Below are 54,229 nucleotides of genomic sequence, written 5' to 3'. Positions count from 1 at the left end.
AAAATTCTTAACCGCATTAACCTTGTTCACCGCATCTATCGTATTAACCACAGCAACTATTTCAAACGATAACTTACAAGACTTAAAAACCGGTCTTTTAGTTGAAGCGACACCTTGGAGACAACAGGTTGCGTTAATCATTGGTTGTTTCGTTGGTGCATTAGTGATTGCGCCGGTATTAGAAATTTTATACCACGCTTATGGTTTCACGGGTGCATTACCACGTCCAGACATGGATCCAACACAAGCACTTTCAGCGCCACAAGCAACCATTATGACCACTATTTCAAAAGGTATTTTCACCAACCAATTAGAATGGACTTACATTTTAAGTGGTGTAGGTTTGGGTGTGGTCTTAATCATCGTAGATGCGCTTATGCGTAAAACCAGCAACAGTCGTTTTGCGTTACCAGTATTAGCGGTTGGTATTGGTATTTACCTTCCACCATCAATCAATATGCCGGTTGTGGTCGGTGCGGTGATGACATGGCTTCTCACACGCAATATTAAGCGCTATGCAAAACGCACTAACGATACTGAAGTAGAGAAAAAAGCAGAACGTTTCGGTACACTTTTCGCGGCAGGTTTAATTGTCGGTGAAAGCTTAATGGGCGTTATCTTAGCCTTCATTATTGCGGCATCTGTAACATCTGGCGGATCTGAAGCACCATTAGCCTTAGCGTTAGAAAACTGGGATAATATAGGCGAATTACTCGGTCTTGCCGTGTTTATCTTCGGTGTCTTTATTTTCGTTTCTCGTGTATTGCGTGCGAAGAAATCAAAATAATGGATGAAAATAGGCTGTCCTCGGATAGCCTATTTTTCTAGGAGCTTAAGGTGTCAACTCAATCCCCTTATTTGAAAGCGATTATTATCTTCCCACTAGTTACGCAGCTGATAGGCAGTGTTATCGCTTATGTCCTTTTCGACCTAGACGACTACAGAGAAGGTTATTTCGACTCTGCGTTATTTGGTTTCTTTCTGACATTTTGGCCTCTCACTGTTCCGGCGATAATCAATGCTTACGTTGCCAAATGCAGAGGCTATCTACGCCATCACTGGAAGAAGATTCTCCTTTTTTCATTTATCATTATTTTTTGTTATTGGAGTATCGGTAATGTCGTGATCGCACCAAATACAAAATACCTCACTGACCGTATATCCTTCATCTTAGGCGGATCTTCCATCATGGCAATCTATACGACAATTTTCCTCTCCTTGTTATTACCGAAATCAAAGTAGAGAATAAATATGCAATTATCTCAATCTCTTCTCGATCAAGTCCTCACGCTTGCTAATGAAGCGGGAAAACATTTGGCTCGTTTTTACCAACAGGATGTGGCAATACAAACTAAATCGGATAACACACCTGTCACAGAGGCGGATTTATTTGTCAGCCAGTTTTTAATCGAAAAACTGACCGCACTTTTCCCCGACATTCCTGTTCTTTCTGAGGAAAACTGCAATATCCCCTTTGAACAACGCCAAACTTGGCAAACCTATTGGTTGATCGATCCCCTTGATGGCACACAGCAATTTATTGATCGCACGGATCAATTTTCCGTTTTGATTACACTCGTACAAAATCATCAACCTGTACTGGGGGTCATTCACTTCCCTATTTTGAATATCACCTATTACGCCATGAAAGGTTTTGGGGCATTCAAACAGAGTGACAAAGAGATAAAAGCCTTACAACCACAAAAAATCGATCTCACGAAGCCGTTAAAAATCGCCGTAGGTGCCACCACCTCACAAGAAAAAGTGCGGTCAATTTTGGCGAAGAATTTGGCATGCAAATTTACGGTCGTAGGTTCAAGTAGTTTGAAAAGCGGTTTAGTCGCAGAAGGAGTGGTTGATTGCTATATTCGACTCGGCAAAACCGGCGAATGGGACACCGCGGGCGCTGAAATCTTATTAGCTGAAATCAATGGGGGAATTTTCGATCCACACTTTCAGCCACTCACCTATAACCAGCGTGAAAGTTTAATTAATCCAAACTTTGTGATGGTGTCAGATAATACACAAAATTGGGCATCTATCTTTCAATTTAATTGATTGGTTCGATTGGTAAAGTGCAGTAATATATTGCATTATTTAAAAATACTACTCGGAACAATAAGGAATAATATGCAAACTAATAATAACTGTATCGTGATTTTTGGTGCTTCCGGTGATTTGACTCACCGCAAACTCATTCCAGCACTTTATAATCTTTTCAAATTTGGTCGTTTAAACAAATTTTCTGTATTAGGTGTCGCTCGTTCAGAATTAAACGATGAGACTTTCCGTGAAAAAATGCGTGAAGCGTTACTTGAAACAGAAGAAACCACACCCGAAACGCTAGACGCTTTTTGTAGCCATCTCTATTACCAAGCGGTAAACACATCTGATGCGGCCGATTACGGAAAATTAGTCCCACGTTTAGAAGAATTACATACTAAATATCAAACGAATGGCAACACCCTTTACTATATGTCTACGCCACCAAGTTTATATGGTGTGATTCCAGAATGTCTTGCAGCTCATGGTTTAAACACAGAAGAAGACGGTTGGAAACGGATTATTGTCGAAAAACCTTTTGGTTACGATGAAAAAACAGCACAAGAACTCGACGTCCAAATTCATCGTTTCTTTGAAGAACATCAAATCTATCGTATCGACCATTATCTTGGTAAAGAAACCGTACAAAACTTACTTGTTTTACGCTTTTCAAATGGTTTATTCGAACCGCTTTGGAACCGTAATTACATTGATTATGTCGAAATTACGGGAGCCGAAGCCATTGGTGTAGAAGAACGTGGTGGCTATTATGATGGTTCCGGTGCAATGCGTGACATGTTCCAAAACCACTTACTACAAGTTCTAGCCATGGTTGCCATGGAACCACCTGCTATCATTAATGCAAACTCGATGCGTGATGAAGTAGCCAAAGTCATGCATTCTTTACGTCCATTAACGCAAGATGACGTTGAGCATAATTTAGTGCTTGGTCAATACACTGCAGCAGAAATTGATGGCAAAGAAGTCAAAGGCTATTTACAAGAAAAAGGTGTGCCTGCTAACTCTCGCACAGAAACCTTTATGGCCTTACGTTGTGAAATCGAAAACTGGCGTTGGGCGGGTGTACCTTTCTATGTACGAACAGGTAAGCGCTTGCCGGCACGTGTGACTGAAATTGTTATTCATTTCAAAACTACTCCGCACCCTGTATTCAGTCAAAATGCACCAGAAAATAAATTGATCATTCGTATTCAACCCGATGAAGCGATTTCAATGCGTTTCGGCTTGAAAAAACCAGGGGCAGGCTTTGAAGCAAAAGAAGTGTCAATGGATTTCCGTTATGCTGATTTAGCCGATGACCAAGTCCTGACGGCTTATGAGCGCTTATTGCTCGATGCGATGAAAGGTGATGCAACACTCTTCGCTCGTACTGATGCCGTTCATGCTGCATGGAAATTCGTTCAACCAATTTTAGACTACAAAGAAGCAGGCGGCCGAGTTCATGAATATGAAGCAGGTACTTGGGGACCTGTTGCGGCGGAAAAACTTATCGCGAAAAGTGGTCGCGTATGGCGTAAACCAAGTGGCAAAATGAAGAAAAAGGTTTAATCATTAATCGCAAGCCTTCTTCCCTACAAGCGGAAGAAGGCTTATATCCAATATAAAGAGAAGCAAACATGAACACCATCACCTTCCCAACGGCTCAACACGCTGTTGAAAAGATCGCCCAAGAATTTGTGATTTATAGCCAATTAAATCATCCTGTACACATTTCCCTTTCCGGTGGTTCAACGCCTAAATTGTTATTTAAAACCTTAGCCAAAGCGCCTTATGCAGAACAAATTAACTGGAAAAACCTGCATTTTTGGTGGGGTGATGATCGTATGGTTCCACCAACCGATTCAGAAAGCAACTATGGTGAAGTGCAAAAACGCTTATTCGATCATATTCAAATTCCAACGGAAAACATCCACAGAATTCGTGGCGAAAATGAACCGCACTTTGAACTAAAACGCTTCGAAGAAGAATTAACTGCGGTCATTCCAAACGGCATTTTTGATTGGATCATTTTAGGCATGGGAACTGATGGTCATACCGCATCTCTCTTCCCACATCAAACCAATTTTGATGATGAAAACCTTGCGGTCATTGCAAAACACCCTGAAAGCGGTCAAATCCGCATTTCTAAAACAGCCAAACTCATTGAACAAGCCAAACGCATTACCTATTTAGTCACTGGCGAAAGCAAAGCGGATATTTTAAAAGAAATCCAAACAACGCCAGCAGAAAACCTGCCTTACCCTGCTGCCAAAATTAAAGCAAAAAATGGGGTGACGGAATGGTATTTGGATAAAACGGCGGCAGCATTATTGTAATACGCCCATCAAAAAGGGAACTTCAAGATGAAAAAAGTATTGTTATTAACTTTATTGCCAGTAGCTGCAATGGCCACTTCAATCAAAGGTATTGGAAACTACCAAGATTGGGATTTAGTATGTGATAACACGGGCACTTGTCGTATGGCGGGTTATCAGGATGAAAGTAGTGACCCAGTCTCTATTTTATTTACTCGTGCAGCAGGCGAAAATGCTGCTGTCGAAGGGAAACTCACTATTGTACCATTCGGAGAAGCCGACCGTGATGTTCAAGTCGGTCAAGATATTGAAATTTGGTTAAATGGCAAATCATTAGGCACAGTCAAGCATATTTCTGACGACGCGCCAGATAAGCTGACTGAAGAGCAAACTAAGGCATTACTTAGCGGATTGAAAAAAGAGAGCGAAATTCGTCTCACCTATGGGAAAACTACGCTTAAAGTATCAGACAAAGGCGCAGCGGCAGCCATGCTCAAAATGGATGAATTCCAACAGCGGTTAAATACGCCTTCAGCACTTATTCGTCAAGGTCAAGAAAAACATGCTGTATTAGCGCCAAAAGTTGAACCCCAAATTGATGCTGTTAGCGTGAAAAACCGCAAAACAACTGAATTAAAACTCGGTGAAAAACAATACGATAACGTGCTCGCACTATTACGTAAAGCTCACGATGGCTGCGTTGATGAAGACTTAGAAAGCCAAGATATAACGATTTATCCGTTAACGCATAATAAGGTATTAGCTGAAGCGCTTTGTTTTAAAGGCGCTTATCAAAGCACCAACTACTATGCTGTACTCGATGACAAACTGAGCAAAGTAGAACAAGTCTTAGCGGAGCAGTACAACGAAGCAGGCTATGATGAAAAACAAGGTTATGCGTTTGTAAGAGGTTCTTACAAAGGTCGGGCATTAGGTGATTGTTGGGCTGGGCAAGACGCAGTATGGAATGGCAAAATTTTTATCCGCACTTCACACTGGATGACAGGCGCTTGTAAAGGGCTTCCCGGAGGTACGTGGCAGTTACCGATTTTTGTTAGTAACATCATCGTTAAATAAACAAACAACGCTTAATGCAAGCGGTTAGATTTGACGAATTTTTTGCAAATCTTCTTTTAGGAATTTATAACATGAAAAAAGTTATTCTTCTCTCACTATTACCACTCACTGCAATGGCTGCGCCATCGTTAAAAGGGTTTGAAAAGAATTATCAAGACTGGGATTTGATTTGTGATAATACCGGCACTTGCAATATGGCGGGCTATCAAGAAGGAGATGGTTCCGAACATCCTGTTTCGATTTTATTTACCCGAAGTGCGGGGGAGCAAACACCTGTGACGGCGCAATTGGCATTATTACCCGATGAACTGGGTAATAAAACGGCTGAAATTATCTTAAATGGTCAATCACTCGGTACGATCCAAAATTTCTCAGAAGAGGGAATTGCAAAATTAAGTGAAAAACAAACAACAGAATTACTCACTGCACTAAAAGGAAACGCAAGTATTGAAGTGATTTTTGGTGAGTTTAAGGAAAAAGTCTCTGATAAAGGTGCAGCTGCCGCGATGCTCAAAATGGATGAGTTTCAACAACGTTTAAATACGCCTTCCGCACTCATTCGTCAAGGTCAAGAAAAACATGCGGTATTGGCTCCACAGGCTGCACCAAAAATTGAGGCAGTAAGTGTGAATAACCGCCAAACCACGGAATTAAAACGCGGTGAAAAACAGTTTGATGCGGTATTAGCATTATTACGTAAAAGTAATGGGACGAATGAAGATGCAGAAAATTACTGTTATGAACTTCATAAAGATGATGTATGGAATAAACAAATTACACTTTACCCGCTAACGAAAGGTAAAGTGCTAGCTGAAGCGATTTGTTTGGCAGGCTCTTATCAATCCACTTATTACTATGCCGTATTAGACGAAAAATTAAGCAAGGTTGAGCAAGTGCTGGCAAATAAGTATAACTATGCTGATTATGATAAAAACACTCACGTCTTAACGGTAAATGGCTCATTTAAAGGGAGTGGTATCGGTAATTGTTGGTCTGGGCAAGAAGCTGTTTGGAATGGCAAAATCTTTATCCGTACTGAAGAACATACCTCAGGTTCTTGTAAAGGGTTTGCGGGCGGAGCTTGGGGCGGATTACCGATTTTTGTGAGCGAGATTAACGTTAAATAAAAATTACTGCCCACTTGTAAGCGGGCAGATTTCTTCTATTTTTGCAAATCTTCTTTTAGGAATTGATAACATGAAAAAAGTTATTCTTCTCTCATTATTACCATTTACTGCAATGGCAGCTTCAACATCAATCAAAGGTATTGGAAACTACCAAGATTGGGATTTAGTATGTGATAACACGGGCACTTGTCGTATGGCAGGTTATCAAGAGAAAGGAGACGATCCAGTTTCTATTTTATTTACTCGCGCGGCAGGTGAAAATGCTACTGTCGAAGGGAAACTCACTATTTTACCATTCGGTGAAGCCGACCGTGATGTTCAAGTCGGTCAAGACATTGAAATTTGGTTAAACGGTAAATCATTAGGCAAAGTCAAGCATATTTCTGACGACGAGCCAGATAAGCTGACTGAAGAGCAAACCAAGGCATTACTTAGCGGATTGAAAAAAGAGAGCGAAATTCGTCTCACCTATGGGAAAACCACGCTTAAAGTGTCAGACAAAGGCGCAGCAGCAGCCATGCTCAAAATGGATGAATTCCAACAACGATTAAATACCCCTTCCGCACTCATTCGCCAAGGTCAAGAAAAACATGCTGTATTAGCGCCAAAAGTTAAACCCAAAATTGATGCTGTTAGCGTGAACAACCGCAAAACAATAGAATTAAAACACGGTGAAAAACAATTTAATCATGTGCTAGCACTGTTACGTAAAGCTCACGATGGCTGCTATGATGGAGACCTAGAAAGCCAAAATATAATGATTTATCCGTTAACTCAGAATAAGGTATTAGCTGAAGCGCTTTGTTTTAAAGGCGCTTATCAAAGCACCAACTACTATGCTGTACTCGATGACAAACTGAGCAAAGTAGAACAAGTCTTAGCGGAGCAGTACAACGAAGCAGGCTATGATGAAAAACAAGGTTATGCGTTTGTAAGAGGTTCTTACAAAGGTCATGCATTCGGTGATTGTTGGAATGGGCAAGACGCGGTATGGAATGGAAAAATTTTTATCCGCACTTCGGACTGGATGACAGGCGGTTGTTATAAATGGTTTACCGGTGGCGCATGGCAGTTACCTACTTTCGTCAGTGATATCATCGTAAAATAAACAACACGTGCTTAAAAGCGGTTAGATTTGACGAATTTTTTGCAAAACTTCTTTTAGAGATTCATAAAATGAAAAAATATCTTCTTCTCGCATTACTACCACTTACCGCAATGGCTGCGCCATCGTTAAAAGGGTTTGAAAAGACTTATCAAGACTGGGATTTAATTTGTGATAATACCGGCACCTGTAATATGGCGGGTTATCAAGAAGAAAGAGATGGCTCTGAGCATCCTGTTTCGATTTTATTTACTCGAAGTGCGGGTGAGAAAGCACCTGTGACGGCGCAATTAGCATTATTACCCGATGAACTGGGTAATAAAACGGCTGAAATTATCTTAAATGGTCAATCACTCGGTACGATCCAAAATTTCTCAGAAGAGGGGAACGCAAAATTAAGTGAAAAACAAACAACAGAATTACTCACGGCGCTAAAAGGGAATGCAAGTATTGAAGTGATTTTTGGGGAGTTTAAGGAGAAAGTCTCTGATAAAGGTGCAGCTGCCGCGATGCTCAAAATGGATGAGTTTCAACAACGTTTAAATACGCATTCCGCACTTATTCGCCAAGGTCAAGAAAAACATGCGGTATTATCGCCACAGGCTGCACCAAAAATTGAGGCAGTAAGTGTGAAAAAACGCCAAACTACAGAATTAAAACGCGGTAAAAAACAGTTTAATGCGGTATTAGCATTATTACGTAAAAGTAATGGGACGAATGAAGATGCAGAAAATCACTGTTATGCACTTCATATTGATGAAGAGTGGAACAAAAAAATTACGCTTTACCCACTAACGAAAGGTAAAGTGCTAGCTCAAGCTGTTTGTATGGGTGGTTATAATTACATTAATTACTATGCCGTGTTAGATGAAAAATTAACCAAAGTTGAACAAGTACTCGAAAACCAATATAACTATGCTGATTATGATAAAAACACTCATGTTTTAAAGGTAGAAGGGGCATTTAAAGCGCGTGGTCTTGGCGATTGTTGGCATGGGCAGGAAGCAGTATGGAACGGCAACACTTTTATTCTCACTAAAGAACATACCACAGGCTCTTGCAAAGGGTTCGGGGGCGGAGCTTGGGGCCCATTGCCAACTTTTGTAAGCGAGCTTAAAGTAAAATAAAAATCACTGCCCGCTTGTAAGCGGTTAGATCTGACGAATTTTTTGCAAATCTTCTGTTAGGAATTGATAACATGAAAAAAATTATTCTTTTCTCATTATTACCACTCACTGCAATGGCTGCGCCATCGTTAAAAGGGTTTGAAAAGACTTATCAAGACTGGGATTTGATTTGTGATAATACCGGCACTTGTAATATGGCGGGTTATCAAGATGGTTCAGATTTGGTTTCACTTTTATTTAGGCGAGAAGCTGGTGAGAAAGCCGCAGTAAAATCTTCTTTAGCAATATCGGTAAATAATGAGAGCGATAAGGGCAAGCCTGTAGAAATTATGCTCAATGGGAAATTGCTCAGTGTCGTACCCAAAATGACCGATATTGATTCTAATGATAAACAAATCGCTGCTCTCGATGATAAACAAACAGCTGCGTTATTAAAGGCCTTAAAAGAGAATGCCAATATTGAATTCATTTCTGGTCAATTTAAAGGCAAATTGTCGAATGAAGGGGCAAAAGCTGCGATGCTTAAGATGGATGAATTTCAACAGCGTTTAAATACGCCATCAGCGTTAATTCGTCAGGGACAAGAGAAACATACGGTATTAGCACCACAAGTTGCACCCAAAATTCAAGTTGCCTATATTAAAAACCCTAGCAAAACAGAATTAAAACGAGGCGAAAAACAATTTGATGCCGTATTAGCATTATTGCGTAAAAGTGCTGATAGTAGTGCAATTGATTACTGTTTGTCTCTTCATGATGATTCTGAACAGAAGACAATTACACTTTATTCACTTACGCAGGGAAAAGTGTTAGCTGAGGCAGTGTGTATCAGTGGTAGTGCAGCTTACACCGGCTATTATGCGGTCATGGACAATAAATTGAGCAAAGTAGAACAAGTATTGGAAGATCAATACAACTTTGCATATTATGATGAGAAGCTTAATGCTTTAATTGTAGAAGGATCATATAAATCTAGTGGCCTTGCTGAGAGCTGGTATGGCTACGAAGCAGCATGGAATGGCAAAACTTTCATCACTACAGCGGAACATACTTCTGGTTCTAGTAAAGGCTTTATTGGTGGAGCATGGGGCGGATTGCCGACTTTTGTGAGTCATAGAACGGTTAAATAATTTATCTATTTAACCTTTAAAACCTGGAGTAACAAATGATTGACTATAAAATTAATGAACCGATTTCAGTTAAACAATTTATTGGATTGTTAAATAAAACAACATTAGGCGCCCGCCGTCCGTTAGAGGATGAAAAGCGTGTCGCAGCAATGTTGCACCATGCGGATTTATTAATCACCGCTTGGGATGGTGAACGATTAGTGGGTGTGGCACGTTCGGTGACGGATTTTGCCTACTGCTGTTATTTATCTGATTTAGCGGTTGATGAACAATATCAAAAACAAGGTATCGGCTTGCAGTTAATTGAACACACTAAACACGCCTTACATCCACAAGCCAAAATTGTGCTTTTATCCGCTCCACAAGCAGTGGATTATTATCCACATATTGGATTTACTCAACATATGAGTGCGTGGACGAAGAGTTAATTTATTAGAATGATATGGCGACAAAAATGAAAAAACTGTTTGTACTACTTACTTCAACTTTGTTATTTGCTTGTTCATCTGGTCCATCTTTAGATCAGTTAGCGGCACAAATGCCAAAAGATAATCGCTCAGTAATGCTTCAAGTTCCAGAAGCAGGAAACCCAGTTTCAAATGGAATGCTTGTAGCAACGATTAGAACCGCAGGTGGTACTTCAGGAAAACGACTCGTATCTCTTTTAGCTACAAATAATTTACACATTGGAATTGCAGGGAACAGTCAATCTGTGAATAAAGCAGTTGCTATGTATGGACTAAATAATGCAGAAAAGGTCGGTAAGGATGTATCTTTATACCTTGTTGGAGATAGTCAAAGTGATAAAGCAGATCTAGAAAAAGCCGCAAAAGCGAAAAATGTAGAAATGCATTACATTATGCAAAAATAAGATATAGATACATTAGATGCGGAGTGACTTTAATGTTGAATTTAGATAATAAAAAATTTGTTGCTGTTGAAAACACCGCAAATGGTGAGGTCAGTAGTCAAACAGAATTTCATTACCATCAACAAGGTAAAATGATTTGGGCAGAATATGGTGGCGGTGAAATTTTAAAAGGCTTTTTAATTGGAAAATGGATTGACGATACTCAAATTGAATTTACGTATCAACATTTAAATCAATCTCTAGAAAATCGTTTGGGGCGTTGCTGTACAACATTTTCTTTAGAAGAAAGTAAACTCATCGGTCATGAAAAATGGCAGTGGCTAGACACGTTAGAGCAAGGCAGCTCTTTAATTAGAGAAATTTAAAAGAAATTTTGTTATAGAATATCAGAAACAAGGTATCATCTTGCAGTCGATTGAACACACTAAACAAGCCTTACATCCACAAGCTAAAATTGTGCTGTTATCCGCTCCCAAAGCGGTAGATTATTACCTGCATATTGGATTTACTCAACATATGAGTGCATGGACGAAGAGTTAATTTAATTGTATAAGGGAAACCTTGATGTCTACAACACAGCTTGAAAATGCGAAAAAAATTATTGATGATAATTATGAAGAAAATCCTAATAGTTTTTTACACGACTTTTGTCACAATTCTTTTTTTAGCAGAGAAAAACTCGAAGAATATTTAGATGCTATCGGCTATCTGATTGCTGTTGATTATCAAAGATATAAATTTGATAGAGTAAAGTTAGTTCAGATAAATGATATACAAGCTCAAATTCTAATTTATCTAGGATATCATAAAGATCCTTCAGATGTTATTTTTATTAAAAACTTACCTGAATATATAAATGAAGGAATTATTACTCCTTTGCGAGAAAGAACAAATAGCTATAATTCTGGATTTTTTAATAGAGATGTTTTTGATTATATTATAAAAAATAAACATAAATAGTTTATATCTTTAAAGTGGGATTTATCCCACTATTAACTATTTAAAAATAATGGTGGGATAATCCCCCGCCCTACAACAGGAGAAAACAATGTCAGTAAAAGGCGACATCGGTGTTATCGGCTTAGCCGTAATGGGGCAAAACCTCATTTTAAATATGAATGATCATGGCTTTAAAGTTGTGGCGTATAACCGTACCACTTCAAAAGTGGATGAATTTTTACAAGGTGCAGCAAAAGGCACCAATATTATCGGCGCATACTCTTTAGAAGATTTAGCTTCTAAATTGGAAAAACCACGTAAAGTGATGTTAATGGTGCGCGCGGGTGATGTAGTAGATCAATTCATTGAGGCATTACTGCCACATTTAGAAGAAGGCGACATCATTATTGATGGCGGTAACTCAAACTACCCAGATACCAACCGTCGTGTAAAAGCATTGGCTGAAAAAGGCATTCGCTTTATTGGTTCGGGTGTTTCAGGTGGTGAAGAAGGTGCGCGTCATGGACCATCTATTATGCCGGGCGGTAACCAAGAAGCATGGCCATATGTTAAACCAATCTTCCAAGCAATCTCAGCTAAAACCGAACAAGGCGAACCTTGCTGTGACTGGGTTGGCGGTGAAGGTGCTGGCCACTTCGTGAAAATGGTTCACAATGGTATCGAATATGGCGATATGCAATTAATCTGTGAGGCTTACCAATTCTTAAAAGAAGGTTTAGGCTTAAGCTATGAAGAAATGCAGGCTATCTTCGCAGAATGGAAAAAAACTGAACTTGATAGCTATTTAATTGATATCACCACCGATATTCTTGGTTATAAAGATGCTGATGGTGAACCATTAGTTGAAAAAATCTTAGATACAGCTGGCCAAAAAGGGACTGGTAAATGGACAGGTATCAATGCATTAGATTTCGGTATTCCATTAACCTTAATCACTGAATCCGTCTTTGCTCGTTGTGTCTCTTCATTTAAAGATCAACGTGTTGCCGCTAATCAATTATTTGGCAAAACAATTCAACCGGTTGAAGGCGATAAAAAAGTGTGGATTGAAGCAGTACGTAAAGCATTATTGGCGTCAAAAATCATTTCTTACGCACAAGGCTTTATGCTGATTCGTGAAGCCTCTGAACAATTTGGCTGGAACATCAACTACGGCGCAACAGCGTTGTTATGGCGTGAAGGTTGTATTATCCGTAGCCGTTTCTTAGGCAACATTCGGGATGCATATGAAGCAAATCCAGATTTAATCTTCTTGGGTTCAGATAGCTACTTCAAAGGCATTTTAGAAAACGCATTAAGTGACTGGCGTAAAGTGGTGGCAAAATCGATCGAAGTGGGTATCCCAATGCCTTGTATGGCCTCTGCGATTACCTTCTTAGATGGCTATACTTCAGCACGTTTACCGGCAAACTTATTGCAAGCACAACGTGACTACTTCGGTGCTCATACTTATGAACGTACTGATAAACCTCGTGGTGAATTCTTCCACACCAACTGGACGGGTCGCGGTGGTAATACTGCATCCACCACTTATGATGTGTAAGTAAAAAACTCGTGATAAACTCACCGCACTTTGTTCGCATAAAGTGCGGTTTATTTTTACCTTATTTTGGAGAAACCTATGTTACCTCAATCACGCTTGGATAAAATTTCAGAAATGGAAAACCTTCTCAATGAAGCAGAGAGTTTCTTAGCTGACGCAGAACAATTTCTTGAAAAATGGCAGGCCTTCTTACCAAAAATGAAAACCTTAGAACACTATTATTTTGATGGTGACTGGCGAGAAGATTATCAAGCTTATGAGGACGGTAAGATCCCCGAGGATATGCCCTGTGGCGTATTAAGTGAGGATTTAGTGTTTAATGCCAGTACAGGGCATCATAGTTTGGCGATTGAATATTTGAAAGTGGTAGCGAAAGTATTAGATCAAGCTAAAGATTAACATTCAATATATTTAATTGTTCAGAAAAACATCGAAAAACGCATATTTTTGAACTTTCATTCATCTCTGTTTGTCTTAGGGATTACTATCAATATGGATAGTTTTATATGTTAAACACGGAGAGATCCTATGAAATTAATTGGAAAATCACTTGTTATCGCGATGACTGTTATTTCTCTTGCAGCATGTGGAAATATGAGTCGTACTCAAAAAAATACAACAGCTGGCGCCGCTATCGGTGGTGCAGCAGGCTATATGCTTGGTGGTAATGCCGCAACCACATTAGGTGGTGCCGCATTAGGTGGCGTAATCGGTAGCCAAGTCAATAAATAGTCAAAAAAATAACCGCACTTAATTAAGTGCGGTTTTTTTTATTATTTCTCGGCTGTTTTTTCTATGCTTGGTTTACGGCGTTTACCTATATTTTTCGTATCTTTATGACGCAGTTTAGCTTTCTTCTTCGCGTCTGCTTTTTTCTTTTCTTCACGCTTTTCTTTAATACGTGCTTTTTGCTTTTTAGACATGGATTTTACTTCCCCATCTTTCGGTGGTTTAGTACGAGGTTCTAGCCCTTCTAAAATACGCGCTTTTAAAAGCTCTTCCGTATAGCGTTTAATTTTACCGAGCAATTTGTAATCATGGGCTTCCACAAAAGAAACTGCTGTACCCTTTTTCCCTGCGCGAGCCGTACGACCAATACGATGTAAATAGGTATCCGCGCTGTAAGGCAAATCAAAGTTCATGACATGTGTGACATCATCAATATCAATCCCACGTGCGGCGACATCAGTCGCCACTAACACGGTGACAATACCGGATTTCAATTTATCAATGGCATTATTACGTTGTGTTTGCGCCATATCGCCTTCTAAATAAGTAGAACGAATGCCACGTTTACGCAACGTTTCAGAAAGCTCACGCACATCTTCGCGACGACGAACAAACACAATACCACGGCTCACGTTCTCGGTTTCGATAAAACGTGCAAGCAACTTGATTTTGTGCTCATTGCTGTCGGCATGATAATACCATTGGTTGATTTTCTTACGCTCACGACGGCTTGGCTCGGCATCAATTTTTACCGGATCATTCAATAAACGTTCTGCGAAATCAACTAATAGCTCCCCTTCTAAGGTGGCAGAGAAAAGAAGGGTTTGTTTACGCCAACGTGTTTCAGCCGCAATTTTCTCCGCATCTTGACCAAAACCCATTTGCAACATGCGATCTGCTTCATCAAAAATCAGCATTTCTACCGCACGACAATCAAAGTTTTCTTCTTTGATGTATTGCAATAAACGCCCTGGTGTTGCCACCACGATATCCTGATTTGAATTAAATACTTCCCCATGATTTTGATACGCCACACCGCCGGTAATGGTTGCAATCTTCAAATGCGTGAACTGCGCCAACTCTTCCGCTTGCTCTGCAACCTGCATTGCTAACTCACGGGTTGGCGTTAAAATTAAAATGCGAGGTGCGCCTGGTTTACGACGAGGATAATCCAATAAATGCTGAATTGCTGGTAATAAAAATGCAGCCGTTTTACCTGTGCCTGTTGGTGCAGAACCGAGCACATCACGCTCTTCCATGGCAGCAGGAATCGCTTCTAATTGAATGGCAGTTGGGCGGGTGTAGCCTTTCTTTTCTAAGGCTTTTAATAATTCGGGGGACAGGTCGAATTCTTCAAATGGGGATAAATTCATTATTTTGCATTAATTTGTTAAAATTGGGGCTGATTATACCTGAAAGTGCGGTCATTTTCCGCAAGATTTTATGAGCAGCTTTACCTTCAAACAATTCCATATTAATCAACAACATTGTGCAATGAAAGTCGGCACAGATGGCATTTTACTGGGTGCTTGGGCAGATGTGTCTGATTGTCAGCGTATTCTTGATATGGGAACTGGCACAGGCTTGATTGCACTAATGCTTGCCCAACGAAGTCATGAGCATTGCCAAATTGAAGCCGTTGAACTTGATCCCCTTGCAGCACAACAAGCACAAGAAAACTTCCAGGCTTCGCCATGGCACAATCGCCTTCATTTAACACGCCAAGATGTGCAAACCTATTGCCTACAAACAGCACATCAATTTGATTTAATTGTGGCTAATCCGCCTTATTTTGCGCAAGGTGTGGAATGTAAAAATGATGAGCGTGCGCTTGCCCGTTATGTTCAACAAAGCCATTTAGATTGGTTAAATTGGGCGGCGAGTTGTTTATCCGAAAAAGGAAAAATCAGTTTTGTCTTGCCTTATGAGGCGGGAAAAACATTGATAAATTCAACCGCACTTTATTGTATTAAGCAGACAGATGTCATTACAAAAACAGGGAAAGATCCACAACGAATGTTACTCACGTTTAGCCGAGAGCATGTACCACAGGTAAAAGATAGCTTAGTGATTTATAACGAAAACAATCAATACACCGAAGCATTTATTGCATTGACGAAGGCATTTTATTTAAAAATGTAAGGGCATATTACTATGCCCTTTTTTATTGATCTGATTAGTGGCTTTCCACTTTGACGAGTTTCGTCCAGTTGTAATAACCATACAATGAGTTAAGTAAGTAAGCACTATACATTAAATACATCGCTGGCTGCCCTTGCCAAAGCAAAATGGAAAGCACATTTAAGACAATCCATAATAACCATTGCTCACGATAACGTAAAATCATTAATAATTGCGCCGCTACAGTGATAATTGTGGTTAAACCATCTAGCGTTGTAGAACTCCCACCCGCTGCTTTTAAAGCCTGTACAAAACAGAGGGTGCCAATCGCAACACTCACAAGCAAAATTGCCCAACCTTTCGGTGTTAAGGCTTTGGCTATCACACTTTCACCACCATTATCGTTTTGCATGTTTTGTTTCCACATGAAATACCCGATAAATTGTGATGGGATATATACATAGAGCGCCGTATTCATTTCACCAAGAAAATTGCTTCCCCAGGAGACATAAAAATAGGTATAAGCAAAAATAAGCCCAAAGAAATAGTTACTAATTTTTCCTTTACTCACAAATACTACACAGAGAATACCTGCGATACCCGAAATCATGCCTAATGGGCTATCCGGCATAAGAACATAAGCAATAATTTGTGCAGCAAGGAAAATAACTACCCATGCCACTTCAAAAGGTTTCCAACCTGATAAAAATTCTTCTTTAAGTCGTTCTGTCCAATTCATGGAACACTCCTGTTTTATGAAAAAGTATGCCATTTTTACACTGCACTTTTTTAAAGTAAAGCTTAGGTGATATTTAATTTAATTATTGTGAGAAAAATCACACTTTATTTTTCATGCTTTTACTCGCCTTCGCCTTGCATTCCCTTATAATCAGACTACAATATCGCCCCATTTTAAGAGATTCATTAAGAGGAAGATGATGTCATTTGCAATCGGTCAACGTTGGATTAGTGAAACCGAAAATAACCTCGGATTAGGGATGATTACAGCCTTAGATTTTCGCTCGGTTACCCTTCACTTTCCTGCCACAGATGAAACCCGAATTTATGCGGTGGCGCAAGCACCATTAACCCGAATTGCATTGAATAAAGGTGAACAACTTCATCACCAAACAGGTTGGCAAGGTGAAGTCCTTGATGTTCAAGAAATGAATGGTCTCTTATTTTATTTGGTCAAAAATGCGCAAGGCGAAGACATTATCGTCAATGAAAAAGAACTTTCTCCGATAATTTCTTTTAGCCAAGCGAAAGATCGCCTCTTTTCATCACAGATTGATCGTAGTGAACATTTTGTGTTGCGCTATCAAACACTTCTGCATCAACAAGCTCAATTTCAATCGCCTTTGCGTGGCTTACGAGGCAATCGTGCAGGATTAATTCCTCATCAGCTTCATATTGCGCAAGAGGTAGGAAATCGTATCAATCCTCGCGTGCTCTTAGCGGATGAAGTAGGGTTAGGTAAAACCATTGAAGCTGGGATGATTTTGCAAAACCAGCTTTTTGCTGAAAAAGTACAACGTGTATTAATTATTGTACCGGAAACCTTGCAGCATCAATGGCTTGTAGAAATGCTTCGTCGTTTTAATTTACATTTTTCATTATTTGATGAAGAACGTTGTGAAGATTTTGCCGAACAAGCCATCAATCCATTTAGCACGGAAAGCTTAATTATTTGTGCATTAGATTGGTTGAAAGCACATCCTCATCGCGTACAACAAGCCATTGAAGCTGAATTTGACTGTTTAATTGTCGATGAAGCGCATCATTTGGCTTGGTCAGAAAATGCGCCGAGTGCCGCTTATTTATTGGTGGAACAATTAGCGAACGCTATTCCATCCGTTTTATTACTCACCGCAACACCTGAACAACTAGGTTTGGAAAGCCATTTTGCACGCTTACGCTTACTTGATCCTGAGCGTTTTTATGATTACCAGGCGTTCTTGAAGGAACAGGAAAATTATCAACCTGTTGCGGATGCCGTGCAATCTTTACTCTCTGAGAAGCCGCTAAGTGCGGTCGAAAAAAATCATATTTCTGATTTACTCAATGAGCAGGATGTCGAACCATTATTTAAATCTTTAGCCTGTCATAATGATGATGAGAAGCAAACTGCGCGACAAGAACTCATTCAAAATCTCATTGATCGACACGGTACAAGCCGTATTTTATTTCGCAATACACGCCAAGGGGTGAAAGGTTTCCCGCATCGGGTTTACCATCAAATAACGATTGATGCGGCTGAAGTAGACGAAAAAATTCATTGGTTAATTGATTTTCTAAAATCACACCGAAATGAAAAAATCTTAGTCATTTGTAAAACTGCACAAACAGCAATTCAACTTGAGCAAATTTTACGAGAAAAAGAAGCCATTCGCAGTGCTGTTTTCCATGAAAGAATGTCAATCATTGAACGAGATCGTGCAGCGGCTTATTTTGCCGATACCGATAATGGCGCACAAGTTTTACTGAGTTCAAGCATTGGTTCTGAAGGCAGAAACTTCCAATTTGCTTGTCATCTCGTACTCTTCGATTTACCAGAAAATCCTGACTTACTTGAGCAATGTATTGGCCGTTTAGATCGTATCGGGCAAATGCGAGATGTACAAATTTATGTACCTTGCCTCGCAAACTCTGCGCAGCAAGATTTAGCTCGTTGGTATCATGAAGGTTTAAATGCCTTTGAACAAACTTGCCCTATCGGAATGACACTGTTTGAACAATATGAATCGTTACTAAAAGTGCGGTCAGAAAATAAAGCGGATTTTGAGCAACTCATTCTCCAAACGCAAAAACAAGCAAAAGCATTGCGCTTAGCCTTAGAGAAAGGCCGTGATCGTTTGTTAGAATTAAATTCTAATGGTGGAGAAAAGGCACAACGACTTGCGTCAGAAATTGCTCAAACAGATAATTCGCCACAATTAATCGATTTTGCACTGAATTTATTTGATATTATTGGTGTAGAACAAGATGACTTAGGTGAAAACAGCATTGTTATCACACCAACGGGCACCATGCTTGTTCCTGATTTTCCAGGATTAAAAGAAGAAGGTGTTACAGTAACCTTTGACCGACAACTTGCCCTTGCTCGTGAGGAATTAGAATTTCTTACCTGGGATCATCCAATGATACGCCAAGGCATTGATTTAATCGCTTCTGGTAACATTGGCAAAGCAGCAATGGCATTATTAATCAATAAACAGCTGCCTGCTGGCACTCTGTTGGTTGAATTGATTTATATGATTGAAAGCCAATCACCAAAAGGTTTGCAACTGAATCGCTTTCTTCCGCCTACACCAGTTCGATTATTACTAGATAGCAAAGGAAACGATCTCGCCGGACAAGTTAATTTTGACACATTGCAAAATAAACTTAAGCCGCTAGGTAAAGACATTGCGAATAAAATGGTCAAAATAGCTCGTCCAAATATTGAGCAATTAATTAAACTAGGCGATCACAAAATAACTGAAATCGCACAAGCTCAAATTCGAGAAACCAGTAAATTAGCAGATCAAACATTGAGTACAGAGCTCAATCGACTTATAGCCTTGAAAGCAGTAAATAAAAATATTCGCCAGGCGGAAATTGATGCATTAGAAAAACAACGCGTGCTTTCTCTGGAAGAGTTAAGTAAAGCAAGCTGGCGATTAGATAGCCTTCGAGTAATAGTGACAAACAAGGAATAATATGGCGCTTATTGAATACCATCCCCCTTTAGAACCCTATTTAGATATTATCTATCAAGATAATCATATCTGCGTGGTAAACAAGCCAAGCGGTTTACTTTCAGTTCCTGGCAATCAACCTGAATACTACGATAGTGCAATGAGTCGGGTAAAAGAGAAATTTGGATTTTGTGAACCTGCACATCGTTTAGATATGGCCACAAGTGGGATTATTCTATTTGCATTAAGTAAAGCGGCAGATAAAGAGTTGAAACGTCAATTCCGTGAACGTGAGCCAAAGAAATATTATCAAGCTTTAGTATGGGGACACTTAGAACGAGATAATGGGGAAATTAATCTTCCCATGATTTGTGATTGGGAAAATCGCCCGCGCCAACGCATTGATTTTGTATTTGGCAAAAGAGCGGTCACTTTTTATGAAGTTTTAGAAAGATTACCGACTAACTGTACTCGAGTGAAACTGACTCCAATCACAGGACGTTCGCATCAACTTCGTTTACATATGCTCGCGCTTGGACATCCCATTTTAGGGGACAAGTTTTATTCTCACCCACAAGCTAAATCAATGTCACCTCGCTTATGCTTACATGCAGAAGAACTTACGATTACGCACCCTATCACAGGTGAAAAAATGACATTCAGAGCTAAAGCTGAATTTTAGGAAAACAAGATATAAAAAAGGCTCACATCAGTGAGCCTTTTTATTTTATAACAAATTATTATTCCGCTGCTGCTTCTGCAACTTCTGGACGATCAACTAACTCAATGTATGCCATTGGAGCGTTGTCACCTGCACGGAAACCACATTTTAAGATACGGGTGTAACCACCTGCACGTTGAGCAAAACGTGGACCTAATTCATTGAATAATTTCGCAACAGTTTCGATGTTACGAGTACGAGCGAATGCTAAACGACGGTTTGCAACGCTATCTTCTTTTGCTAATGTAATTAACGGTTCAACTACACGGCGTAATTCTTTAGCTTTTGGTAAAGTAGTCTTGATGATTTCATGACTAACTAAAGCAGTTGCTAAGTTACGGAACATCGCTTGGCGATGGCTGCTATTACGGTTTAGTTGACGACCACTCTTACGATGGCGCATGATCTTATCCTTCTCAGAAAAATCTTAACCTATGACCAAACTAGTCTTCAGCAATACTTGCTGGTGGCCAATTCTCAAGGCGCATACCAAGTGACAAGCCACGTGAAGCGAGAACGTCTTTAATTTCAGTAAGCGATTTCTTACCAAGATTAGGCGTTTTTAATAACTCAACTTCTGTACGTTGTACTAAGTCACCGATATAGTGAATTGTTTCTGCTTTCAAACAGTTAGCAGAACGAACTGTCAACTCTAAGTCATCAACAGGACGTAATAAAATCGGATCGAATTCCGGTTTTTCTTCCTTGACTTCAGGTTGACGAACATCACGCAAATCAACGAATGCATCGAGTTGCTCTGCTAAAATTGTTGCTGCACGACGAATTGCTTCTTCCGGATCAATAGTCCCATTAGTTTCTAACTCGATAACTAGTTTATCTAAGTCAGTACGTTGTTCAACACGTGCTGCTTCAACATTGTAAGCAATACGGTCAACCGGGCTATAACAAGCATCTACTAATAAACGACCAATTGGACGATCTTCATTTTGTGAATGAGTACGAGCAGATGCAGGTACATAACCTCTACCACGTTGAACACGAATACGCATATTAATAGATGCGTTTTCGTCTGTTAAGTGACAGATTACATGTGATGGATTAACAATCTCAACATCACCGTCATGGGTGATATCAGCTGCAACAACAGGGCCAATTCCAGATTTATTTAATGTCAGAATAACATCATCTTTATTCTGTACTTTAACCGCTAGACCTTTAAGGTTTAAAAGAACTTCAAGAATATCTTCCTGAACACCTTCTTTACTACTATATTCGTGCAGTACGCCATCAATTTCTACTTCAGTTACAGCACAACCTGGCATTGAAGACAGAAGGATACGACGTAATGCATTCCCTAGAGTATGACCAAAGCCACGCTCTAACGGTTCTAAGATCACCTTAGCATGAGTAGAGCTAATTTGCTCGATATCTACTAAGCGTGGTTTTAAAAATTCTGTAACAGAACCCTGCATTTTATCCTCTCTTTGCTTTTAAGCTTAACTATTATTTAGAGTAAAGCTCAACGATCAGATGTTCGTTAATGTCTGCTGATAAATCAGAACGTTCAGGAACACGTTTGAACACACCTTCCATTTTCGCAGAATCAACTTCTAACCAAGTTGGTTTTTCTCTTTGTTCTGCTAATTCTAATGATGCTTTAATACGTGCTTGTTTTTTAGATTTCTCACGAACAGCAACAACATCATTTACAGAAACTTGGAAAGATGGGATATTTACAACACGACCATTTACGACAATCGCTTTGTGGCTCACTAATTGGCGAGCTTCTGCGCGAGTTGCAGCAAATCCCATGCGATAAACAACGTTATCCAATCTACCTTCTAATAATACTAGTAAGTTTTCACCAGTATTACCTTTTAAACGGTTTGCTTCTTTATAGTAGTTACGGAATTGACGTTCTAAAATACCATAGATACGACGAACTTTTTGTTTTTCACGTAATTGACTACCATAGTCAGACAAACGCGGTTTACGAGCACCGTGTTGACCTGGTGCTGTATCAATTTTACATTTTGAATCAATCGCACGCACACCTGATTTAAGGAATAAATCAGTGCCTTCACGACGGCTGAGCTTGAGTTTAGGGCCCAAATATCTTGCCATTTTCTTTCTCCAACTATCCTATTACGCCATTAAACACGACGTTTTTTCGGTGGACGACAACCGTTATGAGGGATCGGAGTCACATCTGTGATGTTCGTGATACGGAAACCCGCTGCATTTAATGCACGGATTGTTGATTCACGACCCGGACCCGGACCTTTAACCATAACTTCCAAGTTCTTTAAGCCGAATTCTTTAACGATTTCAGCACAACGTTCTGCAGCAACTTGTGCAGCGAACGGGGTAGATTTACGAGAACCACGGAAACCTGAACCACCTGCTGTAGCCCAAGCTAAAGCATTACCTTGACGGTCAGTAATGGTAACGATTGTGTTATTGAAAGATGCGTGAATGTGTGCTACGCCATCTACAACTTGTTTTTTTACACGTTTACGTGCACGAACTGGTGTTTTAGCCATTCTTTATTTACCCCGACTATTTTTTGATCGGCTTACGTGGACCCTTACGGGTACGCGCATTAGTTTTAGTACGTTGACCACGTACCGGTAAACTACGACGATGACGTAAACCACGGTAACAACCTAAGTCTAAAAGACGTTTGATGTTTAGTGTTACTTCACGACGTAAGTCACCTTCAACGGTAAATTTACCAACTTCGTCACGCAGTTTGTCAATCTGCTCTTCAGACAATTCGCTGATCTTAACATCTTCAGCAATACCCGCTGCAGCACAAATGCTTTTAGAACGAGTTTTACCGATACCGTAAATTGCAGTTAAAGCGATTACAGCGTGTTTGTGATCAGGAATGTTAATGCCTGCAATACGGGCCACTATGCACTCCTATTATTTTAACTAATTTGGCATTCTGATCTTGAAAAGCCCGTTTTCAGGATACTCAAACAGAATACCAAGGACATAAATGAGTTGAGTAGTATAACTACTCAACCGGTTCTTTGCAAGAAGAAATGTTAATTAACCTTGACGTTGTTTATGTTTAGGGTCGCTGCATAATACGCGAACAACACCTTCACGTTTAACAATTTTACAGTTACGACACATCTTCTTAACGGAAGCACGAACTTTCATTGCTTATCCTTTTTACTTAAATGAACAATTACTGTCCAAAACCTTTAAGGTTTGCTTTTTTTAACGCAGATTCATATTGAGACGACATTAAGTGACTCTGAACTTGCACGATAAAATCCATAATTACAACAACAACGATTAATAAGGAAGTACCACCGAAGTAGAATTTAACATCCCATGCTGATGTCATAATGTAAGGGACTAAACATACGAACGTTACATAAAGACCGCCAATTAATGTTAAACGAGTCATTACTTTATCAATGTAACGTGATGTTTGTTCACCTGGTCTAATTCCTGGGATAAATGCACCAGATTTTTTTAGATTATCTGCTGTATCACGTGGATTATATTGCATTGCAGTGTAGAAGAAACTGAAGAAAATAATCGCTACCGCATAAACAAGAAGATATAAAGGTTGTCCAGGATTCAACAACATTGATAAGTCATTTAACCACTCAAACTTATCATTCTGACCAAACCATTGTGTCAATGTAGCTGGGAATAAAATAATGCTTGAAGCAAAAATTGCTGGCATCACGTTTGCCATATTAACTTTTAATGGTAAGTGAGTTGAATGACCACCTAAAATTTGACGTCCTTGTTGACGCTTAGCATATTCAACACGAATTCTACGTTGTCCACGTTCTACGAAGACAACAAAATAAGTTACTGCAAAAACAATAGCAGCGATTAGTAGAAGAACTAAAGGATGCATTTGTCCTTGACGAGCTTGCTCAACTGTTTCGATGATTGCATGTGGCAACCCTGCAACAATACCACCAAAAACAAGAATTGAGATACCGTTACCAATACCTCTTTCAGTAATTTGCTCACCTAACCACATTAAGAACATGGTTCCGGTCACAAGACTCACTACTGCAGTGAAGTAAAAAGTAAAACCGATATTTGGCACTAACTGTGGCAACATATTCGGTAAACCGGTAGAAATTGCGATAGCTTGGATAGTAGCAAAAACCACCGTTGCATAACGAGTATACTTGGTGATTTTTCTTTGTCCTGCTGCGCCTTCTTTCTTCAATTCTGCTAAAGCAGGTGAAACCGTAGCAAGCAATTGCATCACGATAGATGCCGAGATATACGGCATAATACCTAATGCTAAAATTGATGCTCGGCTCAATGCACCACCAGAGAACATGTTTAACATATCAATGATGGTGCCTTTTTGTTGTTCAACTAATTGAGCTAACACGGCGGCATCAATACCAGGAAGCGGAATAAAAGAACCAATACGATAAACGATAAGTGCACCTAATACAAAAAGCAATCTGCTTTTTAGTTCACCAGTACCACTATTAGTACTTCTGCTTTGATAACCTGGTTGTTTAGCCATTTGCTAATTATTCCTCAACTGAACCGCCAGCAGCTTCGATTGCTGCTTTTGCACCTTTAGTTACACGTAAACCACGTACAGTAACTGCAGACTTCACTTCACCAGCTAAGATAACTTTAGCGAATTGAATATCTTTAGTTAAAATGTTTGCAGCTTTTAATGCTTCTAAAGTGACAACATTTCCTTCAACTTTTGTTAATTCGTTTAAACGAACTTCAGCAGTTACAGCTGATTTCATTGAAGTGAAACCAAATTTTGGTAAACGACGGTATAATGGCATTTGACCACCCTCGAAACCACGACGAACACCGCCGCCAGTACGAGATTTTTGACCTTTATGACCACGACCACCAGTTTTTCCTAAACCTGAACCAATACCACGACCAAGGCGTTTTGCACTATGCTTAGCACCTTCAGCCGGAGATAGAGTATTTAAACGCATTCTCTTACTCCTCCACTTTAACCATGTATGAAACTTGGTTAATCATACCACGTACTGCCGGAGTATCGATTAACTCAACAGTATGGTGCATATGGCGAAGACCAAGGCCACGCAAGGTAGCTTTGTGCTTCGGTAAACGAGCAATTGCGCTACGAACTTGAGTTACTTTAATAGTTTTAGCCATTATCAATTACCCCAAAATTTCATCAACGGTTTTGCCACGTTTAGCAGCAACCATTTCTGGTGATTTCATATTTGCTAATGCATCAATAGTTGCACGAACAACGTTGATTGGGTTGGTTGAACCATACGCTTTAGAAAGAACGTTACGTACACCAGCAACTTCTAACACTGAACGCATTGCACCACCTGCGATGATACCTGTACCTTCGCTAGCTGGTTGCATGAATACGCGAGAACCAGTGTGAACACCTTTAACTGGGTGTTGTAATGTACCTTCATTTAAAGCGACATTAATCATATTGCGACGTGCTTTTTCCATCGCTTTTTGGATCGCTGCCGGAACTTCACGAGCTTTACCATAACCAAAACCTACGCGACCGTTACCATCGCCTACTACTGTTAAAGCAGTAAAGCTCATAATACGACCACCTTTTACAGTTTTTGATACACGGTTTACTGCGATTAGCTTCTCTTGCAGTTCACCAGCTTGTTTTTCGATGTTTGACATCTCAATTTACCTCATTAGAACTGTAGACCAGCTTCACGTGCAGCGTCCGCTAAAGTTTGGACACGACCATGATATTTAAAACCGGAACGGTCAAAAGCAACGTCTTTAACGCCTTTTGCTAATGCGCGCTCAGCAACAAGTTTACCTACTACTGCTGCGGCATCTTTATTACCGGTATATTTAACTTGCTCACGAATTGCTTTTTCAACAGTTGAAGCAGCGGCAAGCACTTCTGAACCGTTTGGTGCAATAACTTGTGCGTAGATATGACGCGGAGTACGGTGAATAACTAGACGAGTTACACCTTGCTCTCTCATCATATGACGTGCACGAGCTGCACGACGGATACGAGCTGATTTCTTATCCATAGTGTTACCTTAATTATTTCTTCTTAGCCTCTTTCATACGTACTACTTCATCAGAGTAACGTACACCTTTACCTTTATAAGGTTCAGGACGGCGATAAGCGCGAATATCTGCTGCAACTTGACCAATTAACTGCTTGTCAGCACCTTTTAAAACGATTTCCGTTTGTGAAGGGCATTCAGCAGTAATACCTGCTGGTAAAGTGTGCTCCACAGGGTGAGAGAAACCTAAGCTTAATGCAACTACGTTGCCTTTAACTTGAGCTCTGTAACCAACACCCACTAGTTGTAATTTCTTAGTGAAGCCTTCAGTAACACCGATAACCATTGCATTAACTAATGCACGAGCTGTACCCGATTGAGCATTCGCTCCAACAAAACCTTCACGTGGAGTGAAAGTAAATTGACCATTATCTTGTTTAACTTCAACTGAGTTATGAATTGCGCGAGATAACTCGCCATTTTTACCTTTTACTGTTAATAGCTGACCGTCGAGTTTAACTTCAACGCCGGCAGGAATATTAACAGGTGCCTTTGCAACACGAGACATTTTCCTACCCCTCTATTAAGCTACGTAACAGATGATCTCACCGCCTAAGCCCGCTTGACGAGCTGCACGGTCAGTCATAACACCTTTAGATGTAGAAATTACAGCAACACCTAAACCACCCATAACTTTTGGTAATTCGTCTTTACGTTTGTAAATACGAAGACCAGGACGGCTTACACGTTGGATGCTTTCTACAACCGGTTTGCCTTGGAAATATTTTAAAGTAATTTCCAATTCAGGTTTTGCACCTTCTAAAACTTTAACGCTTTCGATATAACCTTCAGCAGCTAATACGTTGGCAATTGCCACTTTTAGCTTGGAAGAAGGCATATTGATTGCAACTTTGTTCGCAGCTTGACCGTTACGAATACGAGTCAACATATCTGCGATTGGATCTTGCATACTCATTGTACTTTTTCTCCGATTCCAAAATAAAGTGGTATATTACCAGCTCGCTTTTTTAAGGCCAGGGATCTCACCGCGCATAGCTGCTTCACGAACCTTAATACGGCTTAAACCAAACTTACGTAAAACGCCGTGAGGACGTCCAGTTTGGCGGCAACGGTTACGTTGACGACTAGGGCTAGAATCACGTGGTAAAGTTTGCAACTTTAACACTGCATCCCAACGATCTTCGTCAGAGGCATTGACATCAGAAATGATTTTCTTTAATTCTGCACGTTTAGCGAAGAATTTTTCAGCCAATTTAACGCGTTTTACATCGCGTGCTTTCATTGATTGTTTTGCCATTATAACCTGCCTTATTTACGGAATGGGAAATTAAAGGCAGCAAGTAGTGCTTGACCTTCTTCATCATTCTTAGCGGTAGTTGTGATAGTGATATCTAAACCACGTACACGATCTACTTTATCGTAATCGATTTCAGGGAAGATGATTTGTTCACGCACACCCATGCTGTAGTTACCACGACCATCAAATGATTTCGCGCTTAAACCGCGGAAGTCACGAATACGTGGAACAGCAATTGTAATTAAACGTTCAAAGAACTCCCACATACGCTCACCGCGTAGTGTTACTTTACAACCGATTGGATATCCCTGACGGATTTTAAAGCCAGCAACAGATTTACGAGCTTTAGTTACTAAAGGTTTTTGACCGCTAATTGCTGCTAAGTCCGCTACTGCGTTGTCTAGCAATTTCTTATCGGTCAATGCTTCACCCACACCCATATTCAGGGTAATCTTTTCGATTCGTGGGACTTGCATGACAGATTTGTAGCCGAATTTATTTTTTAACTCGTTTACTACTTGATCTCTGTAGTAATCATGCAGTTTCGCCATCGCATTACTCCAGTTTGTTAGATAATTTCATTGTTAGATTTGAAGAAACGTACTTTTTTGCCGTCTTCGAATCTAAAACCTACACGGTCAGCTTTGTTTGTTTTTGGATTGAAAATCGCAACGTTAGAAGCATCGATAGCCGCTTCTTTTTTCACTAAACCACCAGCTTGTCCTAAAGCAGGAACTGGTTTTTCATGTTTAGTGATGATGTTGATACCTTCAACAAACACTTTACCGTTTGGTAACACTTTAGTTACCTTGCCACGCTTGCCTTTGTCTTTACCGGCAAGTACGATTACTTCATCGTTTTGACGAATTTTTGCAGCCATTTCTCACTTCTCCTTACAGTACTTCTGGTGCCAAAGAAATGATCTTCATGAATTTCTCAGAACGAAGTTCACGAGTCACCGGTCCAAAAATACGAGTACCGATTGGTTGCTCTGTGTTATTGTTTAAAATTACACAAGCGTTACCATCGAAGCGAATGACTGATCCGTCTGGGCGACGAACACCCTTCTTGGTGCGCACAACAACTGCTTTTAATACATCACCTTTTTTAACTTTACCGCGTGGAATTGCTTCTTTCACAGTAACTTTGATGATATCACCAATAGCAGCATAACGACGGTGCGATCCACCTAGAACCTTGATACACATTACGCTGCGAGCACCAGAGTTATCGGCAACATCCAGCATAGTCTGTTCTTGGATCATATTTTATGCTCCGTTAAGTTAATAATACACCCTTGCGGGACGAACCTATCCATACCTTATAAAGATATATGGCGGATAGGTGGCGGAGTTTACCAAAATCAAGCTAGAAACGCAATCAAAATTTTATACTTAAATCAGAGTGTTTAAAGTGCGGTCAAATTTTCATTATTTTTTAGCAAGTCTTAGAAAGAAAAAAGCCAATGGTATAAACCATTGGCTTTTATTTTTTAACTTGTTAATTAAGCAATAACTGCTTTCTCAACAACACGAACTAAAGTCCAAGATTTGGTTTTAGAGAGAGGGCGACATTCGCGAATCTCTACTACATCACCTAATTTGGCTTCGTTGTTCTCATCGTGTACGTGTAATTTAGTTGTACGACGGATAAATTTACCGTATAACGGATGTTTTACCTTACGTTCAATAGCAACAACGAAAGATTTTTCCATTTTGTCGCTAACAACTTTACCTTGTACGCTACGAATTTTATCAGTCATTACTCACCCGCCTTCTCAGTTAAAATGGTTTTAACACGTGCGATATCACGACGCACTTGTTTAGCCTGATGGGTTTGTTGAAGCTGACCGGTGGCTGTTTGCATACGCAATTTGAATTGTTCACCTAAAAGGTTCACTAATTCATCATTCAGCTCTTCAACACTTTTTGTACGTAAATCTTGAGCTTTCATTACATCACCGTCTTAGTTACGAAGGTAGTCTTAATTGGCAATTTAGCAGCTGCTAATGCAAATGCTTGTCTTGCGATCTCTTCAGACACACCATCCATTTCATAAAGTACTTTACCCGGTTGGATTAAGGCTACCCAATACTCAACGTTACCTTTACCTTTACCCATACGGACTTCTAATGGTTTTTCAGTAATTGGTTTATCTGGGAAAACACGGATCCAGATTTTACCTTGACGTTTAACTGCACGTGTCATTGCACGACGAGCCGCTTCAATTTGACGAGCGGTTAAACGACCACGACCAACTGCTTTTAACCCGAATGTACCGAAGCTAACTTCAGTACCACCCGCGATACCACGGTTACGGCCTTTGTGAACTTTACGGAATTTTGTACGTTTTGGTTGCAACATTTAGCGTTTCTCCTTACTTACGACCTTTGCCACGCGGAGCCTTTTTAGGCTTGTCGGCAGGTTGTTGTTCTGATTGCGCAACTGCAGCCATTCCACCCAAAATTTCACCTTTGAAGATCCATACTTTAACGCCGATTACGCCATATGTAGTATGAGCTTCTGCAGTGTTATAATCGATGTCCGCACGAAGAGTATGTAGAGGTACACGACCTTCACGATACCATTCAGAACGTGCGATTTCTGCACCACCTAAACGACCGCTAACTTCAACTTTGATACCTTTAGCACCTAAACGCATTGCGCTTTGTACCGCACGTTTCATAGCACGACGGAACATTACACGACGTTCTAATTGAGAAGCGATGCTGTCTGCAACTAATTTTGCATCTAATTCCGGTTTTTTCACTTCAGCAATATTGATTTGAGCCGGAACGCCAGCGATTTGAGATACTGCGTTACGTAATTTTTCAACATCTTCACCTTTTTTACCGATAACGATACCAGGGCGAGCTGTGTGAATTGTTACACGGATACTTTTAGCTGGACGCTCAATAGTAATACGTGAAACCGAAGCGTTTGCTAATTCTTTAGTTAAGAATTTGCGTACTTTGAAGTCACCGTCAAGATTGTCGGCGAAATCTTGTGTATTCGCGAACCAAGTAGAGTTCCAAGGTTTTACAATACCTAGGCGAATACCATTTGGATTTACTTTTTGACCCATTGCTATTCCTCTACTTATTAACGATCTGACACAACCACAGTGATGTGGCTAGTACGTTTTAAAATACGATCTGCACGACCTTTAGCACGTGGCATAACACGTTTCATGCTAGGACCTTCGTCAACGAAGATTTTAGCAACTTTAAGATCATCGATATCTGCACCATCATTATGCTCTGCGTTAGCAATAGCTGACTCTAATACTTTTTTCACTAAAGCCGCAGCTTTTTTGTTAGTAAAAGTTAAGATTTCTAATGCTTGCGCAACTTTTTTACCACGAATTAAATCGGCAACTAAGCGAGCTTTTTGGGCAGAAGTGCGAGCGTAACGATGTTTTGCGATAGTTTCCATCTATTTACCTCTTATTTCTTAGCTTTCTTATCTGCCGCGTGACCGCGGTATGTACGAGTCGGTGCAAATTCACCTAATTTATGGCCGATCATTTCATCAGATACATAAACAGGAACGTGCTGACGACCATTATGGACTGCGATGGTCAATCCGATCATTGAAGGAATGATCATTGAACGACGGGACCAAGTTTTGATTGGTTTTTTATCCCCGCTTTCCACCGCCTTCTCTACCTTCTTCAACAAGTGTAGGTCAAGGAAAGGACCTTTCTTGAGAGAACGTGGCATGGCTTATCCTCTTATTAATTTAAATTATTTGCCACGACGACGTACGATGAATTTATCAGTACGTTTGTTGTGACGAGTTTTCTTACCTTTAGTTTGAACGCCCCAAGGAGTTACCGGGTGTTTACCAAAGTTACGACCTTCACCACCACCGTGTGGGTGATCTACTGGGTTCATTGCAGTACCACGAACTGTAGGGCGAATGCCTCTCCAGCGGTTAGCACCAGCTTTACCCAATACGCGAAGCATATGTTCTGAGTTACCAACTTCACCGATTGTAGCAACACATTCAGCTAATACTTTACGCATTTCGCCTGAACGTAGACGTAAAGTTACGTAGTTGCCTTCACGAGCGATGATTTGTACATAAGCACCAGCAGAACGAGCGATTTGACCGCCTTTACCTGGTTTTAATTCAACGTTATGTACTGTTGAACCAACTGGGATATTACGCATTGGTAATGAGTTACCCACTTTAATAGGTGAGTTAACGCCAGATTGGATTTGATCGCCAACTGACAAACCTTTAGGTGCTAAGATATAACGGCGTTCACCATCTTTATAAAGCACTAAAGCAATGTTAGCTGAACGGTTTGGATCATATTCTAAACGCTCAACAACCGCTGGGATATCTAACTTGTTACGTTTGAAATCGATTAAACGGTAATGTTGTTTATGACCACCTCCGATGTGGCGAGTGGTAATACGACCATAATTGTTACGACCACCAGTTTTAGATTTAGTATCTAGAAGAGGAGCGTAAGGTTTACCCTTGTGTAATTCAGGGTTCACGATTTTAACAACGTGACGACGACCAGCGGAGGTCGGCTTACATTTAACGATAGCCATTCTCTAATTTCCTCCGATTACTCTGCACTGTCCACGAAGTCCAAGTTTTGGCCTTCGGCTAAAGTTACATAAGCTTTTTTCCAGTCGCTGCGACGACCCATTTTGTTACCACGGCGTTTAGTTTTACCTTTAACAACCACAGTACGAACTGAGTCAACTTTTACTTCAAATAATTGAGCAACAGCAGCAGCAATTTCAGCTTTGTTCGCATCTAAAGCAACTTTAAGTACAACAGTGTTAGATTTTTCAGCATTGTTAGTTGCTTTTTCAGAGATGTGCGGTGCACGTAGCACGCTTAGCAAACGTTCTTGACTCATGCTAGGATCTCCTCAATTTGTTTCACCGCGTCAACAGTAACAATCACTTTATCGAAAGCGATTAAGCTAACTGGATCGATACCTTGAACATCACGTACATCAACTTTATATAAGTTACGTGCCGCTAAGAATAGATTTTCATCTAAACTTGCTGTGATAATTAACGCATCTTCAACTGCTAAATCTTTTAATTTTTGTACTAAAACTTTAGTTTTTGGTGCATCTAATTCGAATTTTTCAACAACAACCAAACGGTCTTGACGAACTAATTCAGAAAGAATGCTTTTGATAGCACCACGGTACATTTTCTTGTTCACTTTTTGGCTGTGATCTTGTGGTTTAGCCGCGAAGGTTGTACCACCAGAACGCCAGATTGGTGATTTGATATCACCAGAACGAGCACGACCTGTACCTTTTTGACGCCAAGGTTTTTTACCTGAACCAGACACTTCAGCACGAGTTTTTTGCGCACGAGTACCTTGACGAGCACCTGCTGCATAAGCAACAACAACTTGGTGGATCAAAGCTTCGTTAAACTCACGTCCGAAGGTAGTTTCAGAAACAGTTAGTGCATTTGCACCTACAACTTGTAATTCCATCTCTATCTCCTAGACTTATGCTTTAACTGCTGGCTTAACGATAACATCGCCATTGATAGCACCAGGTACAGAACCTTTTACTAATAGCAATTTACGCTCAGCATCTACACGAACAACTTCAAGTGATTGAACGGTTACACGCTCAGCACCTAAATGTCCTGCCATTTTTTTACCTTTAAACACACGACCTGGAGTTTGGTTTTGACCAATAGAACCAAGTACACGATGTGATAAAGAGTTACCGTGTGTAGCATCTTGAGTACGGAAGTTCCAACGTTTAACACCACCTTGGAAACCTTTACCTTTAGAAGTACCAGTAACATCTACTTTTTTAACATCTGCAAAGATGTCAACATTGATTTCTTGACCTAAAGTGAATTCTTCACCTTCAGTACGAAATTCCCATAAACCGCGACCAGCTTCAACACCTGCTTTCACGAAATGACCTGCTTCAGGTTTAGTTACACGATTCGCTTTTTTAGAACCAGTAGTAACTTGAACTGCAGTATAGCCATCGTTTTCAAGAGTTTTAACTTGAGTTACGCGGTTGGCTTCGATTTCGATAACGGTAACTGGTACAGAAACACCGTCTTCATTGAAGATACGGGTCATACCAACTTTACGACCGACTAAACCAATCATTGTAATAACCTCTTAATTAACCTAGGCTGATCTGCACGTCCACGCCGGCAGCCAAATCTAAACGCATTAATGCATCAACAGTTTTTTCTGTTGGCTCTACGATATCTACTAAACGTTTGTGTGTACGAATTTCGTATTGATCACGCGCGTCTTTGTTCACGTGTGGAGAAATCAACACGGTGAAACGCTCTTTACGAGTTGGTAAAGGGATTGGACCACGAACTTGTGCACCAGTACGTTTAGCTGTTTCTACGATCTCCGCAGTAGATTGATCGATCAAACGGTGATCGAAAGCTTTTAAGCGGATACGGATTCTTTGGTTCTGCATTAGACCAGAGCTCCAATAAAATTTAGCTAATAAAAAACTAACACCAATCACAATTCTAACTTCAAAATAGAAAAGGAGGTGTAAGTTACCTGTTATATAGTCTCCAAATCGGAAACATTGTTAGTATTACATATCGTAATACTCGTTTAATAAATGATTACATTAAACGGCTTTCAATATCTGAAAGCCCGTGGATATTACACAAAAACACCTAATTATGCAAGCTTTTTGTTCAATTAATTTCCACAGACAAAAAAGTGCGGTCATTTTTCCGAATGTTTTTCAGATGAAAACACGACAAAAAATGACCGCACTTTAATATAAATGAAATCTATAGTTTGTTATCTAACATTGCAATATGTCTTGTTGCAGCAATCCAAGAACCAACATAACCCATAATTAAGCAACTGACTAATAAGAAGATTAGCTCACCAACGCCTAATCCATTGAGCTCAAATGTAACCGCAAAGATATCCGTTACATATTTCACCGCTGAAGTAAAGTACCCGACAATAAGACTGCTAAAGAGTGCTGCAACCAATCCGCCCAACACCGCATAAATCATGCCTGTATAAAGATAAGGACGAAGAATGAATTGATCTGTCGCACCCAATAGTTTCATCACATCAATGCTTGCGCGACTACTATAGACATCCGAGCGAATACTATTTCCGATAACAAGGAATACCGCAATAGTCATCAAAACCGTGCAGAAAATTGCCACATGCGCAAATAACCACGAAAGTGCGGTCAATTTTTCCATCCAATCGTTATCTAAACGAACTTCTTGCACCCCTTTAATTTTATTTAAGTTGGTACGTAATTCTGCTCGTTTTTCAGATGCATTAAAGTCTTTAGACGGCTTCACCATCACCACTGCCGGTAATGGATTATCATCTAAAATCTCTAATTCTTCACCAAAACCAGACCAACTTTTGAATTCTTTTAAGCTTTCTTGGCGAGAAACATAGTTTAAAGATTCCACGCCTTCTTGTTGACGGATTTTTTCCACCACTAAGTTAGCATCTTCTTCACTTAAATTTTTGTGTAAGTAGATTGTGAGTTCGCTTTCCGGATAAAATTGAGTCGTTGCTAAATGTAAATTTTTCCATAACAAATAGCTCACCGTTGGAATCGTTAAAGACACGGCAATGACTAAAATCGTTAGCAATGTACCAAATTTACGTTTTACCAAATCGCCCCAAACAGAACGCAAAGTATAGGCAGTTTGCACGCCAAAAGAAGCATCAATACGTCTTGTCATTTTTTATCCTTAATAGCGTAAATAGCCTTGTTCAAGTACAAGACATGGTTTTGGTTTTTTTTGAATTAAATTGATATCGTGTGTCGCAATCAAGACTGTCACCCCTAAACGATTAAACTCTTCAAAAAGATTAAAAATCCCTAAGGAAAGTTCATCATCAAGATTGCCTGTCGGCTCATCCGCTAATAAAAGTTGCGGTTTATGTACGATTGCGCGTGCGATATCTACACGTTGTTGTTCCCCACCTGAGATTTGTGGCGGCATATAATTCGCTTTACTACGTAAGCCCACACGATCTAATGCAACCAATGCACGTGTATGTGCTTCTTTCGGGTTCATGCCAGCAATAATCAATGGCAGCGCCACATTTTCTACCACGCTACGATCCGTTAATAAACGATAATCTTGGTGAACCATACCGATTTGACGACGTAAAAATGGGATTTCATATTTAGACAAACGCGTAATATCATGACCATTAAACCAAATATTTCCAGCATTCGCCTTTTCCATTCCCATGATTAATTTAAGCAAGGTACTTTTACCCGCGCCAGAATGCCCAACAAGATAAGTCATACTTCCGACAGGAAGATGAAAATTCAAACCCTGCAAGGCCGGCTGAGTCGCACCGTGATAAGCTTTAGAGACATTTGAAAATCGAATCACTTTATTATTCCTTTTTATTCTTCATTTTCGTGAACAAACAATGCTTCAATAAATTCTTCTGCATTAAATTCGCGTAAATCTTCAATCTTTTCACCCACACCAATATAACGAATTGGTAAATTAAACTGATCTGCAATGGCGAAAATTACCCCACCTTTTGCTGTACCGTCTAACTTGGTTAATGAGATACCGGTTAGTCCAACTGCTTCATCAAAGAGTTTAGCTTGGCTAATTGCATTTTGTCCTGTACCCGCATCAAGAGTAAGCATAATTTCGTGCGGTGCGGTTTCATCGTATTTTTTCATGACGCGAACAATTTTCTTCAATTCATCCATGAGATTATTTTTATTTTGTAAACGTCCTGCCGTATCCGCAATTAAAATATCAATGTTACGTGCTGCGGCAGATTGCATCGCATCAAAAATCACCGACGCAGAATCTGACCCTGTACTTTGTGCCACCACCGGGATATTATTACGTTCACCCCATACTTGAAGTTGTTCTACTGCTGCCGCACGGAAAGTATCCCCTGCCGCTAACATGACTGATTTACCTTCATTTTGGAATTTACGAGCCAACTTACCAATTGTGGTTGTTTTACCTACACCATTCACGCCAACCATTAAAATAACATACGGTTTTTTAGTGGTATCAATAACTAGCGGCTGCGCGACAGGTTTTAAGATCTCCGCCATTTCAACTTTAAGTTGTTGGTAAAGTAATTCCGCATCTTGTAATTGTTTACGACTTGCATGCTCCGTTAAATTCTTAATGATTTTATTGGTTGTTGGTACGCCAATATCCGCAATCAAAAGTTGCTCTTCCAACTCATCAAACAAATCATCATCAATTTTCTTGCCTAAAAAGAAAGAACGGAAACCCGCACCAATATTTTGTTTGGTTTTGAGTAAGCCTTTGACTAAACGACTGAAAAAGCCACCTTCACTTGGTTTTTCTTGCGTTTCGGTATTGATATCTGAACGTAATTCGTCTTTAACATCGTCAACAATTTCAGGCTCAATCTCAGCTTCAACCACAGGAAGATCTTCAATGACATTATCTTGTTCAATAATGCTTTCTGCTGGCTCTGCTGTAGGAAGTGCGGTTGAAATTTCTTCTGTTTTTACTGTTTCTTCGTCAATTGTTTCAATCACCGGTGTATCTAAAACAGGTTCAACATTGACCGCACTTTCAGGTGAAATCACTTCTTCGACAATAGGTTCAAGGTGCTCAACAACGACCTCTTCTGCTTTATCTTCTTGCAGTTGTTCAGCTAATTCCTGTAATTCTTCCTGTTCAACTTGTTCTAATTGAACGTTCTCTTCAGCGTGAACAATTTCTTCCTCAGGTGAAACATCGGCAGGTTCGACAGATGGCTCTTCAATAATTGGCTCAATTTTTTGTTCTTCTTGCTTTTTATTGCGACCAAAAAGGGAGGCCCAAAATCCACCTTTTTTCTTTTCTTCTGACATAAATTCTTCTCTTAAACACAAATCTGTAAAAAATACTGCCTATTCTAGCAAAAAATCGTCTAAACTAAGCACAATTTTCACTAAAAATCTGTTTCTTTATGAAAAAAATGCAAGTTCAAAATGCCAAAGGCGAAGTTCGAATCATCGCGGGTCTTTGGCGTGGACGAAAATTACCGGTTTTAAATGCTGAAGGTTTGCGTCCAACAGGCGATCGCGTAAAAGAAACCTTATTCAACTGGTTGATGCCTTACATTGTGGATAGCCATTGTCTTGATTGCTTTGCAGGCAGTGGCTCACTTGGTTTTGAAGCCCTTTCTCGCCAAGCGAAACAGGTGACGTTTTTAGAGTTAGATAAAAATGTGGCAAACCAATTAAAGAAAAATTTGCAAACGCTAAAAACAACGAGTGAACAAGCTCAGGTAATCAATCAAAATAGTTTAGAATTTTTAAAACAAGTGCAAAATCAACCGCACTTTGATGTGGTATTTTTAGATCCACCTTTTCATTTTGGCTTAGCCGAACAAGCAATTGCCCTCTTGGAGGAAAAGAATTGGCTGTTACCCCATGCGTTGATTTATGTTGAAACAGAAAAAGATAAACCGCTTAGCGTGCCTGACAATTGGCAATTACTAAAAGAAAAAACCACAGGAATGGTGAGTTACCGCCTGTATCAAAAAGATTAGGAAATCATTATGTTAGATATTGTGTTATACGAACCTGAAATTCCACAAAATACAGGAAATATTATTCGTCTTTGTGCGAACACTGGCTTTCGCCTTCATTTAATCGAGCCACTTGGCTTTACATGGGATGATAAAAAATTACGTCGCTCAGGTTTGGATTATCATGAATTTGCTGAAATCAAAAAGCACAAAACCTTTGAAGCCTTTTTAGAAAGTGAAAAACCTAAACGTCTTTTTGCACTTACAACCAAAGGCAGCCCCGCACATAGCGAAGTGCAATTTAAATTAGGCGATTATTTGATGTTTGGCCCTGAAACACGTGGTATTCCTATGTCTATTTTAGATAAGATGCCAATGGAACAAAAAATCCGTATTCCTATGACCGCAAATAGCCGTAGTATGAACTTATCTAACTCGGTAGCCGTGACGATTTATGAGGCCTGGCGACAACTTGGTTATGAAGGCGCAGTGAATTTAAATCGATAAAAAATCAGTAAAATAGCCGCTTATTTTCTAAACAAAAATAAGCGGCTTTCTTTTTGCATTTAAATTGTGATCTCGATCACAGATTTATAATTTTAATATTCCCTTTTTTTAAAAACAGCAGTATAAATAAATTACATTTAGAGAGGGATCTCGATGTACTCCACTTGATCTATCAAGATCTTGTCTTTCTTGACTCTTCAAGCAAACCTTCCCCGTAGTCCTAAATAAAGAATTGGCAGTCGAATGATTTGTCGTCCGTTTTTATCCCTAAAATTTAATATGCAGCAAAATTAGCCTTATCTCATATTAATAAGGATGTTGGCATGAATGGGGTTAATTTTGGATTGGTCGAAACAGCAGTGGCTAAGCATGGATGCCTACAAAAAAAGTGCGGTCAATTTTGGCCGCACTTCCTATTTCTATCATTTGCAAATCACTAACTTTGTGTTGCTATTTTCTAAATAATCCGCAATTTGTTTTGGCACATCATCAGTGAAAAGATAATCCACGTCTTTGAGCTCACCCAATCGCACAATCGCTTGTCGAGAGAATTTCGAATGATCGGTCGCTAATAAAGTTTGACGCGAACTTTCTATAATAGCTCGCTTCACTTGGACTTCGTGATAATCATAGTCCAATAATGAGCCATCAAGGTCGATCGCACTAATCCCGAGAATCCCAAAATCTAAACGGAATTGCGAAATAAAATTAACCGTTGCCTCACCAATAATGCCCCCATCCTTACGTAAGGAACCGCCCGCCATCGTAATATCAAAGGTTTCATTTTGGCGTAATAAATGAGCAGCATTGATATTATTCGTCACAATACGTAACCGTTCATGGTTTAATAAAGCACTTGCTACAGCTTCAGGCGTGGTACCAATATCAATAAATAAGGAGGCACCATTTGGAATGCGTTTCGCTACCTCGCGGGCAATGGCGCTTTTTTGGGAAGGGAAAAATTGTTTACGTTCAATATAATCGGAATTCTCTGCGGTAGAAGAAGGTGCCGCGCCACCATGATGGCGTCGAATTAAATCTTGTTCCGCAAGGATATTCAGATCACGTCGAATCGTCTGAGGGCTTACATCTAGCTCTACCACCAATTCTTCTGTGCTGGCATAGCCTTTTTGCGTCACAAGCTCAATAATTTTCTGATGGCGTAATGATTGTTTCATATAAATGCCTATAAATTTGAATTAGCTAAACTTTTTAATATTAATTTTACTCTGCAGAAATCCCCAAACCAATCCTAAGATAAAGCCTGAAATATGAGCTGCGTTGCCTATATTAATACCAAACAACGGACTAATAAAGCCAAAGAGAAGACCTACCAGTAACATTGTAAAAAAACCTTCCGGTAAGTCAAAGCTATGCGGGTGCAATTTGTCCACCACCAACACATAACCTAACACCGCATACACGACGCCAGATAATCCGAAAAAAGCTGGACCGGTAAAATAATTCTGTACGGCGCCACTCACTGCGGCAGACACTAAGACCAATAATAAAAAATGGAAAGAACCAAATCGGCGTTCAATCGCGCCACCAAATAACCAGAACCACGAAAGGTTAAATAAAATATGCGGTACCGACAAATGAATAATAGCATGTGTGAAATAACGCCATATTTCCTGATCTTCCCAAGAATAAGCTGGATAATGGAATAAATCCACAATTGGTTCTTCAAACCCTACATTCTGCAAGAGATAAATCACCGCGCAAAGTGCGGTCAAAATAAACGTGATTTTTTGTGCGCCCAATGTGCGTTTCAATACTTTTCTCTCTTCTGGCGCATCGGTTTCACTATCAAATAAAGACGGCATTTGTTATATTCCTTTTTATTTTTCGTCAATCATATAAGGTTCATTATGAAAAAACAAACTATGCCGACAGGATTTAGTGGCTTCGCTTGGGGAATCGCGGCATTTTGTTTACCCATTTTACTGTGGCCTATGGCTTCTCTTCTTTCCACTGCTTTTGCAAAAAACCCAACATTAAGCGACTTTCAGATCGATCTTTTCTCGATTATCTTTTGGGTGTATCCCTTTGTTTTGGTTTTGATTGCACGTTTACTTTATAAATTGCATCAGCACAAACCTAAACTTGCCGTAAAATTATTACTACTAAGTGCGGTCATTTTTTACATTGTTCTAGTTTCAGTCTGCTACATTGGCTTTAATGCTTAAGAATATAAAAACAAAATCACAAACAACAAAAAGGGAGCTTTCGCTCCCTTTTAACTTATGTTCCTAATAATCAAAAATATAAAAAAATTTCCTACCTAGCAATCAATTATGCAAAGTATTTTTCTAAATCGTCGCTACCGCCGATGTGTTTACCACCGATGAATACTTGTGGCACAGTTGCACGACCAGAAACCGCACGTACACTCACGATAGTTGCATCTTGACCTAATACGATTTCTTCAAAGCTTAAACCTTTATCACGTAAAAGTTGTTTTGCTTTCGCGCAATATGGACAGCCTGGTTTTGTGAAGATGGCGATTGATTCTTGCACTTGGAAATCTGGTGCAATGTATTTCAACATGGTATCGGCATCTGATACTTTAAACGGATCGCCTGGCTCATTTGGTTCAATAAACATTTTTTCCACTACGCCATTTTTCACGAGCATAGAATAGCGCCAAGAACGTTTACCAAAACCTAAATCATCTTTTCCAACTAACATGCCCATACCTTCAGTGAAAGTACCGTTGCCATCTGGAATGAATTTTACATTGTGTGCTTCTTCCGCTTCTTTCCAAGCATTCATAACGAAAGTATCGTTTACAGACACAACTAAAATATCATCTACACCATGTTTTTTGAACACTGGTGCAAGCTCGTTATAACGTGGTAAATGAGAAGATGAACAAGTTGGCGTGAACGCACCCGGTAATGAGAAAACAACAACTGTTTTGTTGTCGAATAATTCAGATGTAGTCACATCAACCCATTGATCACCTTGACGAGTACGAAATGTAACTTGTGGGACTTTTTTTCCTTCCATATTAGACATAATGTGTCTCCTCTGTTAGTTAAATGAATTTACCTTAAAAACTTGATAGGCATTATAGAAAGTTTTGTGATATAGTCATAATCAATTAATTCTATCCTTTTAATTGACATATTCTATAAAGTGAGAACCCTATGAATATTCGTGATTTAGAATACTTAGTAGCCCTTTCCGAGTTTAAACATTTCCGTCGAGCGGCGGATTCTTGCAATGTTAGCCAACCCACTTTAAGTGGCCAAATCCGCAAACTCGAAGATGAGTTAGGCATTATTTTACTTGAACGTACGAGCCGTAAAGTGCTCTTCACGCAATCGGGCATGTTACTTGTCGATCAAGCTCGCACTGTATTACGCGAAGTAAAATTACTCAAAGAAATGGCTAGCAATCAAGGTAAAGAAATGACAGGTCCATTACACATTGGATTAATCCCAACCGTTGGTCCTTACCTACTTCCTTATATTGTACCAACATTGAAAGAAACTTTCCCAGATTTAGAAGTATTTCTTTACGAGGCCCAAACTCACCAACTATTAGAACAATTAGAAACTGGCCGATTAGATTGTGCGATTGTGGCTCGCGTACCCGAAACTGAAGCGTTTATCGAAGTGCCTATTTTTGATGAAAAAATGTTACTCGCTGTATCCGACCAACATCCTTGGGCTTCAGAAAGTAAAATTGCCATGAATACCTTAAAAGGGCAAGAAATGCTTATGTTGGATGATGGGCATTGCTTACGTAATCAAGCACTCGATTATTGTTTTACGGCCGGTGCTAAAGAAGACTCTCACTTCCAAGCCACTAGCCTTGAAACGTTGCGTAATATGGTGGCAGCTAATGCAGGCATCACCTTTATGCCAGAACTTGCTGTATTAAATGAAGGCACACGTGCAGGTGTAAAATATATTCCTTGCCATTCGCCAGAACCGTCTCGTACTATTGCTCTCGTTTACCGCCCAGGTTCACCATTACGTAATCGCTATGAACGCGTTGCAAGTGCGGTCAGTGAACAAGTTAAATCGATTTTAGCGAATAAAAAATAATTTATCATAAGCTGAGGAAAACCAAATGGCTGGTGTTCGAGCAATTCAAAAAGAAAAAACCCGTCGGGCCTTAATTGACGCCGCATTCAATCAGTTGAGTGCAGAAAAAAGCTTTTCTAATTTAAGCTTACGTGAAGTTGCCCGTGAAGCGGGCATTGCACCAACTTCTTTCTATCGCCACTTTAGCGATATGGATGAGCTCGGATTAGAAATGGTAGATGAAGCAGGTTTAACCCTCCGTCAATTAATGCGCCAAGCGCGTAAACGTATTGATGCTGGCGGTAGTGTGATCCGCGTATCCGTGGAAACCTTTTTTGAATTTATCACTCACAGCACCAACGTGTTCCGTTTGCTCTTACGTGAAAGTTCGGGCACATCTCAGGCTTTCCGTACTGCAGCCGCTCGTGAAATCAAACACTTTGTTGATGAATTGGCTGAATATATTGCGAAGAAAAATCACTACTCGCAATATGTGTCTTATGTTCAGGCTGAGGGAATGGTAACCATCGTATTCACGGCAGGTTCCAACGCTTTAGACATGACAAAAGCTGAACAAGATTTACTAAAAGAGCGTGTTATTTTACAACTTCGCATGCTGGCGAAAGGCGCGGACTTCGCATCTCATAAAGAAAAAATGATGCGAAAATAGACCGCACTTTTAGACTAAAACAAAACACCCGCATCTCTGCGGGTGTTTGTTTATCTCAAGAAGGGAATTATTTACCATCCCAAGCTTTAACTGCATCTAAACGTGCTTTTACTTTGCTGCTTGAATCGCCTTTGAAATAATCTTTTGCTAAGCCGCCTTCAAAGCCACCGTAGTTCGGGTTAGGTAATACGATGAATGTTTTACCAAATTTCGCTTTGTTTTGTGCCACGAAATCACGACGTTCTGCATTTTGTTTACCGTAGATCGCATCACCGAAGTCATCTAGGTTATCACCCACATAAACGACGATTTCATAACCTTGTTTTTCAATTTCTTCAAAACGTGCTGCTTTTGGTGATTTATCTTTTTTCAAGTAAAACGCTGAATCTTCAACACCATTAAAACCTAAACGTTTCATGTCATCAATCGTACCTGCTTTTTCATTGCTGTCTTTACGATTAGAAACATAGAACATTTTACCGCCATGGGTATTTACATAGTTATTGAATTCTACTGCACCTGGTACCACACCTGATTGACGAGCTTCTACCCAACGAGTCCAGTCTTTGCCATCAAATGGTTTATTGTTTTGAACTTGCCAACCTGCATAAGGGCTGTTATCTAACATGGTTTCATCTAAGTCCACCACAACAGCTTTTTTCTTACCTTTTTTCACTTTAGCGTGATCAAATGCCACTTTTGCCGCATTGTATGCTTGGTAAGAAAGGGCTTGGTATTCACCTGATTGTTGAATCCAGTTAAGACCTAATACCGCTTGTTGTTGAAGCTGCGCATCCGCTTCTGCACTCTTATTTTGAGTCGCACAACCAGTTAAAATAAATGCTGACATCGCTGCAATAGCAGTAAGTTTTAATGTTGTTTTCATTGATTGTTCCTTCTGTTAAAAAGTCATAATGACAAGCAAAAGTATAACAAGCCTATTCGGGCAGTGACTATGGGTTTATCAAACTTTATAACTGATTTGTGAGAGAGATCACATTTTTAAGTTTTAAGTTACCTGATAAGCCAAATAAGATCACTTCAAAAATCATCTTATTTTTAACCGCACTTTTTCATCGCATTTCGCTGTATTTCACGGTAAACTATCCCAAGTTTTCAGAAATAATAGGTAATTTATGCGTCTTTTCATTGGAATTTTAGTGGGTGTTCTCGTGCTATTTCAGTACGATCTCTGGTTTGGTAAAAACGGCTATTTTGACTACAAAGATGTGGCCGCTCAAATCAAAGAGAATAAAGCTGAAAATGAAAAGCTCTCACAAAGAAATCAAATGATTTCCGCCGAAATTCAAGGATTAACAAAAGGCTTTGAATCGATTGAAGAGCGTGCACGCATGAACCATGATATGGTCAAACCAAACGAAGTGTTCTATCACATCGTCAAAGAGCATAAATAATGAGTCGCGAAATTATTGCCGTCATTCCTGCTGCGGGTGTTGGAAGCCGTATGCAAGCAAACAAACCGAAGCAATATCTGAAAATCCTAGACAAGACGATTCTGGAACATACACTCTCTATTATTCTATCCCACCCTGCAATCAATCGCGTTATTCTTGCAGTAGGAAAAAATGATCCCTATCTTTCTGAAATAACTTTATTTCCACACAAAAATATTACACTTATTGAAGGTGGTGAAACACGAGCAGAGTCTGTTCTCAATGGGCTGAAAGCGATTAAAAATGAGCAAGCTTGGGCATTAGTGCATGATGCAGCCAGACCTTGTTTAACCCATCAAGATTTAGATAAATTGCTCCAAATCGATGATGAACACGGCGCTATTTTGGCCATTCCAGCGGTCGATACGATTAAACGCGCGAATAAACAACAAGATATTATTAAAACAGAAGATCGCGCTGAACTTTGGCTTGCACAAACACCTCAATTTTTCCGTTGCGATCTATTAAGAAATGCACTTAAACAGGGGCTCTCTCAAGGTGCTAATATTACAGATGAGGCCTCTGCGATGGAACTGGCTGGATTTCGACCGCACTTGGTCGCGGGACGAAGTGATAATATTAAAGTGACACGTCCAGAAGATTTAGCTTTAGCCGAATTTTATTTAACAAGGAAAACTCTATGATACGAATTGGACATGGGTTTGATGTTCATGCCTTTGGTGAAGATCGCCCTTTAATTATTGGTGGCGTTGAAGTGCCTTACCATACTGGATTCATTGCCCACTCTGATGGTGATGTCGCTTTACATGCCTTAACGGATGCCTTATTAGGTGCGGCAGCATTAGGGGATATTGGTAAACTCTTCCCTGATACTGATATGCAATATAAAAATGCAGATAGCCGTGTTTTATTACGAGAAGCATTCCGCAAAGTACAAGAAAAAGGTTATAAAGTAGGTAATGTGGATGTAACCATTATTGCACAAGCCCCTAAAATGCGTCCTCATATCGATGCAATGCGAGCGAAGATTGCGGAAGATTTACAGTGCGATATTGAGCAAGTAAACGTGAAAGCAACCACAACAGAAAAACTTGGCTTTACCGGTAGAAGTGAAGGTATAGCTTGCGAGGCTGTCGCATTATTACTCAAAGCTTAAATTTCAGATAAAAGAAAAGGTTGGTAAAATACCAACCTTTTTTTATTTAAATTAAATTCTTATTATTTTTTTAATAAATCGCGAATTTCAGTAAGTAATTCTTCTTGTGAAGGACCTTTTACTTCTTCTACTGGTTTTTTCACTTTGTTGATACCTTTGATCATCATGAAGATTGCGAATGCAATGATGATGAAATCAAAGACGTTTTGAATAAATACACCGTAGTTTAATGTTACTGCTGGAGTGTCACCTACCGCTTGTGCTAACGTGATTTTCAAATCTTTGAAATCTACGCCGCCAGTTAAAATACCTAATACAGGCATTACTACGTCACCTACAAGTGAACTTACGATTTTACCAAAAGCACCACCGATGATCACACCGACTGCCATATCTACTACGTTGCCGCGCATTGCGAATTCGCGGAATTCTTTAAGAAAGCTCATAAAATTTCCTTTTGTGTTGGTTTAAAAAATTAAAAGAGTGCGTATTATAGGTTTTCAGATTAAAAAGTAAACTGTTATTTAAATAAAAAATGCACTTGGTTGGAATAATTTTTCAATTTCTGACACGGATTTCTTGTCATTAATATAAACAATCACATTATCGCCTTCTTCAATAACAACCTGACGACGAGCAATGATTACTTCATTTTTACGTAAAATTGCCGCAATCATTGCCCCTACAGGCAGCTTTATATCGCCAATTTGTCTTCCAACCACATTGGATGTTGTCGCATCGCCATGCACAACTAGTTCAATGGCTTCCGCGGTACCATGACGCAAAGAGGCCACATTTTTGATATCCCCTTTACGCACATGTCCTAATAAAGCGGAAATTGTCGCTTGTTGTGGTGAAACCGCGATATCAATGGTTCCGCCTTGAATCAAATTGATATATGCCATGCGCTGAATCAGTACCATCGCCTTTTTGGCACCCAGACGTTTTGCCAGTAATGCCGACATAATATTGGCTTCATCGTCCGCACTTAATGATAAAAAGACATCGACGTTCTCAATATGCTCTTCAAAAAGTAAATTCTGGTCAGAAGCATCACCATGGAAAACAAGGGTTTTAGAGAGTTTCTCAGCCAACACTTTTGCTTTTTCACCATCACGCTCAATGAGTTTTACTTGATACTTATCTTCTAGCTGTTTTGCTACACCTGAGGCAATATTCCCACTGCCCACAATCATGATACGCTTGTAGGTTTTCTCAAGGCGTTGTAATTCGCTCATTACCGCTTTAATGTGCTCTGTCGCACAAATGAAGGTAATTTCGTCTCCCGCCTCAATAATGGTCGAACCTTGCGGGCGAATTAATTTATCATTACGTAAAATTGAAATGATTCGGCAATCAATATGTGGCATATGCTCTTTAATAGCGGATAACGCATAACCCACTAGAGGACCACCGTAATACGCTTTTACAATCACAATGCTAATCCGATTATTAGCAAAATGCGCCACTTGCAACGCACCTGGATAAGCAATTAAGCGTGTAATCTCATCTGTAACTAAATTCTCTGGCGAAATCAGATGATCGATTGGTACGTTTTCATCATTAAATAATTTATCTTTCTCACGCAAATATTCCGCATTACGAATACGTGCAATACGGGTTGGTGTGTTGAAAAGTGTATATCCCAACTGGCAAGCAATCATATTAGTTTCATCAGATGCGGTTACGGCAACCATCAAGTCTGCATCTGCTGCCCCAGCATCTCGTAAAATCTTGGGTGAAGAAGGCGAACCTTTAACCACACGTAAATCATGCTTATCTTGCAAATTCTGCAAATGTTGGGATTCATTATCGACTAGCGTGATATCGTTATCTTCACTCACTAAATTTGCCGCAAGTGTTGTGCCTACTTGCCCTGCACCTAAGATGATTATTTTCATTCTGTTCTCTCCACAACCAAGGGGCGGATGCCAATTTCAGCTGAATTTAGACCGCACTTTAATGCTTCAATACGGCGACAAATGGTCGCCGTTACTTGTTCTGCTTCTGCCATTTTTTCTGTAGTAATCGAAGAATCTTGTTTACCAAATAACAGACCATTGAGCAAACGTTCTGCATGCATCCCTTCACGACAAAAATGCAACACGCCTACATCTTCAAATAATGTCGCTACTTTTGCCGTTTTAGTGGTTGCAATGCCTAAAGCGCCATCTTCACCGCCGAGCTCTCGGAATAATTGATGTGCAGGAAATCCGCCACACGCTAAGAAAAAAGCTTTATTGAAAACGATATTTCCCCCGCAGGTCATGCGCATATATTGCCATGCCTGATCAAAATTAGGGTGTTCTGCATAACGTTTGGCTAAATTTATCGGTTTTAATGCTAATCTCACCACCGACGTATCTGGCTGAAAATAAAATGTTGCCGCAGCTACTTCTAATGCTCCCGGTTCATATGCATCATCCGCATCTAAAAACGCAACAAAATCGACCGCACTTTTAGCAGAGAGCATCGCACCCCAATTTCGAGCTATCGCGACACCACTATTTTTCGCCATTTGCTCGACAGAAATTCTGTCAGGATATTGTGCTGCAAGCTGTAAGGCTAATGCAAATGTATTATCTGTCGACACATCATCAATCAGCCAAAGACGACCAAGATTACCTTGCAGCAACACAGATTCCACTGCTCGAACAAGCGTTTGTTCCGCGTTATAGCAAGGAATAACGACATCAATTAAAGGCAAATTCATTTAAGCTGACCGTTTTCTCAATTTTGCATAATAGAACCCATCCCCGCCATTCTCTTGTGGTAAGAATTGGATTCCAATCGTATTTTCCGTTTGTTCAAACGGCAATAGCATTAATTCTGCATCGGGTGTTTCAGCTAAAAAATGCTGTATTTGCTGACTGTTCTCATCAGGAAGCACCGAGCAAGTCGCGTAAAGCAAAATGCCATTAGGTTTCAATTTTGCCCAAAGCGCTTTGAGGATTTGTCCTTGCAAGGCAACCAATTGAACAATATCCGTTTCTTGACGTAGCCATTTAATATCCGGATGACGACGAATCACCCCTGTTGCCGAGCAAGGTGCATCTAATAAAATACGATCAAAGGATACACCACTTAAACCTATTTCTGAAAGCCACTTTTCAGGCTCGGTCGCATCACCACAAATAACAGTCGCCTGTTGATTCAACCGGGCAAGATTTTCTTCGACGCGTTTTAAGCGATGAGCCTCGACATCAAGCGCAATCACTTTCGCTTGCGGTGCCATCTCTAAAATATGTGTAGTCTTCCCACCTGGGGCTGCACAGGCATCTAAAATTAATTCATCATTTTGTGGCTCAAGCAATAAGGCTGACCACTGCGCATTGAGATCCTGAACGGTTACTGCACCTTGTTCAAAATTCGGTAGTTTCGAAACAGAAAGCGGTTGAGCTAAACGTAAAGCATGTGGATTATCACATTCAAATGCCGCTATTTCCTGCTCTTCCAACAAAGTGCGGTAAGTTTTCGTGTTATTTTGCTGTTGATTGACCCGTAACCACATTGGTGGCTTTTGGTTATTCGACTCAATAATTTCACGCCAATTCGGATAAGCTTTTTTGATTTTATTCACAAACCATTCAGGATGAAGCGTTTGCCAATGTTTATCTACTACAGCAAGAATATCTTCTTGTTCCCGTAAGAAGCGACGCAATACACCGTTAACCAAACCACGGAAACTATCCGATTTTAATAATTTTGTGGCATTAACTACTTCATCTACCGCCGCATGAGCGGGCACTCGCATATAAAGTAATTGGTACAACCCTACTAATAACAAGCAATGCACGATGCGGGTTTTACCCTTCAATGGCTTATCTAATAGCTTTTTTATAATATTTTCTAAACGAGGCAATACGCGACAAATACCAAAGGTGATTTCCTGTAATAAAGGCAAATCCTGTGGTTTTACCTGCGATTGCACGTCAAGAAGCAACGTTGATAAGGACTTACCTTGATCTAAAACCTGTAAAATCACTTGAGCAGCAATAGCGCGTACCGAAAGTGCGGTCGATTTTTCCGTTTTTTTTCGTTGAAATACCATTAGTTTAGAACCTTACCAACCTGGAACCAATCTGCTCGACCATTGAGGAAGTCCTGCACCGACATAGGTTTCTTGCCTGCAGGCTGAAGTTGCAATAAATTTAAAACGCCTTCTTTCGTAGCAATTTGGATACCTTTTTTATCGACACTTAAAATCGTCCCAGCTGGTTTATCCAAATGTGGCAACACGGCAGCAGCATAAACTTTTAGGGTTTGTTCATTACCTTGCTCATCAGTTAACTGTAGGAAACTAATCGGCCAAGGATTAAATGCGCGAATATTGCGTTCAAGCTGGGCTGCCGATAGCGACCAATCTAATTTAGCCTCTTCTTTAGAAAGTTTCTCTGCATAGTTACTTTGGCTATCATCTTGTTTTTCTGCAATGAATTTCCCTTCTTCCAAATGATCTAAAACATCAATCAATGCAGATGGCGCAATTTCAGCTAATTTATAGTAAAGTGAGGCGGAGGTTTCTTGCGCATCAATATCGCAATACACTTTGTGTAACATATCGCCAGTATCTAAGCCTGCATCCATTTGCATAATCGTCACACCAGTTTGTTGATCTCCTGCCCAAATAGACCGCTGAATAGGTGCCGCGCCACGCCAACGTGGTAAGAGAGAGCCATGCACATTTAAACAACCTAAACGAGGCATATTCAACACTGCTTGAGGTAAAATCAAACCATAAGCGACAACAACCATTACATCAGCATTTAACGCTTTAAGCTCTGCTTGTGCTTCTTCTTTACGCAAGGATTTTGGTTGATAAACAGGAATTTGATGCTGTTCTGCTAATTGTTTTACAGGACTCGCCTGCAATTTTTTACCGCGGCCAGCCGGTTTATCTGGTTGCGTATAAACAGCAATAATATTGTGATGAGAATTTAAAAGTGCAGCAAGATGCTGTGCTGCGAAGTCCGGGGTACCGGCAAAGATGATATTCAATGGTTTCATAATGTTCTACGTTATGGCGTTGATAGGAAAAGTGCGGTCATTTTATACCGCACTTTTGATTATTGTTTTGCAATTTGTTTTTTATATTTCACTAATTTTTCTTTGATACGTTGACGTTTCAACGGTGAAAGATAATCCACAAATAAAATACCGTTCAAATGATCGATCTCATGCTGAATACAGATTGCTAATAAACCATCTGCATCAATCGTAAATTCTTTACCATGGCGATCTAACGCTTTTACCGTGACTTTTTCTTTACGAGGCACTAAAGCACGGAATCCAGGAATAGACAAACAACCTTCTTCTATGCCTGTTTCACCTTCTGAGGTCAAAATTTCTGGATTGATCAACACTAATTGATTTTGTTTGTCGCCTTCAATATCAATCGTAATAATACGCTGCAAGATATCTACCTGCGGAGCTGCAAGACCAATGCCTTCTTCTTGGTACATCGTATCAAACATATCATCTACAATTTTGCGAATGTCATCATTGACTTCGACAACTGGCTCACAAACAATCTTTAGGTGATCATCTGGATAAATTAATACATTAAGTGCGGTCATATTTTCTCTTGTTTTATAAAAATTACAGCGATGATTGTATCATAGAATCAACGCTTTGCTAAAATATTGAAAACTCCATAAACAAAAACCCCAAGCTCTTCAGCTTGGGGTTCACATTCAGTACCTGGCGGTGTCCTACTCTCACATGGGGAAGCCCCACACTACCATCGGCGCATCGGCGTTTCACTTCTGAGTTCGGTATGGGGTCAGGTGGGACCACCGCTCTATCGCCGCCAGGATTATTCCTTTAATAACTTTTCTCTCTTTCTGTTCCGCTATCTCTAGCGCTCACAACCAAACAAGCTGATAACCTTCAAAACTTTCTTCTCTTTCTTCTCTGAGTCTGTTTCGTCTTCTCAACACCCAAAACCCTTGAGCGTTGTATAGTTAAGCCTCTCGGGCAATTAGTACATGTTAGCTCAACGGCTCGCACCGCTTACACACCATGCCTATCTACGTCTTAGTCTTAAACAACCCTTACAGATTTTAAATCTGGGAGAACTCATCTCTTGGCAAGTTTCGTGCTTAGATGCTTTCAGCACTTATCTCTTCCGCACTTAGCTACCCGGCAATGCGTCTGGCGACACAACCGGAACACCAGTGGTGCGTCCACTCCGGTCCTCTCGTACTAGGAGCAGCCCCAACCAATTCTCCAACGCCCACGGCAGATAGGGACCGAACTGTCTCACGACGTTCTAAACCCAGCTCGCGTACCACTTTAAATGGCGAACAGCCATACCCTTGGGACCTACTTCAGCCCCAGGATGTGATGAGCCGACATCGAGGTGCCAAACACCGCCGTCGATATGAACTCTTGGGCGGTATCAGCCTGTTATCCCCGGAGTACCTTTTATCCGTTGAGCGATGGCCCTTCCATTCAGAACCACCGGATCACTATGACCTACTTTCGTACCTGCTCGACTTGTCTGTCTCGCAGTTAAGCTTGCTTATACCATTGCACTAACCTGACGATGTCCGACCGTCATTAGCAAACCTTCGTGCTCCTCCGTTACTCTTTGGGAGGAGACCGCCCCAGTCAAACTACCCACCAGACACTGTCCGAGACCACGTTTCGTAATCTTCGTTAGAACATCAAACGTTAAAGGGTGGTATTTCAAGGACGCCTCCACAATCACTGGCGTGACTGCTTCTAAGGCTCCCACCTATCCTACACATCAAAATTCAATGTTCAGTGTCAAGCTATAGTAAAGGTTCACGGGGTCTTTCCGTCTAGCCGCGGGTACACCGCATCTTCACGGCGATTTCAATTTCACTGAGTCTCGGGTGGAGACAGCCTGGCCATCATTATGCCATTCGTGCAGGTCGGAACTTACCCGACAAGGAATTTCGCTACCTTAGGACCGTTATAGTTACGGCCGCCGTTTACTGGGGCTTCGATCAGGAGCTTCTCTTTCGATTACACCATCAATTAACCTTCCAGCACCGGGCAGGCATCACACCCTATACGTCCACTTTCGTGTTTGCAGAGTGCTGTGTTTTTAATAAACAGTTGCAGCCAGCTGGTATCTTCGACCGGTTCAACCTTCGCCCGCAAGGGACTACAATCTACGCCGGCGCACCTTCTCCCGAAGTTACGGTGCTATTTTGCCTAGTTCCTTCACCCGAGTTCTCTCAAGCGCCTGAGTATTCTCTACCTGACCACCTGTGTCGGTTTTCAGTACGGTTTAGATAAACCTGAAGCTTAGTGGCTTTTCCTGGAAGTGTGGTATCGGTTACTTCAGCTCCGTAGAGCCTCGTCATCATCTCTCAGTGTTTAATAGAAGTCCGGATTTGCCTAAACTTCCCACCTACAAACTTAAACGCACATATCCAACAGTGCGATAACCTAACCTGCTCCGTCCCCACATCGCAGTTTATCCAAGTACGGGAATATTAACCCGTTTCCCATCGACTACGCTTTTCAGCCTCGCCTTAGGGGCCGACTCACCCTGCCCCGATTAACGTTGGACAGGAACCCTTGGTCTTCCGGCGAACGGGTTTTTCACCCGTTTTATCGTTACTTATGTCAGCATTCGCACTTCTGATACGTCCAGCAAACCTCTCGATTCACCTTCATCCGCTTACAGAACGCTCCCCTACCCAACAGACTTTCGTCTGATGCCGCAGCTTCGGTGCTATATTTGAGCCCCGTTACATCTTCCGCGCAGGCCGACTCGACTAGTGAGCTATTACGCTTTCTTTAAATGATGGCTGCTTCTAAGCCAACATCCTAGCTGTCTAAGCCTTCCCACTTCGTTTCCCACTTAATATAGACTTTGGGACCTTAGCTGGCGGTCTGGGTTGTTTCCCTCTCCACGACGGACGTTAGCACCCGCCGTGTGTCTCCTGAGTATCACTCTTCGGTATTCGTAGTTTGCATCGGGTTGGTAATCCGGGATGGACCCCTAGCCGAAACAGTGCTCTACCCCCGAAGGTGTCCGCTCAAGGCTCTACCTAAATAGATTTCGGGGAGAACCAGCTATCTCCCGGTTTGATTGGCCTTTCACCCCCAGCCACA

71 protein-coding genes, 2 rRNA genes and 1 pseudogene (2 of these 74 only partly in view) are annotated in these 54,229 nt (G+C 40.4%); 29 read left to right on the top strand and 45 right to left on the bottom strand.

Annotated elements, in window-relative coordinates; all coding sequences use genetic code 11:
• The 18 genes and pseudogenes from INQ00_RS03400 to INQ00_RS03315 all read left to right on the top strand — a co-directional run.
• On the top strand, positions 1-787 hold the end of the coding sequence (locus tag INQ00_RS03400) for an OPT family oligopeptide transporter (protein WP_081000799.1). It extends 1,214 nt beyond the left edge of the window; only the last 787 of its 2,001 coding nucleotides appear in the window; the start codon falls outside the window, past its left edge; the stop codon is at positions 785-787.
• A 50-nt stretch (positions 788-837) separates the two neighbouring features.
• Positions 838-1,242: an HI_0559 family membrane protein gene (locus tag INQ00_RS03395; protein WP_014064591.1), complete on the top strand. Its 405-nt coding sequence runs from the start codon at positions 838-840 to the stop codon at positions 1,240-1,242.
• Between the two features lie 9 nt (positions 1,243-1,251).
• Positions 1,252-2,058 (top strand): 3'(2'),5'-bisphosphate nucleotidase CysQ, encoded by an 807-nt coding sequence (gene cysQ, locus INQ00_RS03390; protein ID WP_197547300.1) that lies wholly within the window; start codon positions 1,252-1,254, stop codon positions 2,056-2,058.
• A gap of 72 nt (positions 2,059-2,130) precedes the next feature.
• A complete protein-coding gene (zwf, locus tag INQ00_RS03385; protein WP_197547299.1) occupies positions 2,131-3,612 on the top strand; it encodes a glucose-6-phosphate dehydrogenase in 1,482 nt (493 codons plus the stop codon).
• A 68-nt stretch (positions 3,613-3,680) separates the two neighbouring features.
• Entirely contained in the window at positions 3,681-4,379 is a 699-nt protein-coding gene (gene pgl, locus INQ00_RS03380) for a 6-phosphogluconolactonase (protein WP_197547298.1), read from the top strand.
• A gap of 27 nt (positions 4,380-4,406) precedes the next feature.
• The gene (locus INQ00_RS03375) at positions 4,407-5,435 is read left to right on the top strand and encodes a DUF1176 domain-containing protein (RefSeq protein ID WP_197547297.1); all 1,029 of its coding nucleotides are present in this window, start codon (positions 4,407-4,409) and stop codon (positions 5,433-5,435) included.
• A 71-nt stretch (positions 5,436-5,506) separates the two neighbouring features.
• A complete protein-coding gene (locus tag INQ00_RS03370; protein ID WP_197547296.1) occupies positions 5,507-6,562 on the top strand; it encodes a DUF1176 domain-containing protein in 1,056 nt (351 codons plus the stop codon).
• A gap of 70 nt (positions 6,563-6,632) precedes the next feature.
• Positions 6,633-7,670 carry a DUF1176 domain-containing protein gene (locus INQ00_RS03365; protein WP_197547295.1) on the top strand — a complete coding sequence of 346 codons (1,038 nt, stop codon included), beginning with the start codon at positions 6,633-6,635 and terminating at the stop codon, positions 7,668-7,670.
• A 68-nt stretch (positions 7,671-7,738) separates the two neighbouring features.
• Positions 7,739-8,794, top strand: coding sequence for a DUF1176 domain-containing protein (locus INQ00_RS03360; RefSeq protein ID WP_197547294.1), 1,056 nt, complete (start codon positions 7,739-7,741; stop codon positions 8,792-8,794).
• Between the two features lie 71 nt (positions 8,795-8,865).
• The gene (locus tag INQ00_RS03355; RefSeq protein ID WP_197547293.1) at positions 8,866-9,924 is read left to right on the top strand and encodes a DUF1176 domain-containing protein; all 1,059 of its coding nucleotides are present in this window, start codon (positions 8,866-8,868) and stop codon (positions 9,922-9,924) included.
• A gap of 35 nt (positions 9,925-9,959) precedes the next feature.
• Positions 9,960-10,352, top strand: a complete 393-nt coding sequence (locus INQ00_RS03350) for a GNAT family N-acetyltransferase (protein ID WP_197542672.1) — start codon at positions 9,960-9,962, stop codon at positions 10,350-10,352.
• 26 nt (positions 10,353-10,378) lie between these two features.
• Positions 10,379-10,795: a hypothetical protein gene (locus INQ00_RS03345; protein WP_232086617.1), complete on the top strand. Its 417-nt coding sequence runs from the start codon at positions 10,379-10,381 to the stop codon at positions 10,793-10,795.
• A gap of 32 nt (positions 10,796-10,827) precedes the next feature.
• On the top strand, positions 10,828-11,160 hold the full coding sequence (locus INQ00_RS03340; RefSeq protein WP_197547291.1) for an avidin-fold protein: 333 nt from the start codon (positions 10,828-10,830) through the stop codon (positions 11,158-11,160).
• Between the two features lie 16 nt (positions 11,161-11,176).
• Positions 11,177-11,335: pseudogene (locus tag INQ00_RS03335) on the top strand (GNAT family N-acetyltransferase); the annotation flags it as partial.
• A gap of 24 nt (positions 11,336-11,359) precedes the next feature.
• Positions 11,360-11,755: a hypothetical protein gene (locus INQ00_RS03330; protein WP_197547290.1), complete on the top strand. Its 396-nt coding sequence runs from the start codon at positions 11,360-11,362 to the stop codon at positions 11,753-11,755.
• An 88-nt stretch (positions 11,756-11,843) separates the two neighbouring features.
• Positions 11,844-13,298: a decarboxylating NADP(+)-dependent phosphogluconate dehydrogenase gene (gene gnd / locus INQ00_RS03325; RefSeq protein ID WP_049364697.1), complete on the top strand. Its 1,455-nt coding sequence runs from the start codon at positions 11,844-11,846 to the stop codon at positions 13,296-13,298.
• A gap of 78 nt (positions 13,299-13,376) precedes the next feature.
• On the top strand, positions 13,377-13,697 hold the full coding sequence (locus INQ00_RS03320) for a DUF4298 domain-containing protein (protein ID WP_049357286.1): 321 nt from the start codon (positions 13,377-13,379) through the stop codon (positions 13,695-13,697).
• A gap of 129 nt (positions 13,698-13,826) precedes the next feature.
• On the top strand, positions 13,827-14,030 hold the full coding sequence (locus INQ00_RS03315) for a YMGG-like glycine zipper-containing protein (protein ID WP_005699726.1): 204 nt from the start codon (positions 13,827-13,829) through the stop codon (positions 14,028-14,030).
• Positions 14,031-14,071: 41 nt separating this feature from the next.
• Here INQ00_RS03315 and srmB read toward each other — a convergent pair whose 3' ends face one another.
• Positions 14,072-15,400: an ATP-dependent RNA helicase SrmB gene (gene srmB / locus INQ00_RS03310; RefSeq protein ID WP_197547289.1), complete on the bottom strand. Its 1,329-nt coding sequence runs from the start codon at positions 15,398-15,400 to the stop codon at positions 14,072-14,074.
• Between the two features lie 70 nt (positions 15,401-15,470).
• On the opposite strand from srmB, the gene INQ00_RS03305 reads away from it, so the two are divergent.
• Positions 15,471-16,169: a tRNA1(Val) (adenine(37)-N6)-methyltransferase gene (locus INQ00_RS03305; protein WP_197547288.1), complete on the top strand. Its 699-nt coding sequence runs from the start codon at positions 15,471-15,473 to the stop codon at positions 16,167-16,169.
• Positions 16,170-16,203: 34 nt separating this feature from the next.
• Here the strand turns inward: INQ00_RS03305 and pnuC are convergent, their stop codons facing one another.
• Entirely contained in the window at positions 16,204-16,887 is a 684-nt protein-coding gene (gene pnuC, locus INQ00_RS03300) for a nicotinamide riboside transporter PnuC (protein WP_197547287.1), read from the bottom strand.
• Positions 16,888-17,086: 199 nt separating this feature from the next.
• Between pnuC and rapA the strand changes: the two genes are divergently transcribed.
• Positions 17,087-19,849, top strand: a complete 2,763-nt coding sequence (gene rapA, locus INQ00_RS03295; protein ID WP_197547494.1) for an RNA polymerase-associated protein RapA — start codon at positions 17,087-17,089, stop codon at positions 19,847-19,849.
• 1 nt (position 19,850) lies between these two features.
• Positions 19,851-20,510, top strand: a complete 660-nt coding sequence (rluA, locus tag INQ00_RS03290; RefSeq protein ID WP_111327771.1) for a bifunctional tRNA pseudouridine(32) synthase/23S rRNA pseudouridine(746) synthase RluA — start codon at positions 19,851-19,853, stop codon at positions 20,508-20,510.
• 58 nt (positions 20,511-20,568) lie between these two features.
• Here the strand turns inward: rluA and rplQ are convergent, their stop codons facing one another.
• The 31 genes from rplQ to ftsY all read right to left on the bottom strand — a co-directional run bounded on the left by rplQ (position 20,569) and on the right by ftsY (position 37,688).
• Positions 20,569-20,952, bottom strand: a complete 384-nt coding sequence (gene rplQ, locus INQ00_RS03285) for a 50S ribosomal protein L17 (RefSeq protein WP_197547286.1) — start codon at positions 20,950-20,952, stop codon at positions 20,569-20,571.
• Positions 20,953-20,992: 40 nt separating this feature from the next.
• Complete coding sequence (locus tag INQ00_RS03280; RefSeq protein WP_005695102.1) at positions 20,993-21,982, bottom strand: DNA-directed RNA polymerase subunit alpha; 990 nt, start codon at positions 21,980-21,982, stop codon at positions 20,993-20,995.
• 31 nt (positions 21,983-22,013) lie between these two features.
• Entirely contained in the window at positions 22,014-22,634 is a 621-nt protein-coding gene (gene rpsD, locus INQ00_RS03275; RefSeq protein WP_005625866.1) for a 30S ribosomal protein S4, read from the bottom strand.
• A gap of 29 nt (positions 22,635-22,663) precedes the next feature.
• Positions 22,664-23,053 (bottom strand): 30S ribosomal protein S11, encoded by a 390-nt coding sequence (gene rpsK / locus INQ00_RS03270; protein WP_005543603.1) that lies wholly within the window; start codon positions 23,051-23,053, stop codon positions 22,664-22,666.
• Between the two features lie 16 nt (positions 23,054-23,069).
• On the bottom strand, positions 23,070-23,426 hold the full coding sequence (gene rpsM / locus INQ00_RS03265; RefSeq protein ID WP_005548758.1) for a 30S ribosomal protein S13: 357 nt from the start codon (positions 23,424-23,426) through the stop codon (positions 23,070-23,072).
• A 141-nt stretch (positions 23,427-23,567) separates the two neighbouring features.
• Complete coding sequence (gene rpmJ / locus INQ00_RS03260) at positions 23,568-23,681, bottom strand: 50S ribosomal protein L36 (protein WP_005625868.1); 114 nt, start codon at positions 23,679-23,681, stop codon at positions 23,568-23,570.
• Between the two features lie 28 nt (positions 23,682-23,709).
• On the bottom strand, positions 23,710-25,035 hold the full coding sequence (gene secY / locus INQ00_RS03255; RefSeq protein WP_005695101.1) for a preprotein translocase subunit SecY: 1,326 nt from the start codon (positions 25,033-25,035) through the stop codon (positions 23,710-23,712).
• A 7-nt stretch (positions 25,036-25,042) separates the two neighbouring features.
• The gene (gene rplO / locus INQ00_RS03250; RefSeq protein WP_005695100.1) at positions 25,043-25,477 is read right to left on the bottom strand and encodes a 50S ribosomal protein L15; all 435 of its coding nucleotides are present in this window, start codon (positions 25,475-25,477) and stop codon (positions 25,043-25,045) included.
• 4 nt (positions 25,478-25,481) lie between these two features.
• Positions 25,482-25,661 carry a 50S ribosomal protein L30 gene (rpmD, locus tag INQ00_RS03245; protein WP_046339253.1) on the bottom strand — a complete coding sequence of 60 codons (180 nt, stop codon included), beginning with the start codon at positions 25,659-25,661 and terminating at the stop codon, positions 25,482-25,484.
• Positions 25,662-25,667: 6 nt separating this feature from the next.
• A complete protein-coding gene (rpsE, locus tag INQ00_RS03240) occupies positions 25,668-26,168 on the bottom strand; it encodes a 30S ribosomal protein S5 (protein WP_005695098.1) in 501 nt (166 codons plus the stop codon).
• 14 nt (positions 26,169-26,182) lie between these two features.
• Entirely contained in the window at positions 26,183-26,536 is a 354-nt protein-coding gene (rplR, locus tag INQ00_RS03235) for a 50S ribosomal protein L18 (protein ID WP_005695097.1), read from the bottom strand.
• 13 nt (positions 26,537-26,549) lie between these two features.
• On the bottom strand, positions 26,550-27,083 hold the full coding sequence (rplF, locus tag INQ00_RS03230) for a 50S ribosomal protein L6 (protein ID WP_070592717.1): 534 nt from the start codon (positions 27,081-27,083) through the stop codon (positions 26,550-26,552).
• Positions 27,084-27,098: 15 nt separating this feature from the next.
• Positions 27,099-27,491: a 30S ribosomal protein S8 gene (rpsH, locus tag INQ00_RS03225; RefSeq protein ID WP_005625877.1), complete on the bottom strand. Its 393-nt coding sequence runs from the start codon at positions 27,489-27,491 to the stop codon at positions 27,099-27,101.
• A 36-nt stretch (positions 27,492-27,527) separates the two neighbouring features.
• Complete coding sequence (gene rpsN, locus INQ00_RS03220; RefSeq protein ID WP_014064572.1) at positions 27,528-27,833, bottom strand: 30S ribosomal protein S14; 306 nt, start codon at positions 27,831-27,833, stop codon at positions 27,528-27,530.
• An 11-nt stretch (positions 27,834-27,844) separates the two neighbouring features.
• On the bottom strand, positions 27,845-28,384 hold the full coding sequence (gene rplE / locus INQ00_RS03215; protein ID WP_005695093.1) for a 50S ribosomal protein L5: 540 nt from the start codon (positions 28,382-28,384) through the stop codon (positions 27,845-27,847).
• 17 nt (positions 28,385-28,401) lie between these two features.
• On the bottom strand, positions 28,402-28,713 hold the full coding sequence (gene rplX / locus INQ00_RS03210; protein WP_005695092.1) for a 50S ribosomal protein L24: 312 nt from the start codon (positions 28,711-28,713) through the stop codon (positions 28,402-28,404).
• Between the two features lie 13 nt (positions 28,714-28,726).
• The gene (rplN, locus tag INQ00_RS03205) at positions 28,727-29,098 is read right to left on the bottom strand and encodes a 50S ribosomal protein L14 (protein ID WP_005619403.1); all 372 of its coding nucleotides are present in this window, start codon (positions 29,096-29,098) and stop codon (positions 28,727-28,729) included.
• A 239-nt stretch (positions 29,099-29,337) separates the two neighbouring features.
• On the bottom strand, positions 29,338-29,595 hold the full coding sequence (rpsQ, locus tag INQ00_RS03200) for a 30S ribosomal protein S17 (RefSeq protein WP_005695091.1): 258 nt from the start codon (positions 29,593-29,595) through the stop codon (positions 29,338-29,340).
• Positions 29,595-29,786, bottom strand: coding sequence for a 50S ribosomal protein L29 (gene rpmC / locus INQ00_RS03195; RefSeq protein WP_014064571.1), 192 nt, complete (start codon positions 29,784-29,786; stop codon positions 29,595-29,597). Before rpmC ends, rpsQ begins: the two co-directional genes overlap by 1 nt.
• Complete coding sequence (gene rplP, locus INQ00_RS03190; RefSeq protein ID WP_005695088.1) at positions 29,786-30,196, bottom strand: 50S ribosomal protein L16; 411 nt, start codon at positions 30,194-30,196, stop codon at positions 29,786-29,788. The genes rpmC and rplP overlap by 1 nt, the downstream gene beginning before the upstream one ends.
• A 13-nt stretch (positions 30,197-30,209) precedes the next feature.
• Positions 30,210-30,917: a 30S ribosomal protein S3 gene (rpsC, locus tag INQ00_RS03185; protein WP_005640982.1), complete on the bottom strand. Its 708-nt coding sequence runs from the start codon at positions 30,915-30,917 to the stop codon at positions 30,210-30,212.
• Positions 30,918-30,934: 17 nt separating this feature from the next.
• On the bottom strand, positions 30,935-31,267 hold the full coding sequence (gene rplV / locus INQ00_RS03180) for a 50S ribosomal protein L22 (protein WP_005625897.1): 333 nt from the start codon (positions 31,265-31,267) through the stop codon (positions 30,935-30,937).
• Positions 31,268-31,278: 11 nt separating this feature from the next.
• Complete coding sequence (gene rpsS, locus INQ00_RS03175; RefSeq protein ID WP_005539416.1) at positions 31,279-31,554, bottom strand: 30S ribosomal protein S19; 276 nt, start codon at positions 31,552-31,554, stop codon at positions 31,279-31,281.
• A gap of 24 nt (positions 31,555-31,578) precedes the next feature.
• On the bottom strand, positions 31,579-32,400 hold the full coding sequence (rplB, locus tag INQ00_RS03170; protein WP_014064570.1) for a 50S ribosomal protein L2: 822 nt from the start codon (positions 32,398-32,400) through the stop codon (positions 31,579-31,581).
• 17 nt (positions 32,401-32,417) lie between these two features.
• On the bottom strand, positions 32,418-32,717 hold the full coding sequence (gene rplW, locus INQ00_RS03165) for a 50S ribosomal protein L23 (protein ID WP_005632756.1): 300 nt from the start codon (positions 32,715-32,717) through the stop codon (positions 32,418-32,420).
• A complete protein-coding gene (rplD, locus tag INQ00_RS03160) occupies positions 32,714-33,316 on the bottom strand; it encodes a 50S ribosomal protein L4 (RefSeq protein ID WP_005695085.1) in 603 nt (200 codons plus the stop codon). Before rplD ends, rplW begins: the two co-directional genes overlap by 4 nt.
• 15 nt (positions 33,317-33,331) lie before the next feature.
• Positions 33,332-33,958, bottom strand: coding sequence for a 50S ribosomal protein L3 (rplC, locus tag INQ00_RS03155; RefSeq protein WP_005632753.1), 627 nt, complete (start codon positions 33,956-33,958; stop codon positions 33,332-33,334).
• Positions 33,959-33,974: 16 nt separating this feature from the next.
• Entirely contained in the window at positions 33,975-34,286 is a 312-nt protein-coding gene (rpsJ, locus tag INQ00_RS03150; RefSeq protein ID WP_001181005.1) for a 30S ribosomal protein S10, read from the bottom strand.
• 331 nt (positions 34,287-34,617) lie between these two features.
• A complete protein-coding gene (gene ftsX, locus INQ00_RS03145; RefSeq protein WP_197547285.1) occupies positions 34,618-35,550 on the bottom strand; it encodes a permease-like cell division protein FtsX in 933 nt (310 codons plus the stop codon).
• 9 nt (positions 35,551-35,559) lie between these two features.
• Entirely contained in the window at positions 35,560-36,216 is a 657-nt protein-coding gene (gene ftsE, locus INQ00_RS03140; protein WP_197547284.1) for a cell division ATP-binding protein FtsE, read from the bottom strand.
• A gap of 14 nt (positions 36,217-36,230) precedes the next feature.
• Complete coding sequence (gene ftsY, locus INQ00_RS03135; RefSeq protein ID WP_197547283.1) at positions 36,231-37,688, bottom strand: signal recognition particle-docking protein FtsY; 1,458 nt, start codon at positions 37,686-37,688, stop codon at positions 36,231-36,233.
• A 98-nt stretch (positions 37,689-37,786) separates the two neighbouring features.
• Here ftsY and rsmD point away from each other — a divergent pair, with 98 nt between their 5' ends.
• Together rsmD and trmL are read left to right on the top strand one after the other, a co-directional pair.
• Positions 37,787-38,371 carry a 16S rRNA (guanine(966)-N(2))-methyltransferase RsmD gene (gene rsmD, locus INQ00_RS03130; RefSeq protein ID WP_054418433.1) on the top strand — a complete coding sequence of 195 codons (585 nt, stop codon included), beginning with the start codon at positions 37,787-37,789 and terminating at the stop codon, positions 38,369-38,371.
• A 9-nt stretch (positions 38,372-38,380) separates the two neighbouring features.
• Positions 38,381-38,857: a tRNA (uridine(34)/cytosine(34)/5-carboxymethylaminomethyluridine(34)-2'-O)-methyltransferase TrmL gene (gene trmL, locus INQ00_RS03125; RefSeq protein WP_197547282.1), complete on the top strand. Its 477-nt coding sequence runs from the start codon at positions 38,381-38,383 to the stop codon at positions 38,855-38,857.
• 422 nt (positions 38,858-39,279) lie between these two features.
• Here the strand turns inward: trmL and INQ00_RS03120 are convergent, their stop codons facing one another.
• Entirely contained in the window at positions 39,280-40,035 is a 756-nt protein-coding gene (locus tag INQ00_RS03120; RefSeq protein WP_177991830.1) for a DeoR/GlpR family transcriptional regulator, read from the bottom strand.
• A gap of 21 nt (positions 40,036-40,056) precedes the next feature.
• The gene (locus tag INQ00_RS03115; protein WP_197547493.1) at positions 40,057-40,632 is read right to left on the bottom strand and encodes a rhomboid family intramembrane serine protease; all 576 of its coding nucleotides are present in this window, start codon (positions 40,630-40,632) and stop codon (positions 40,057-40,059) included.
• Between the two features lie 96 nt (positions 40,633-40,728).
• Between INQ00_RS03115 and INQ00_RS03110 the strand changes: the two genes are divergently transcribed.
• Positions 40,729-41,046, top strand: coding sequence for a DUF5389 domain-containing protein (locus INQ00_RS03110; RefSeq protein ID WP_197547281.1), 318 nt, complete (start codon positions 40,729-40,731; stop codon positions 41,044-41,046).
• Between the two features lie 106 nt (positions 41,047-41,152).
• Here the strand turns inward: INQ00_RS03110 and pgdx are convergent, their stop codons facing one another.
• Complete coding sequence (gene pgdx, locus INQ00_RS03105; protein WP_070582851.1) at positions 41,153-41,878, bottom strand: hybrid peroxiredoxin PGdx; 726 nt, start codon at positions 41,876-41,878, stop codon at positions 41,153-41,155.
• A gap of 131 nt (positions 41,879-42,009) precedes the next feature.
• Between pgdx and oxyR the strand changes: the two genes are divergently transcribed.
• Together oxyR and fabR are read left to right on the top strand one after the other, a co-directional pair.
• Positions 42,010-42,915 (top strand): DNA-binding transcriptional regulator OxyR, encoded by a 906-nt coding sequence (oxyR, locus tag INQ00_RS03100; RefSeq protein ID WP_065244052.1) that lies wholly within the window; start codon positions 42,010-42,012, stop codon positions 42,913-42,915.
• Between the two features lie 25 nt (positions 42,916-42,940).
• Entirely contained in the window at positions 42,941-43,564 is a 624-nt protein-coding gene (gene fabR, locus INQ00_RS03095; protein ID WP_054418423.1) for an HTH-type transcriptional repressor FabR, read from the top strand.
• A gap of 67 nt (positions 43,565-43,631) precedes the next feature.
• On the opposite strand, the gene INQ00_RS03090 is transcribed toward fabR, so the two are convergent.
• Positions 43,632-44,450 (bottom strand): 5'-nucleotidase, lipoprotein e(P4) family, encoded by an 819-nt coding sequence (locus INQ00_RS03090; protein ID WP_070776263.1) that lies wholly within the window; start codon positions 44,448-44,450, stop codon positions 43,632-43,634.
• Positions 44,451-44,700: 250 nt separating this feature from the next.
• Between INQ00_RS03090 and ftsB the strand changes: the two genes are divergently transcribed.
• The 3 genes from ftsB to ispF are packed head-to-tail and all read left to right on the top strand — an operon-like array spanning position 44,701 to position 46,135.
• Positions 44,701-44,979: a cell division protein FtsB gene (gene ftsB / locus INQ00_RS03085; protein ID WP_054418419.1), complete on the top strand. Its 279-nt coding sequence runs from the start codon at positions 44,701-44,703 to the stop codon at positions 44,977-44,979.
• Positions 44,979-45,662 carry a 2-C-methyl-D-erythritol 4-phosphate cytidylyltransferase gene (ispD, locus tag INQ00_RS03080; protein WP_197547280.1) on the top strand — a complete coding sequence of 228 codons (684 nt, stop codon included), beginning with the start codon at positions 44,979-44,981 and terminating at the stop codon, positions 45,660-45,662. The genes ftsB and ispD overlap by 1 nt, the downstream gene beginning before the upstream one ends.
• Positions 45,659-46,135 carry a 2-C-methyl-D-erythritol 2,4-cyclodiphosphate synthase gene (gene ispF / locus INQ00_RS03075; protein WP_197547279.1) on the top strand — a complete coding sequence of 159 codons (477 nt, stop codon included), beginning with the start codon at positions 45,659-45,661 and terminating at the stop codon, positions 46,133-46,135. Before ispD ends, ispF begins: the two co-directional genes overlap by 4 nt.
• A 62-nt stretch (positions 46,136-46,197) precedes the next feature.
• Here ispF and mscL read toward each other — a convergent pair whose 3' ends face one another.
• From mscL to INQ00_RS03035, 8 genes are all read right to left on the bottom strand, one after another.
• Positions 46,198-46,581, bottom strand: coding sequence for a large-conductance mechanosensitive channel protein MscL (mscL, locus tag INQ00_RS03070; protein ID WP_197547278.1), 384 nt, complete (start codon positions 46,579-46,581; stop codon positions 46,198-46,200).
• A 78-nt stretch (positions 46,582-46,659) separates the two neighbouring features.
• On the bottom strand, positions 46,660-48,036 hold the full coding sequence (trkA, locus tag INQ00_RS03065; RefSeq protein WP_197547277.1) for a Trk system potassium transporter TrkA: 1,377 nt from the start codon (positions 48,034-48,036) through the stop codon (positions 46,660-46,662).
• Positions 48,033-48,848, bottom strand: coding sequence for a glycosyltransferase family 2 protein (locus tag INQ00_RS03060; RefSeq protein ID WP_197547276.1), 816 nt, complete (start codon positions 48,846-48,848; stop codon positions 48,033-48,035). The genes trkA and INQ00_RS03060 overlap by 4 nt, the downstream gene beginning before the upstream one ends.
• Complete coding sequence (rsmB, locus tag INQ00_RS03055) at positions 48,849-50,186, bottom strand: 16S rRNA (cytosine(967)-C(5))-methyltransferase RsmB (protein WP_197547275.1); 1,338 nt, start codon at positions 50,184-50,186, stop codon at positions 48,849-48,851.
• A complete protein-coding gene (gene fmt / locus INQ00_RS03050) occupies positions 50,186-51,142 on the bottom strand; it encodes a methionyl-tRNA formyltransferase (protein WP_197547274.1) in 957 nt (318 codons plus the stop codon). The genes rsmB and fmt overlap by 1 nt, the downstream gene beginning before the upstream one ends.
• 59 nt (positions 51,143-51,201) lie before the next feature.
• Positions 51,202-51,711 (bottom strand): peptide deformylase, encoded by a 510-nt coding sequence (def, locus tag INQ00_RS03045; protein ID WP_065244041.1) that lies wholly within the window; start codon positions 51,709-51,711, stop codon positions 51,202-51,204.
• 122 nt (positions 51,712-51,833) lie between these two features.
• Positions 51,834-51,949: ribosomal RNA gene (gene rrf, locus INQ00_RS03040) — 5S ribosomal RNA — on the bottom strand.
• Between the two features lie 145 nt (positions 51,950-52,094).
• A 23S ribosomal RNA gene (locus tag INQ00_RS03035) occupies positions 52,095-54,229 on the bottom strand (it continues 765 nt past the right edge of the window).

This window comes from Haemophilus parainfluenzae (genome assembly GCF_014931275.1).
In the GTDB taxonomy this organism is placed as follows: Bacteria; Pseudomonadota; Gammaproteobacteria; order Enterobacterales; family Pasteurellaceae; genus Haemophilus_D.
The sequence above is the reverse complement of the archived record's forward strand: the minus strand, read 5'-3'. Positions and strand labels throughout refer to the sequence as shown.

What these genes read in the sequence shown, in the direction of transcription:
- ispD (WP_197547280.1), top strand. Translation starts at nt 44,979, where the DNA reads ATGAGTCGCGAAATTATTGCCGTCATTCCTGCTGCGGGTGTTGGAAGC.
- rplO (WP_005695100.1), bottom strand. Translation starts at nt 25,477, where the DNA reads ATGCGTTTAAATACTCTATCTCCGGCTGAAGGTGCTAAGCATAGTGCA.
- INQ00_RS03090 (WP_070776263.1), bottom strand. Translation starts at nt 44,450, where the DNA reads ATGAAAACAACATTAAAACTTACTGCTATTGCAGCGATGTCAGCATTT.
- INQ00_RS03370 (WP_197547296.1), top strand. Translation starts at nt 5,507, where the DNA reads ATGAAAAAAGTTATTCTTCTCTCACTATTACCACTCACTGCAATGGCT.
- rplD (WP_005695085.1), bottom strand. Translation starts at nt 33,316, where the DNA reads ATGGAATTACAAGTTGTAGGTGCAAATGCACTAACTGTTTCTGAAACT.
- rplV (WP_005625897.1), bottom strand. Translation starts at nt 31,267, where the DNA reads ATGGAAACTATCGCAAAACATCGTTACGCTCGCACTTCTGCCCAAAAA.
- cysQ (WP_197547300.1), top strand. Translation starts at nt 1,252, where the DNA reads ATGCAATTATCTCAATCTCTTCTCGATCAAGTCCTCACGCTTGCTAAT.
- fmt (WP_197547274.1), bottom strand. Translation starts at nt 51,142, where the DNA reads ATGAAACCATTGAATATCATCTTTGCCGGTACCCCGGACTTCGCAGCA.
- INQ00_RS03110 (WP_197547281.1), top strand. Translation starts at nt 40,729, where the DNA reads ATGAAAAAACAAACTATGCCGACAGGATTTAGTGGCTTCGCTTGGGGA.
- INQ00_RS03305 (WP_197547288.1), top strand. Translation starts at nt 15,471, where the DNA reads ATGAGCAGCTTTACCTTCAAACAATTCCATATTAATCAACAACATTGT.
- rplB (WP_014064570.1), bottom strand. Translation starts at nt 32,400, where the DNA reads ATGGCTATCGTTAAATGTAAGCCGACCTCCGCTGGTCGTCGTCACGTT.
- INQ00_RS03060 (WP_197547276.1), bottom strand. Translation starts at nt 48,848, where the DNA reads ATGAATTTGCCTTTAATTGATGTCGTTATTCCTTGCTATAACGCGGAA.
- def (WP_065244041.1), bottom strand. Translation starts at nt 51,711, where the DNA reads ATGACCGCACTTAATGTATTAATTTATCCAGATGATCACCTAAAGATT.
- rapA (WP_197547494.1), top strand. Translation starts at nt 17,087, where the DNA reads ATGTCATTTGCAATCGGTCAACGTTGGATTAGTGAAACCGAAAATAAC.
- rluA (WP_111327771.1), top strand. Translation starts at nt 19,851, where the DNA reads ATGGCGCTTATTGAATACCATCCCCCTTTAGAACCCTATTTAGATATT.
- ftsY (WP_197547283.1), bottom strand. Translation starts at nt 37,688, where the DNA reads ATGTCAGAAGAAAAGAAAAAAGGTGGATTTTGGGCCTCCCTTTTTGGT.
- INQ00_RS03345 (WP_232086617.1), top strand. Translation starts at nt 10,379, where the DNA reads ATGAAAAAACTGTTTGTACTACTTACTTCAACTTTGTTATTTGCTTGT.
- rpmD (WP_046339253.1), bottom strand. Translation starts at nt 25,661, where the DNA reads ATGGCTAAAACTATTAAAGTAACTCAAGTTCGTAGCGCAATTGCTCGT.
- oxyR (WP_065244052.1), top strand. Translation starts at nt 42,010, where the DNA reads ATGAATATTCGTGATTTAGAATACTTAGTAGCCCTTTCCGAGTTTAAA.
- pgdx (WP_070582851.1), bottom strand. Translation starts at nt 41,878, where the DNA reads ATGTCTAATATGGAAGGAAAAAAAGTCCCACAAGTTACATTTCGTACT.
- trmL (WP_197547282.1), top strand. Translation starts at nt 38,381, where the DNA reads ATGTTAGATATTGTGTTATACGAACCTGAAATTCCACAAAATACAGGA.
- INQ00_RS03320 (WP_049357286.1), top strand. Translation starts at nt 13,377, where the DNA reads ATGTTACCTCAATCACGCTTGGATAAAATTTCAGAAATGGAAAACCTT.
- rsmD (WP_054418433.1), top strand. Translation starts at nt 37,787, where the DNA reads ATGAAAAAAATGCAAGTTCAAAATGCCAAAGGCGAAGTTCGAATCATC.
- pgl (WP_197547298.1), top strand. Translation starts at nt 3,681, where the DNA reads ATGAACACCATCACCTTCCCAACGGCTCAACACGCTGTTGAAAAGATC.
- trkA (WP_197547277.1), bottom strand. Translation starts at nt 48,036, where the DNA reads ATGAAAATAATCATCTTAGGTGCAGGGCAAGTAGGCACAACACTTGCG.
- rplN (WP_005619403.1), bottom strand. Translation starts at nt 29,098, where the DNA reads ATGATCCAAGAACAGACTATGCTGGATGTTGCCGATAACTCTGGTGCT.
- ftsB (WP_054418419.1), top strand. Translation starts at nt 44,701, where the DNA reads ATGCGTCTTTTCATTGGAATTTTAGTGGGTGTTCTCGTGCTATTTCAG.
- secY (WP_005695101.1), bottom strand. Translation starts at nt 25,035, where the DNA reads ATGGCTAAACAACCAGGTTATCAAAGCAGAAGTACTAATAGTGGTACT.
- rplW (WP_005632756.1), bottom strand. Translation starts at nt 32,717, where the DNA reads ATGAGTCAAGAACGTTTGCTAAGCGTGCTACGTGCACCGCACATCTCT.
- rplX (WP_005695092.1), bottom strand. Translation starts at nt 28,713, where the DNA reads ATGGCTGCAAAAATTCGTCAAAACGATGAAGTAATCGTACTTGCCGGT.
- INQ00_RS03365 (WP_197547295.1), top strand. Translation starts at nt 6,633, where the DNA reads ATGAAAAAAGTTATTCTTCTCTCATTATTACCATTTACTGCAATGGCA.
- rplR (WP_005695097.1), bottom strand. Translation starts at nt 26,536, where the DNA reads ATGGATAAGAAATCAGCTCGTATCCGTCGTGCAGCTCGTGCACGTCAT.
- INQ00_RS03375 (WP_197547297.1), top strand. Translation starts at nt 4,407, where the DNA reads ATGAAAAAAGTATTGTTATTAACTTTATTGCCAGTAGCTGCAATGGCC.
- rpsC (WP_005640982.1), bottom strand. Translation starts at nt 30,917, where the DNA reads ATGGGTCAAAAAGTAAATCCAAATGGTATTCGCCTAGGTATTGTAAAA.
- rplC (WP_005632753.1), bottom strand. Translation starts at nt 33,958, where the DNA reads ATGATTGGTTTAGTCGGTCGTAAAGTTGGTATGACCCGTATCTTCAAT.
- rplE (WP_005695093.1), bottom strand. Translation starts at nt 28,384, where the DNA reads ATGGCGAAACTGCATGATTACTACAGAGATCAAGTAGTAAACGAGTTA.
- ispF (WP_197547279.1), top strand. Translation starts at nt 45,659, where the DNA reads ATGATACGAATTGGACATGGGTTTGATGTTCATGCCTTTGGTGAAGAT.
- rpsD (WP_005625866.1), bottom strand. Translation starts at nt 22,634, where the DNA reads ATGGCAAGATATTTGGGCCCTAAACTCAAGCTCAGCCGTCGTGAAGGC.
- INQ00_RS03360 (WP_197547294.1), top strand. Translation starts at nt 7,739, where the DNA reads ATGAAAAAATATCTTCTTCTCGCATTACTACCACTTACCGCAATGGCT.
- mscL (WP_197547278.1), bottom strand. Translation starts at nt 46,581, where the DNA reads ATGAGCTTTCTTAAAGAATTCCGCGAATTCGCAATGCGCGGCAACGTA.
- rpmJ (WP_005625868.1), bottom strand. Translation starts at nt 23,681, where the DNA reads ATGAAAGTTCGTGCTTCCGTTAAGAAGATGTGTCGTAACTGTAAAATT.
- rpsE (WP_005695098.1), bottom strand. Translation starts at nt 26,168, where the DNA reads ATGTCAAACATCGAAAAACAAGCTGGTGAACTGCAAGAGAAGCTAATC.
- INQ00_RS03280 (WP_005695102.1), bottom strand. Translation starts at nt 21,982, where the DNA reads ATGCAGGGTTCTGTTACAGAATTTTTAAAACCACGCTTAGTAGATATC.
- INQ00_RS03350 (WP_197542672.1), top strand. Translation starts at nt 9,960, where the DNA reads ATGATTGACTATAAAATTAATGAACCGATTTCAGTTAAACAATTTATT.
- rpsK (WP_005543603.1), bottom strand. Translation starts at nt 23,053, where the DNA reads ATGGCTAAAACACCAGTTCGTGCACGTAAACGTGTAAAAAAACAAGTT.
- rpsJ (WP_001181005.1), bottom strand. Translation starts at nt 34,286, where the DNA reads ATGCAGAACCAAAGAATCCGTATCCGCTTAAAAGCTTTCGATCACCGT.
- rpsS (WP_005539416.1), bottom strand. Translation starts at nt 31,554, where the DNA reads ATGCCACGTTCTCTCAAGAAAGGTCCTTTCCTTGACCTACACTTGTTG.
- srmB (WP_197547289.1), bottom strand. Translation starts at nt 15,400, where the DNA reads ATGAATTTATCCCCATTTGAAGAATTCGACCTGTCCCCCGAATTATTA.
- rplF (WP_070592717.1), bottom strand. Translation starts at nt 27,083, where the DNA reads ATGTCTCGTGTTGCAAAGGCACCTGTTAATATTCCTGCCGGCGTTGAA.
- INQ00_RS03330 (WP_197547290.1), top strand. Translation starts at nt 11,360, where the DNA reads ATGTCTACAACACAGCTTGAAAATGCGAAAAAAATTATTGATGATAAT.
- rpsQ (WP_005695091.1), bottom strand. Translation starts at nt 29,595, where the DNA reads ATGACTGATAAAATTCGTAGCGTACAAGGTAAAGTTGTTAGCGACAAA.
- rpmC (WP_014064571.1), bottom strand. Translation starts at nt 29,786, where the DNA reads ATGAAAGCTCAAGATTTACGTACAAAAAGTGTTGAAGAGCTGAATGAT.
- zwf (WP_197547299.1), top strand. Translation starts at nt 2,131, where the DNA reads ATGCAAACTAATAATAACTGTATCGTGATTTTTGGTGCTTCCGGTGAT.
- INQ00_RS03340 (WP_197547291.1), top strand. Translation starts at nt 10,828, where the DNA reads ATGTTGAATTTAGATAATAAAAAATTTGTTGCTGTTGAAAACACCGCA.
- INQ00_RS03355 (WP_197547293.1), top strand. Translation starts at nt 8,866, where the DNA reads ATGAAAAAAATTATTCTTTTCTCATTATTACCACTCACTGCAATGGCT.
- rsmB (WP_197547275.1), bottom strand. Translation starts at nt 50,186, where the DNA reads ATGGTATTTCAACGAAAAAAAACGGAAAAATCGACCGCACTTTCGGTA.
- rplP (WP_005695088.1), bottom strand. Translation starts at nt 30,196, where the DNA reads ATGTTGCAACCAAAACGTACAAAATTCCGTAAAGTTCACAAAGGCCGT.
- rplQ (WP_197547286.1), bottom strand. Translation starts at nt 20,952, where the DNA reads ATGCGCCATCGTAAGAGTGGTCGTCAACTAAACCGTAATAGCAGCCAT.
- gnd (WP_049364697.1), top strand. Translation starts at nt 11,844, where the DNA reads ATGTCAGTAAAAGGCGACATCGGTGTTATCGGCTTAGCCGTAATGGGG.
- INQ00_RS03120 (WP_177991830.1), bottom strand. Translation starts at nt 40,035, where the DNA reads ATGAAACAATCATTACGCCATCAGAAAATTATTGAGCTTGTGACGCAA.
- ftsX (WP_197547285.1), bottom strand. Translation starts at nt 35,550, where the DNA reads ATGACAAGACGTATTGATGCTTCTTTTGGCGTGCAAACTGCCTATACT.
- fabR (WP_054418423.1), top strand. Translation starts at nt 42,941, where the DNA reads ATGGCTGGTGTTCGAGCAATTCAAAAAGAAAAAACCCGTCGGGCCTTA.
- pnuC (WP_197547287.1), bottom strand. Translation starts at nt 16,887, where the DNA reads ATGAATTGGACAGAACGACTTAAAGAAGAATTTTTATCAGGTTGGAAA.
- rpsN (WP_014064572.1), bottom strand. Translation starts at nt 27,833, where the DNA reads ATGGCAAAACAATCAATGAAAGCACGCGATGTAAAACGCGTTAAATTG.
- rpsH (WP_005625877.1), bottom strand. Translation starts at nt 27,491, where the DNA reads ATGAGTATGCAAGATCCAATCGCAGATATGTTGACTCGTATTCGTAAC.
- INQ00_RS03315 (WP_005699726.1), top strand. Translation starts at nt 13,827, where the DNA reads ATGAAATTAATTGGAAAATCACTTGTTATCGCGATGACTGTTATTTCT.